This window comes from Roseateles sp. DAIF2 (assembly GCF_015624425.1).
GTDB lineage: Bacteria > Pseudomonadota > Gammaproteobacteria > Burkholderiales > Burkholderiaceae_C > Kinneretia.
Genome location: NZ_CP049919.1, coordinates 4860486 through 4917376, shown reverse-complemented (window position 1 = coordinate 4917376; position 56891 = coordinate 4860486). Strand labels below are relative to the sequence as shown.

Annotated in this window: 44 protein-coding genes, 2 tRNA genes, 1 pseudogene and 1 riboswitch (2 of these 48 cut by a window edge); of the genes and pseudogenes, 10 read left to right on the top strand and 37 right to left on the bottom strand. The window is 70.2% G+C overall.

What is annotated here, in order from left to right:
* Positions 1–1010: the 3' end of a PAS domain S-box protein gene (locus tag G8A07_RS22660; protein WP_195794199.1), read on the top strand. Its footprint begins 1573 nt before the window's first position; only the last 1010 of its 2583 coding nucleotides appear in the window; its start codon lies off the left edge, out of view; its stop codon occupies positions 1008–1010.
* Here the strand turns inward: G8A07_RS22660 and cobT are convergent.
* The 18 genes from cobT to pth all read right to left on the bottom strand — a co-directional run bounded on the left by cobT (position 991) and on the right by pth (position 21741).
* Complete coding sequence (gene cobT / locus G8A07_RS22655) at positions 991–2043, bottom strand: nicotinate-nucleotide--dimethylbenzimidazole phosphoribosyltransferase (protein WP_195794198.1); 1053 nt, start codon at positions 2041–2043, stop codon at positions 991–993. The two genes, G8A07_RS22660 and cobT, sit on opposite strands and share 20 nt — an antisense overlap.
* 16 nt (positions 2044–2059) lie before the next feature.
* Complete coding sequence (locus G8A07_RS22650; RefSeq protein ID WP_249937103.1) at positions 2060–3517, bottom strand: cobyric acid synthase; 1458 nt, start codon at positions 3515–3517, stop codon at positions 2060–2062.
* Positions 3514–4521, bottom strand: a complete 1008-nt coding sequence (locus G8A07_RS22645) for an aminotransferase class I/II-fold pyridoxal phosphate-dependent enzyme (RefSeq protein WP_249937102.1) — start codon at positions 4519–4521, stop codon at positions 3514–3516. Before G8A07_RS22645 ends, G8A07_RS22650 begins: the two co-directional genes overlap by 4 nt.
* Positions 4518–5444, bottom strand: a complete 927-nt coding sequence (gene cbiB, locus G8A07_RS22640) for an adenosylcobinamide-phosphate synthase CbiB (RefSeq protein WP_195797915.1) — start codon at positions 5442–5444, stop codon at positions 4518–4520. Before cbiB ends, G8A07_RS22645 begins: the two co-directional genes overlap by 4 nt.
* A gap of 11 nt (positions 5445–5455) precedes the next feature.
* A complete protein-coding gene (gene cobO / locus G8A07_RS22635) occupies positions 5456–6025 on the bottom strand; it encodes a cob(I)yrinic acid a,c-diamide adenosyltransferase (RefSeq protein ID WP_195794197.1) in 570 nt (189 codons plus the stop codon).
* Positions 6015–6692, bottom strand: coding sequence for a 5,6-dimethylbenzimidazole synthase (gene bluB, locus G8A07_RS22630; RefSeq protein ID WP_195794196.1), 678 nt, complete (start codon positions 6690–6692; stop codon positions 6015–6017). Before bluB ends, cobO begins: the two co-directional genes overlap by 11 nt.
* A 10-nt stretch (positions 6693–6702) precedes the next feature.
* A complete protein-coding gene (locus G8A07_RS22625) occupies positions 6703–8796 on the bottom strand; it encodes a TonB-dependent receptor (protein WP_195794195.1) in 2094 nt (697 codons plus the stop codon).
* On the bottom strand, positions 8793–12809 hold the full coding sequence (cobN, locus tag G8A07_RS22620) for a cobaltochelatase subunit CobN (protein WP_195794194.1): 4017 nt from the start codon (positions 12807–12809) through the stop codon (positions 8793–8795). The genes G8A07_RS22625 and cobN overlap by 4 nt, the downstream gene beginning before the upstream one ends.
* Positions 12806–13147 (bottom strand): DUF2149 domain-containing protein, encoded by a 342-nt coding sequence (locus G8A07_RS22615; RefSeq protein WP_195794193.1) that lies wholly within the window; start codon positions 13145–13147, stop codon positions 12806–12808. Before G8A07_RS22615 ends, cobN begins: the two co-directional genes overlap by 4 nt.
* Positions 13144–13605: a MotA/TolQ/ExbB proton channel family protein gene (locus tag G8A07_RS22610; protein ID WP_195794192.1), complete on the bottom strand. Its 462-nt coding sequence runs from the start codon at positions 13603–13605 to the stop codon at positions 13144–13146. Before G8A07_RS22610 ends, G8A07_RS22615 begins: the two co-directional genes overlap by 4 nt.
* On the bottom strand, positions 13602–14918 hold the full coding sequence (locus G8A07_RS22605) for a cobyrinate a,c-diamide synthase (RefSeq protein WP_195794191.1): 1317 nt from the start codon (positions 14916–14918) through the stop codon (positions 13602–13604). Before G8A07_RS22605 ends, G8A07_RS22610 begins: the two co-directional genes overlap by 4 nt.
* Positions 14919–14922: 4 nt before the next feature.
* Positions 14923–15696 (bottom strand): ABC transporter ATP-binding protein, encoded by a 774-nt coding sequence (locus tag G8A07_RS22600; RefSeq protein ID WP_195797914.1) that lies wholly within the window; start codon positions 15694–15696, stop codon positions 14923–14925.
* Positions 15696–16694, bottom strand: a complete 999-nt coding sequence (locus G8A07_RS22595) for an iron ABC transporter permease (protein WP_195794190.1) — start codon at positions 16692–16694, stop codon at positions 15696–15698. The genes G8A07_RS22600 and G8A07_RS22595 overlap by 1 nt, the downstream gene beginning before the upstream one ends.
* 153 nt (positions 16695–16847) lie before the next feature.
* Complete coding sequence (locus G8A07_RS22590; RefSeq protein ID WP_195794189.1) at positions 16848–17768, bottom strand: ABC transporter substrate-binding protein; 921 nt, start codon at positions 17766–17768, stop codon at positions 16848–16850.
* Entirely contained in the window at positions 17765–18325 is a 561-nt protein-coding gene (gene cobU / locus G8A07_RS22585; protein WP_195794188.1) for a bifunctional adenosylcobinamide kinase/adenosylcobinamide-phosphate guanylyltransferase, read from the bottom strand. Before cobU ends, G8A07_RS22590 begins: the two co-directional genes overlap by 4 nt.
* 3 nt (positions 18326–18328) lie before the next feature.
* Positions 18329–20227 carry a TonB-dependent receptor domain-containing protein gene (locus G8A07_RS22580; RefSeq protein WP_195794187.1) on the bottom strand — a complete coding sequence of 633 codons (1899 nt, stop codon included), beginning with the start codon at positions 20225–20227 and terminating at the stop codon, positions 18329–18331.
* A 111-nt stretch (positions 20228–20338) separates the two neighbouring features.
* Positions 20339–20603: riboswitch (cobalamin riboswitch) on the bottom strand.
* A complete protein-coding gene (locus tag G8A07_RS22575; protein ID WP_195794186.1) occupies positions 20600–21070 on the bottom strand; it encodes a hypothetical protein in 471 nt (156 codons plus the stop codon). Its footprint overlaps the riboswitch before it by 4 nt.
* A complete protein-coding gene (gene pth, locus G8A07_RS22570; protein WP_195794185.1) occupies positions 21067–21741 on the bottom strand; it encodes an aminoacyl-tRNA hydrolase in 675 nt (224 codons plus the stop codon). The genes G8A07_RS22575 and pth overlap by 4 nt, the downstream gene beginning before the upstream one ends.
* A gap of 292 nt (positions 21742–22033) precedes the next feature.
* Between pth and G8A07_RS22565 the strand changes: the two genes are divergently transcribed.
* Complete coding sequence (locus G8A07_RS22565; RefSeq protein ID WP_195794184.1) at positions 22034–23431, top strand: M20 family metallopeptidase; 1398 nt, start codon at positions 22034–22036, stop codon at positions 23429–23431.
* Between the two features lie 6 nt (positions 23432–23437).
* Here the strand turns inward: G8A07_RS22565 and G8A07_RS22560 are convergent, their stop codons facing one another.
* The 9 genes from G8A07_RS22560 to G8A07_RS22520 form a co-directional block, all read right to left on the bottom strand.
* A complete protein-coding gene (locus G8A07_RS22560; RefSeq protein WP_249937101.1) occupies positions 23438–24835 on the bottom strand; it encodes an efflux transporter outer membrane subunit in 1398 nt (465 codons plus the stop codon).
* Positions 24835–28131, bottom strand: a complete 3297-nt coding sequence (locus tag G8A07_RS22555) for an efflux RND transporter permease subunit (protein WP_195794182.1) — start codon at positions 28129–28131, stop codon at positions 24835–24837. The genes G8A07_RS22560 and G8A07_RS22555 overlap by 1 nt, the downstream gene beginning before the upstream one ends.
* A gap of 21 nt (positions 28132–28152) precedes the next feature.
* A complete protein-coding gene (locus tag G8A07_RS22550) occupies positions 28153–29373 on the bottom strand; it encodes an efflux RND transporter periplasmic adaptor subunit (protein WP_249937100.1) in 1221 nt (406 codons plus the stop codon).
* A 452-nt stretch (positions 29374–29825) separates the two neighbouring features.
* On the bottom strand, positions 29826–30446 hold the full coding sequence (locus G8A07_RS22545; RefSeq protein ID WP_195794181.1) for a 50S ribosomal protein L25/general stress protein Ctc: 621 nt from the start codon (positions 30444–30446) through the stop codon (positions 29826–29828).
* A 109-nt stretch (positions 30447–30555) separates the two neighbouring features.
* Positions 30556–31527 (bottom strand): ribose-phosphate pyrophosphokinase, encoded by a 972-nt coding sequence (locus tag G8A07_RS22540; RefSeq protein ID WP_305798624.1) that lies wholly within the window; start codon positions 31525–31527, stop codon positions 30556–30558.
* 85 nt (positions 31528–31612) lie between these two features.
* Positions 31613–31689 (bottom strand) — tRNA-Gln (locus G8A07_RS22535).
* 47 nt (positions 31690–31736) lie between these two features.
* On the bottom strand, positions 31737–32699 hold the full coding sequence (gene ispE / locus G8A07_RS22530; RefSeq protein ID WP_195794180.1) for a 4-(cytidine 5'-diphospho)-2-C-methyl-D-erythritol kinase: 963 nt from the start codon (positions 32697–32699) through the stop codon (positions 31737–31739).
* Between the two features lie 15 nt (positions 32700–32714).
* Positions 32715–33242: an outer membrane lipoprotein LolB gene (locus G8A07_RS22525; protein ID WP_195794179.1), complete on the bottom strand. Its 528-nt coding sequence runs from the start codon at positions 33240–33242 to the stop codon at positions 32715–32717.
* Entirely contained in the window at positions 33239–34978 is a 1740-nt protein-coding gene (locus tag G8A07_RS22520) for a tetratricopeptide repeat protein (protein WP_195794178.1), read from the bottom strand. The genes G8A07_RS22525 and G8A07_RS22520 overlap by 4 nt, the downstream gene beginning before the upstream one ends.
* A gap of 122 nt (positions 34979–35100) precedes the next feature.
* Here G8A07_RS22520 and mutM point away from each other — a divergent pair, with 122 nt between their 5' ends.
* From mutM to G8A07_RS22500, 4 genes are all read left to right on the top strand, one after another.
* The gene (gene mutM / locus G8A07_RS22515) at positions 35101–35928 is read left to right on the top strand and encodes a bifunctional DNA-formamidopyrimidine glycosylase/DNA-(apurinic or apyrimidinic site) lyase (RefSeq protein ID WP_195794177.1); all 828 of its coding nucleotides are present in this window, start codon (positions 35101–35103) and stop codon (positions 35926–35928) included.
* Positions 35913–36944 (top strand): A/G-specific adenine glycosylase, encoded by a 1032-nt coding sequence (mutY, locus tag G8A07_RS22510; protein ID WP_195794176.1) that lies wholly within the window; start codon positions 35913–35915, stop codon positions 36942–36944. Before mutM ends, mutY begins: the two co-directional genes overlap by 16 nt.
* Positions 36945–37277: 333 nt before the next feature.
* A complete protein-coding gene (locus tag G8A07_RS22505; protein ID WP_195794175.1) occupies positions 37278–39872 on the top strand; it encodes a TonB-dependent receptor in 2595 nt (864 codons plus the stop codon).
* A gap of 78 nt (positions 39873–39950) precedes the next feature.
* Positions 39951–40280, top strand: a complete 330-nt coding sequence (locus G8A07_RS22500; protein WP_195794174.1) for a hypothetical protein — start codon at positions 39951–39953, stop codon at positions 40278–40280.
* Between the two features lie 25 nt (positions 40281–40305).
* Here G8A07_RS22500 and rapZ read toward each other — a convergent pair whose 3' ends face one another.
* From rapZ to G8A07_RS22485, 3 genes are all read right to left on the bottom strand, one after another.
* Complete coding sequence (gene rapZ, locus G8A07_RS22495; RefSeq protein ID WP_256441067.1) at positions 40306–41196, bottom strand: RNase adapter RapZ; 891 nt, start codon at positions 41194–41196, stop codon at positions 40306–40308.
* On the bottom strand, positions 41193–42911 hold the full coding sequence (gene recN / locus G8A07_RS22490; RefSeq protein WP_195794173.1) for a DNA repair protein RecN: 1719 nt from the start codon (positions 42909–42911) through the stop codon (positions 41193–41195). Before recN ends, rapZ begins: the two co-directional genes overlap by 4 nt.
* Positions 42912–43050: 139 nt before the next feature.
* On the bottom strand, positions 43051–43941 hold the full coding sequence (locus G8A07_RS22485; protein ID WP_195794172.1) for an NAD kinase: 891 nt from the start codon (positions 43939–43941) through the stop codon (positions 43051–43053).
* Positions 43942–44010: 69 nt separating this feature from the next.
* Here G8A07_RS22485 and hrcA point away from each other — a divergent pair, with 69 nt between their 5' ends.
* From hrcA to G8A07_RS27965, 4 genes are all read left to right on the top strand, one after another.
* Complete coding sequence (gene hrcA, locus G8A07_RS22480; protein WP_195797910.1) at positions 44011–45027, top strand: heat-inducible transcriptional repressor HrcA; 1017 nt, start codon at positions 44011–44013, stop codon at positions 45025–45027.
* Between the two features lie 43 nt (positions 45028–45070).
* Positions 45071–45147 (top strand) — tRNA-Ile (locus G8A07_RS22475).
* 462 nt (positions 45148–45609) lie between these two features.
* A protein-coding gene (locus tag G8A07_RS22470) for an IS3 family transposase (protein WP_195794171.1) occupies positions 45610–46763 on the top strand; the annotation gives its coding sequence in 2 pieces (ribosomal slippage) (positions 45610–45850 and positions 45850–46763; 1155 coding nt in all).
* Complete coding sequence (locus tag G8A07_RS27965) at positions 46720–49323, top strand: hypothetical protein (protein WP_249937099.1); 2604 nt, start codon at positions 46720–46722, stop codon at positions 49321–49323. The genes G8A07_RS22470 and G8A07_RS27965 overlap by 44 nt, the downstream gene beginning before the upstream one ends.
* A gap of 18 nt (positions 49324–49341) precedes the next feature.
* Here G8A07_RS27965 and G8A07_RS28125 read toward each other — a convergent pair.
* From G8A07_RS28125 to G8A07_RS22430, 7 genes and pseudogenes are all read right to left on the bottom strand, one after another.
* A pseudogene (locus tag G8A07_RS28125) lies at positions 49342–49563 on the bottom strand (replication endonuclease); the annotation flags it as partial.
* Positions 49564–49858: 295 nt separating this feature from the next.
* Positions 49859–50044: a hypothetical protein gene (locus G8A07_RS22455; protein ID WP_195794169.1), complete on the bottom strand. Its 186-nt coding sequence runs from the start codon at positions 50042–50044 to the stop codon at positions 49859–49861.
* A gap of 150 nt (positions 50045–50194) precedes the next feature.
* The gene (locus G8A07_RS22450; protein ID WP_213086193.1) at positions 50195–51160 is read right to left on the bottom strand and encodes an alpha/beta fold hydrolase; all 966 of its coding nucleotides are present in this window, start codon (positions 51158–51160) and stop codon (positions 50195–50197) included.
* A gap of 198 nt (positions 51161–51358) precedes the next feature.
* Complete coding sequence (locus G8A07_RS22445) at positions 51359–51652, bottom strand: hypothetical protein (protein WP_195794168.1); 294 nt, start codon at positions 51650–51652, stop codon at positions 51359–51361.
* A 168-nt stretch (positions 51653–51820) separates the two neighbouring features.
* On the bottom strand, positions 51821–53284 hold the full coding sequence (locus G8A07_RS22440) for a TolC family protein (RefSeq protein WP_195794167.1): 1464 nt from the start codon (positions 53282–53284) through the stop codon (positions 51821–51823).
* A gap of 14 nt (positions 53285–53298) precedes the next feature.
* Complete coding sequence (locus G8A07_RS22435) at positions 53299–56373, bottom strand: efflux RND transporter permease subunit (protein WP_195794166.1); 3075 nt, start codon at positions 56371–56373, stop codon at positions 53299–53301.
* Positions 56374–56391: 18 nt separating this feature from the next.
* Positions 56392–56891, bottom strand: the end of a protein-coding gene (locus tag G8A07_RS22430; protein ID WP_195794165.1) for an efflux RND transporter periplasmic adaptor subunit. The gene runs 604 nt beyond the window's last position; the window shows 500 of its 1104 coding nt (coding positions 605–1104); its start codon lies off the right edge, out of view — the gene reads right to left on this strand; its stop codon occupies positions 56392–56394.

Sequence of the window (56891 nt, the reverse complement as noted above, 5' to 3'; positions counted from 1 at the left end):
AGGCGATCGCCCAGGCCGGCTGGCATCTGCTGGAGCTGATCAACGACATGCTGGACATCTCGCGCATCGAGGCCGGCCAGCTGCAGCTGCAGCCGCAGCCGGTCGCGCTGGCGCCGCTGCTGGACGAGGCGCTGGAGCTGCTCGGCGGCCCGCTGCGGGAGATGGAGATCCGGCCCGCGCTGCGGCTGGCACCGGCGCTGCCGCTGCTGGCGGCGGATCCGGTGCGGCTGCGCCAGGCCCTGGTCAACCTGCTCAGCAATGCGGTCAAGTACAACCGGCGCGGCGGCGCGCTGGTGATCGAGGCGGCGCCGGCCGAGCCGGGCTGGCTGGCGCTGGAGATCCGCGACGGCGGCCTGGGCATGGACGAGCAGCAGCTGGCCCATCTGTTCGAGCCCTTCAACCGCCTGGGCCGCGAGCGCGGGCCGATCGAGGGCACCGGCATCGGCCTGGTGCTGACCCGCTACCTGCTGGAGCTGATGGGGGCCGGCCTGGCGCTGCGCAGCGTGGCCGGCGCGGGCACCACCGTCACCCTGCGGCTGCCGCTGCACGCGGGTGATGGCGACGCACCGCAGGTCGAGGACCCGGCGCGCGCGGCGGCGGCCGCGCCGGCCGCGCCGGCCGCGATGGCCGGACTGCGCCTGCTCTATGTGGAGGACAATGCGGTGAACCGCCTGCTGGTGCAGGAGATGCTGGCCGGCTGGGGCGGGCTCTCGCTGAGCCTGGCCGAGGATGGTGCGGAGGGCCTGCGCCAGGCCGCCGCGCTGCGGCCCGATCTGATCCTGCTGGACATGCGCTTGCCCGACATGGACGGGCTGGAGCTGCTGAGCCGGCTGCGCGCCGAGCCGGGCTGCGCGGCGCTGCGGGTGATCGCGCTGTCGGCCAGCGCGATGCCCGACGAGGTGGAGCGCACCCTGGCCGCCGGCGCCGAGGAATACTGGACCAAGCCGCTGCAGCTGCAGCGCTTTCGCGCCGATCTGGAGCGGGTGTTCCTCAGTCCGCCCGCTGGCTGACCCCGGCCGCATCGAAGCTGGCCATCTCGGCCAGGATCGCGCAGGCCGATTCCAGCAGCGGCCAGGCCAGCGCGGCGCCGGAGCCCTCGCCCAGGCGCAGACCCAGGTCCAGCAGCGGCTCGGCCTGCAAGGCCTCCAGCATGCGACGATGCCCGGCCTCCTCGGAGGCATGGGCGAAGATGCAGCGCTCCAGCACCGTCGGCTGCAGGGTCGCGGCGACCAGCACCGCGCTGCCGGTGATGAAGCCGTCAACCAGGATCACGCGCCGCTCCAGCGCCGCCTGCAGCACCGCGCCGACCATCATCGCGATCTCGAAACCGCCGAAGGCCGCCAGCGCGGACAGCGGGGTCGCGGCCTCGCCATGGCGCTGCAGCACCTGGCGCAGGATCTCGGTCTTGCGCGCCAGCTGCGCGTCACTGAGGCCGGTGCCGCGACCCACGCATTGGGCGATCGGCGTGTCGGTCAGGCGCGCCAGCAGCAGGGCCGCGGCCGAGGTGTTGCCGATGCCCATCTCGCCCAGCAGCAGCACATTGCCGGGGCGCTGGCGCAAGAGGTTCTTGCCGGCCGCGACCGCGGTGGCGCATTGGTCCATGCTCATCGCCGGGCCCTGGCTGGCGTCGGCGGTGCCGGGCGCGATCTTGGCGATCACCAGGCCCTCGCGCGGCGCGAACTCATGCGCGACGCCGGCATCCACCACGGTCAGCGCCAGCGCATGCTGGCGCGCCAGCACCGAGACCGCGGCGCCGCCGGCCAGGAAGTTCTCGACCATCTGCCAGGTCACGTCGCTCGGATAGGCCGAGACGCCGCGCGCCGCCAGGCCATGGTCGCCGGCGAACACCATCAGCTGCGGGTCGCGCAGCAGCGGGGTCTCGCTGCCCAGGATCTGGCCCAGGCGCAGCATCAGCCGCTCCAGCCGGCCCAGGGCGCCGAGCGGCTTGGTCTTGTTGTCGATGCGGCGCTGCAGGGCCTGGGTCAGGGCATCGTCGCGCAGGGAGTCGATGGCGGGGATCATGGTGGCGAGGGACGTGGTCATGAAGGGGGCGTAGGGTTCAGCGGATCAGCGACAGCAGCGTGCCGGGCCGGAAATGGGTGTCGACATAGTCGGCCAGGCCGTCGAAGACCTGGTCCAGGCTCTGGCCGCTCTGGCCGAACAGGGCCTGCAGCACGGCCGGCTGCTCGAACAGGCCATGCACGTAATGGCCCAGCACCGGGCCCTGCTGCCAGCCGATGGCCTCGCCGCGCTCGTCGCGCAGCGCGACGGATGCGAGGGGCAGGGCGGGATGCTGGGCGGTGCGGCCATGGTGGATCTCGTAGCCCTCGGCGGCCACATCGGCCAGGCCGGCCCAGGGCGCATCGAGCCGCTGCGCGAAGCGCATGCGGGTCGGGCGCAGCAGCTTCTCGCGCTCGAACTGGGTCACCAGCGGCAACAGGCCCAGGCCCGGCGCATTGCCGTCCAGCTGATGCGGGTCCAGGAGGGCCTCGCCCAGCATCTGCAGGCCGCCGCAGATGCCCAGCACCGGCCGGCCCGCGGCCGCATGGGCGGCGATCGCGAGGTCGAGTTTTTGTTCGCGCAGCCAGGCCAGGTCGGCGGCCACGGCCTTGGAGCCGGGCAGGATGATCCAGTCGGCGCCCGCCAGTTCGGCCGGGCTGCGCGCCCAGCTCAGGCGCAGGCCCGGCAGCGCGCGCAGCGGCTGGAACTCGTCGAGATTGGACAGGCGCGGATAGGCGACGATGGCGATGCGCAGGCCGCTGCCGCTGGCGCCGTCGTCGAACACGCCGTCTTCTTCCGGCAGGCCATGGCCGCGCCACATCGGCAGGGTGGCGAGGGTGGGCACGCCGGTCAGCGCCTGCAGCTGCTCGGGGCCGGGCGCGAGCAGGCGCGCATCGCCGCGGAAGCGGTTCAGCACAAAGCCCCGGATCAACGCGCGCTCCTCGGGCGGCAGCAGCTGGTGCGTGCCGTAGAGATGGGCAAAAGCGCCGCCGCGGTCGATGTCGGTGGCCAGCAGGCAGGCGGCGTTCGCCTCGCGCGCGGTGCGCATGTTCACATAGTCGCTGCTGTGCAGATTGATCTCGGCCGGCGAGCCGGCGCCCTCGATCACCACCAGCTCGTTCTCGGCCAGCAGCTCGTGCAGCGCGGCGCGGGCATGGGGCCAGAGCTTTTCGCTGCGTTCGCGCCAGGGCGTGGCGTTCAGCTCGGGATGCACCTCGCCCAGTACCACCACCTGACTCTTCGTGTCGGCCTCGGGCTTCAAGAGCACCGGGTTCATCCGCACCTCGGGCACGCGGCGCGCGGCCAGGGCCTGGAAATACTGGGCCGAGCCGATCTCGCCCATCTGGCCGGCAAGACCTGGCACCACGCGGGCGTTGTTGCTCATGTTCTGCGCCTTGAAGGGCGCGACTTTGAGGCCCTGGTCTGCGTACCAGCGGCACAGCGCGGTGGCCAGGAAGCTCTTGCCGGCGCCGCTGGTGGTGCCCAGCACCATTACGGCCTTGGCGATGCGTTTCATGGTTCGGACAGTTCCTTCAACAGGGCTTGCTGGGCCGGCGCCGGCAGCGCCGCCAGGCGCCACCAGCCCGGGGCCCCCAATGATGCGGCATCGCGCAGCTTGATGCCGGCGGCGCGCAGGCGCTGCACCGGCAGCGGCCGCGGCGGGCGGACCAGCCAGAAATTGGTCTGGCTCTCGCGCTGTTCCCAGCCGCGCCGCGCCAGCGCGCCGCGCAGCTGGGCGCGCCACAGCTGCAGCTGTTCACGCGAATGGTCCAGCCACAGCGTGGTGGCCGGCGCATGCCAATGGCCCAGCAGCGCCACGCCCTCGGCCGACAGCACCCAGCTGGGCGCCAGCGACAGGGCGCGCGCCCACAGCGCATCCTCGGTCGGCGCCAGCAGATAGGCGGCGCGCACGCCGGTCAGGCCCAGGGCCTTGTTGGGGCAGATCAGCTGCCAGCAGCCGGGCGGCATCGCGGGCGGCTCGCCGTCCAGGCGCAGCGCCTCGTAGGCCCGGTCCACCACCAGCAGCGCGTCGCCGCTGGCCGCGGCGATCGCCTGCAGGCGCGCGCTCGTCAGGCCGGCGCCGCTGGGGTTGTTCGGCTCGCAGACCCAGACCAGGGCCGGGCCCTGCGGCCGCGGCAGCTCGTCGGCGGCGTAGCCGAACACCGCCAGGCCCAGCGCGCGCGCCGCCAGCGCATAGTCGCCGAAGCCGGGGCTGGGCACCCAGACCTCGCGGCAGCCCTGCTCCAGCAGCGCGGCCAGGCTCAGGCGGCGGATCGCCTCGGCGCCACCGGAGGCGACCAGCACCCGCGCCGCCGGCAGGCCATGGGCGGCGCCGAGCCGCTCGCGCAGCGCGCCGTACTGCGGGTCCGGGTAGCGGCCGCGGTCGGCGTCCTGCACCGCGCGCAGCAGGGCCAGCGGCGGCCCCAGCGGATTCGCATTGGTCGAGAAGTCATGCTGGATGGCCGGGCCGCCATCGGGTCCGCCATGCTCGGGCAGCAGAGGCATCGGGTGGCCGTTCATGCTCGCAGGCTCCAGGCCAGCAGCATCAGCAGCGCCACGCTGCCCTGCAGCGCGCGGCCGGCCAGGGCCAGGGCCGGCGCCAGATGCGCGGCCGCCGGCGCGACGCCCTTGGTTTCGTTGAGGCGGTAGACGCCCGGCTTGCCCAGGCTCAGGCCCAGGCCCAGCGCCATCGCGGCCATCGGCCAGCCGCTGTTGGGCGAGGGCGTGCGCGGCGCTTCGCGGGCCAGTGCCGGCAGCTGCCGCAGCGGGATCATCATCAGCGCGGTCAGGCGCGCCGGGATCCAGGACAGCAGATCATCGGCGCGGGCCGCGAACTTGCCCGACCATTCGCGGTGGTCGCGGTAGCCCCACATCGCGTCCGCGGTGTTGGCGAAGCGGTAGAGCGCCGCGCCCGGCAGGCCGGCGATCGCGAACCAGAACAGCGGCGCGACCACCGAGTCGTTCAGGTTCTCGGCCAGGGTCTCGATCGCCGCCTCGCGCACTTCCGTCGCACTCAGGCGCCGCGTGTCGCGGCTGACCAGGCGGGACAGGCGTGCGCGGCCCTCGTCGAGCGAGCGTTGCAGCGCGGCCTCCACCTCGCGCACCTCGTCGGCCAGCAGCGCCCAAGCCAACAGCGGCTTCAGCAGCAGGCCCAGCGCCAGCGCGCAGGCCAGCAGACCCGGCCACGAGGCCCAGGGCTGCAGGCCCTGCATCAGCAGGATCTCCAGGCCCAGCGCGATGGCCGCGCAGAGCAGGGCGCCCAGCAGCCAGGCCAGCGCCCCGCCGACGAAGGCCGGCCCCGGCGGCAGGCGGCTCAGGCGCGCGCCGAACAGGTTCAGGTAATGCCCGATGCCGACCACCGGATGCAGCCGCGCCGGCGGTTCGCCGAACAGGCGGTCCACCAGCAGCGCGACCAGCATGACCAGGGGCAGCAGCAGGGGCATCATCGCGTGCGTCAATCCTCGATGCCTCGTTGGGCGGGAACACCAGCTTTGAAATGGTGCTTGACCATGCCCATCTCGGTCACGGTGTCGGCCAGATCGATCAGCTCCTGCGGCGCGCCGCGGCCGGTCAGCACCACATGCACATGGGCCGGCCGCTCGCGCAGGGCTTGCAGCACCGGCTCCAGCGCGACCCAGCCATAGCGCAGCGGGTACATGATCTCGTCCAGCACGACCAGGAAATGCTCGCCGGCGCGTATCGTCGCCTCGGCCTGTTCCCAGCCATGGCGGGCCAGCTCGGCGCTGTGGTCCAGATCCTTGCTCTTCCAGGAGAAGCCGTCGCCCAGGCCGACGATGGGCACGCCCAGCTGCTCGAACACGCGGTGCTCGCCGAAGCGCGCGCTGGGCACCTTCATGAACTGGTAGATCTTGACCGCCTTGCCGCGGCCATGGGCGCGCAGCGCCAGGCCGAAGGCGGCCGTGCTCTTGCCCTTGCCGTTGCCGGTATGCACCAGCACCAGGCCGCGGCGCTCGGCGGTGGGGATGATGCGCTCGCGATCGACCGGGGGTTTCTCAATTTCCATCTTGGACTTCTTCCTCACTCCAGACATCCTGCATCAGCAGGTCCGACAGGCGCCGGCCCTGGCGCCAGCCCTGCTGCTCCAGCATCGGCGCCTCGTAAAAGCGCTCGACCGGCCCCAGGCACAGCAGGCCCAGCGGCTGCGCGTCGGCGGGCAGGCGCAGCAGCGCGGCCAGCGCCGCCGGCTCGAACATCGAGACCCAGCCCAGGCCCAGATTCTCGGCGCGCGCGGCCAGCCAGAGGTTCTGCACGGCCGCGCCGGCGGAGCACAGGGCCATCTCGCGCGGCAGGGTGCGGCGGCCGAAGACCGTGCCGTCGTCCGGCGGCAGCACCAGGACCAGCAGCTCGGCGCAGTCGCGCAGGCCCTCGACCTTGAGGCGCAGGAACTCGGCGCTGCGCTCGCCCAGCGCCAGCGCGGTGGCCTGGCGCTCGGCCTCGACCAGGGCGGCGATGCGCTCGCGCAGGGCGGCATCGGCGACGCGGATCACGCGCCAGGGCTGCATCAGCCCGACCGACGGCGCCTGGTGCAGGGCCTGCAGCAGGCGCTGCAGCTGCGCCTTGGGCACGACCTGACCCCGCTGGAAATGCCGGGTGTCGCGGCGCAGCGCGATCGCGCGGTAGACCGCGTCGCGCTCGGCGGTGTCGAAGCGGTGCTGGGCGTCGTCGGCCATGGTCAGGGGCTCAGAAGCTGCCGCGCAGGCTGAGGCGCAGCGCGCGCGGTTCCATCGGGTGCACCAGGCGGCCCTGTATCCCATCAGTGCCTTCGCCGCCATCGCCACAGCCCGGGCCCTCGGCGCGGGTGCAGGCGGCGCCCCAGTACTCGATGTCGTTGGCTTTGGTGTCGAACAGGTTCAGCACGTCCAGCCCCAGCTGCCAGCGCTCGCTGAACTGATAGCCGAGGCGCCAGTTGGCGGTGAACACCGCCTTGGACTTGCGCGAGCCGGTCTCCTCCAGCGCATAGGCGCCCAGGTAGCGCAGCTTGAGGCCGCTGGACCAGGGGCCACCGGGCTGCCAGTTCAGCGACATCGAGGCCGAGACCGGCACCGCGTTGGGCACCTGCTTGCCCATGCCGAACTCGTTCTCGACCGGCTGCACGAAGCGCGCGCGCGACCAGGCGATGTCGGCGTCGATCAGCCAGTCGCGGCCGATCTGCACATCGTTGGACCACTCGACGCCGATGCGGCGCGAGGCGCCGCGCGCCTCGGTCACGCCGGCGTCGCCGACGAAGACCAGCTCGGAGGCCAGGTTCGCGCGCCACAGCGCCAGGCTGCTGGTCCAGTGCGGAGTCAGCTTGGTGCGCAGGCCCAGCTCGGTGCTGGTGGTGCGCGCCAAGAGCGGCAGGCGCTCGCTGGCGCTGCCGTCGGCCGGGTTGACCGTGGTGGTGGCGCCGCGCGCGTCGTTGGAGCGGAAGGCGCGCGCCCAATGGGCATAGGCCTCGGTGTCGGCGCCGGCGCGCGCGATCAGGCCCAGCTTGGGGCTGAGCTGCGACTGGCTGGCGCGGCCGCCGTTGTCCAGATTGAACTCGCCGCCGGTCGGTGTGGCCCGCGCGCGCAGGCTGTCCCAGCGCAGGCCGGCGACGCTGCGCAGCCCATCGGTCCAGCGGCTCTCCAGCTGCGCGAAGGCACCCAGGCTGCTCTGGCGCACGCGGTCCTCGCGCACGGTGTTGACGCGCTGGCGCTCCACCGTCTGGTAGAGGCCGACGCCGGCGATGCGGTCATGGCGCCATTGCAGGCCCCATTCGAGCTGCTGGCCGGCCGGCAGCAGGGCGGCCGGCAACTGCTGGCGGAGGTCGCCGCCGTAGACGCGGCGGTGATCCTGCTGCTCGATCTGGTCGCCCTCGGGGCCGCTGACGAAGCCGGAGAAATTCGAGAACAGGTTCAGCCGGTAGTCGATGGCCCAGAGATGCCCGCTCCATTGCCCGCTGCTGCCTTGGTTGTAGGCCCAGCCGGCGCTGAGGCTGCGGCGGTGCGTGCGGCCGCCGTCGCCGGGCTGCAGGGCTCCGAAGCGGCCGATCTCACCGCTCAGGATTGCGCGCTCGGGCACATGGTCGGTGGCCAGCCAGTCGGCGCTGTAGCTCAGCGCGTTGAGGTCCAGGCCGTTGCGCTCGTCGCCGCGCGACAGACGCAGCACGAGGTTGCGGCGGCGGATGTCCTCGGCCTGCTCCCAGGGGCCGTCGTACCGCGAGCCCTCGGCCGCGCCCAGCAGGGTCCAGCCGGCCAGCGTGGTGGAGCCGGCCGCCAGCGCGCGGCGGTAACCATGCGGGCCGGCGGTGAGCAGCGCATAGGGGCGCTCGACGGCGTTCATATAGCCGATGCGCGCGGCGCCGGTGGTGGCGAAGTCGCCGTCCTCGGCGTCGAAGGCGCCCTTGCGGTAGCGCAGGCTGTCGACCAGTTCCGGGATCAGGAAGTTCAGGTCCATATAGCCCTGGCCATGGCCATGACTGGGCATATTGACCGGCATGCCCAGCACGAAGCCGGCGAAGTCGCTGCCATGGTCCAGGTTGAAGCCGCGCAGGAAATACTGGTTGGCCTTGCCGTCGCCGCTGTGCTGGGTGACGGTCATGCCGGGCATGGCCTCCAGCAGCTCGGCCGGCCGCAGCAGCGGGCGCAGGGCCAGGCGCTCGACGCCCAGCTCACCCTCGGAGGCGCTGTCGGCCGCGCCCAGGGCGGCGCGGCCATGCACCTTGACGGTGTCGAGCTGCTGCTGGGCCTGGGCGGCACCGGCCAGCAGCAAGGCAGCCAGCGCGATCGGGGTCGGGTGGCGGAGCTTCTTCATGCGGGTGAGGCGGTGAGCAGGGGACGATGGCGGCGGTGCTGCCAGACCGCGCCCAGGCTCATCAGCAAGGCCATCGCGACCCAGGCCAGGGCCTGCGACAGGCGGTCCGCCAGCGGCGCGGCGGCGGGCTTCTGAGGTTCTTGGCGCTCCAGCAGCAGGCCGCGCGTCGGCGGCGGCTCGGCCGGGGCGGGCGCGGCCGCGGGCGGTGCGGCTTGCGGCGGCGGGGCGAGCTCGCGCACCGGCTGCGGCGTCTGGTCGGCGGCCCATTGGCGCACGCCGGCCAGTTCCTGGTGCAGCGGCGCCTCGTTCGTCAACACCCGGTAGCTGGCGGCCAGCTGCTCGCGGGTGGCGGCATCGGGCTTCCAGTAGCCCAGGCGCTCGGCCTGGATCATGCGCTCCAGCGCCTGCGCATAGGCCTGCTTGTTCTGCTGCAGCCACTCGGGCAGGCCGAGCTGCTGCTTATCGCGCACCAGGGTGTCGAACAGGCTCTGCCAATGGTCGGGGCGCACGGTCTCGGGCGCGATCGCCTGCCAGCCGAAGGTGTACTGCACGGCCTTCAGCACCTGCAGGGTGCCGGCCCAGCCCTCGGCCTGCTGGGCCTTCAGCCAGCCGGGATGCAGGTAGCGCGACTGCATCTCCAGCGCGACGCCGCGCGCCGCGCTCTCGGTATGGGTCTCGTTGGCGTCCTGCAGCTGGCTGACATGCAGGGTCAGGCCTTGCTTGCGGCCGGCCGCCTTGGCCGCCGCGGAGAGGCCGCCCAGGTACTGGAAGGGATCGTCCGAGCTGAGCATCGAATACAGATGCGAGCTGCGCGACATCAGCGCGGCGTCGCTGCGCTTCAGGTGTGCGCCCAGGGCTTGCGCCGCGACCGCGGGGCGCGAGAGCTTCAGCGGCTCGCCGTTGACATAGGGCTGGCTCATGCGCTGCAGGAACAGCTGGCCCAGGCGCCGGTCGTCGGCCTTCAGGCCATCGGCCTGCGCGGCCTCGGCGATGCCGGTGCCATAGTCGCCGGCGGCGTTGCCGAACACGCGCGCGCGGCCCAGGGCCTGGGCCTCGGCGGCGGACAGGCCCTGGCGGCGCAGCTCGGCCGCGACCGCGGCGCTGTTGCGCGCGACCACGCCGGCGGGCTCGGCCGCCGCGACCGCCGCGACCGCCTGGTCCAGCAGGTTCATCAGCGCCGGGAACTGGTCGCGGTAGGAACCGGTGATGCTCAGGAGCACGTCGACGCGCGGCCGTCCGTCCTTCAGCTCGGCAGCGGGCAGCACCTTGATGCCGCTCGGCCGGCCGCTGTCGTCCCAGACCGGGGTCACGCCCAGCGCCGCGAAGGCCTGGGCCTCCATCAGGCCCTGGTGGCGCAGGGTCTCGCCGGCCCACAGGCTCAGCGCCAGGCGCTTCGGTGCCTGGCCGGCCTTGGCCTGCTCGGCGTACCAGGTCTCGAACAGGCTTCGGGCCACCTCGTAGGCCTGCCTGGTCGGCAGTCGGTTCGGATCCAGGCCGGCCAGGTTGCGGCCGGTCGGCAGGCTGTCCGGATTGCGCAGCGGGTCGCCGCCATAGACGGCGGGCAGGAAGCGCCCGTCCAGCGCGGCCAGCAGGCCCGGCAGCTCGCCCTCGGTGGCCAGGCGCCGCTCCAGTTCCTGCGCGCGCTCGGCCAGCTTCAGGAGGGCCGGCGTGTCGATGGGCTTGCGCGCGGCGCGGTTCGGCACATGGTCTTCCGGCTCCGGCGGGCGGAGATCGAGCACGCTGGCGGCCTGCGCATCCTTCAGCGCGACATCCAGCCAGCGCGCGGGGCGCGAGCCGGCGACGCGCTCATGGTCGATCAGGAAGGCCTCGTCGATGTCCTCGCCCAGCGCGTCGATCAGCGGCTGGCGCAGCATCTGCAGGATGGTGGTGCGGCGGGCCATCGCGTCGGGCACCTGGCCGAACACCGCCAGGCCCTTGGGCTGCGAGCTCTGTGCCAGCCGGTCCAGCCAGGGGTGCAGCAGCTCCAGGAAGCCGGTGAAGTCCGCTGCGATCTGCTGGGCCGTCCAGCCCAGGTCGCGGTGCAGCTGGTGCTCGACGAACTGGGCCACCATCTGGCGCTCCAGCGCCTGGCGCGTCGGCCCCGCGTCCACCGTCTCCCATTCATGCATCAGCTCATGCATATGGGCCATGCGGGCGTTGAAGCCGGCCGGCGCGAAGCTGGGCGTGCGGTGGCTGACCATCAGCGCGCGGCCGCGGCGCTTGGCGGTCAGGCCCTCGCCGAGGTTGTCGACGATATAGGGGTAGATCACCGGCAGGTCGCCCAGCGGCAGCAGGGCCTCGTCCAGCACATCCAGCGCGCGCAGCTTGCCGTTGGCCCATTCCTGCGTGCCATGGGTGCCGAAATGGATCAGCGCGTCGGCCTGGCGCTGGGCCCAGAGGTAGGTGGCCAGGTAATGGTGCGACAAGGGCGTCTTGCTCTTGTGCATGAAGGGGTCCTGGCCGCGCTTGAGCGTCTCCTCGCGCGGCGGCTGCGGCAGCACGCTCAAATTTCCGCGCTGCAGGCGCGGGATCACGAAGACCCGGCGACCATCGGCCTGCTCGACGATGTAGCGGCTCTGCGCCGGCTCGCCCCATTGGGCGCGGATGCGGGCCTTCAGCACGGCCGGCAGGGTGGTCTCGAACCAGGCCTGGTAGTCGGCCAGCGGCAGCGCGGCGGCCTGGTCGCTGTCCAGCAGACGGCGCAGGTCGGTGTTCGGGTAGTAGGCGGCGATCAGCGGCTTCAGCCCGCTGATCCACTCGGCCTCGGCCAGCGGCCGGACCTGGTAGCCGGCGCGCTGCAGGCCCGTCGAGACCTGCTCCAGGCTGCGCGGCACGTTGAGGAAACTGGCGCCGAAATGGTCGCCGCCGGGCGGGTAGTTGTAGACGAAGGCCACCAGGCGCTTCTCGGCGGTGGGCTTGCTTTGCAGCGCGATCAGGCGCTTGGCCTTGGCGATCACCGCCTCGGCCTGGCGCGCGATCAGCTGCGGTTCGCGGCCCTTGTTCGCATGGGCGACGACCAGCAGTGGGTCGATCGCGCCGGCGCCCTCGGGCTGGGCGAAGTAGAAGGGCAGGTCGCTCATCGAGAGGCCGGTCTCGCTGCCCTCCCAGTCGGGCTGGCCGCCGGCGCCGTCCTTGGAGCGATATGGCAGGGTCTGCAGCAGCGGCGCGCCCCAGCGCTCGAACAGCGGTTGCAGCGCGCCGCCCTGCGGCAGCAACGCATGGTTGACGATGGCCGCGGCATGCAGCTTGCCGCCCGGCTCTTTCTCCATCAGCGGCGCCAGCGAATCGCCGGCCAGGTGCGAACTGAAGACAGCGTAGGCCAGCAGGCCCTGCTGGTCGAAGCGGCGCAGCCAGTCGTCGATCCAGGCGGTGGCGCCCTGCACGAAGTGATAGCGGTGCAGCAGCAGGGCGACGGCGGGGCGCCGGTCGCCGCGCGCCTCGGCCCAGCGGGCCAGGTCTTGCGCATTGGCGAACAGCTTCGGGGCGCCGTGCAGATAGACGCCGCGCTGCGGCAGCAGCACTGGGGCGGCCAGTTCGGGCACCGGCTGGCCGGCCAGCTGCGCCTTCAGCAGCGCGAAGGCGGCGCGGGTGTTGGCCACGCCGCCGGCCTGCAGATAGGCTCGCGCGCTGCGGTCGGCGGCCGCGGGCTCGCCAGCGGGAATCCAGGTGATGGGCTTGTTGCTGCCGGCGCTCTTCTTGAGCGTCTCGTCCAGCAGGCTGTGCAGCTTGGCCTCGACGCTGGCATGCGGCGCATCGACCCAGATCGCCTGGGCCTGGCCGGCGGCGCGCGCCAGCTCGCGCTCCTGCGCCTCGCTGAGGGTCGCGGTGCGCAGCGGATAGTCCAGCGACTTGACCGCGATGCCGGCGGCCGCGGCCTCGCGCTCGATCAGCGCATGGCGGGCCGGCGGCGTCACGTCCAGCGTGATCCAGAGCAGGTTCGTCGCGGCCTGGGCGGCGGCGGCCGCCACGCCGAGGGCCAGGCCCAACGCGATGCCAAGAAGAGGGCGCTTCATTGCGGCTTGGCCGTGCCGGTTGGCTCCCCTGCCTCCGGCACGTAGATGATGTTGCCGTCCTTCAGCTTGTAGGCGATGCCGGCGCGCACGCCCTGGCCCTCGCTGCTGCCGCCATTGCCCTTGTAGCGGATCTCCTGGCCGTTCTCGCGCACGACGATCTCCATATCGGGTTCGCCGGGCTTCTTGATGATGGTGACGTTCTCGTCGGCCGCGGACTGCTGCTGCAGCGCCACCGCGGTCAGCAGCGCGACGACCAGCACCAGGAACACGTCGACCAGGTTGACGGCCGACAGCATCGGGTCGTCGTCTTCCTCACCGAGGATGGATACATGCTTCATGCCAGGCCTCGCGTGGCGCGGATCGAGACCAGCTCGGCCATCAGCCAGCGGCGCTTGATCGAATAGGCGACCAGGCCGATGGCCGCGGCGGCCAGCGCCAGCACCACGCCGGCAAAGGCGCCGCTGAACACCGCCAGCGCCTGCTGGCCCTGGCCGGCGGCCACGCTCTGCAGGGCCGGGCCCAGCGGCACCATGGTGGCGATCAGGCCCAGCAGCGGGCTGACGCGGCCCAAGAGGCGCAGCGGCTCCAGCTGGTGCAGCACCTGCAGCTCGATCTCCTCGACCGGCTTGTCCTGATGGCGGGCCAGCGCGCGGTAGCCGGCGCGGCGGCGCTGCAGGCCCTCCATCGCGGTGGCGCCGGCCACCCACAGGGCGTAGATGAAACCGAGTCCGACGAGCACCAGCACCGGCCACAGCAGGGCCTGGGCGATCTGGGCGAAACCTTGTTCGAGCATCATGGTGTTGTGGTGTTCAGAAAGAACGCAGCGACGGCCTGCGGGTTGGAGGGAAAGTAATGGTGGAGATAGCTGGCGCGCAGCGGGCCCTGCTGATACAGGGCCTCGGCGGCCTTGCCACCATTGGGATTGCTGGCGCGCGCGATCGGCGCCAGCGGGGTCTCGAAGCTGGAGTAGTGGAAGGTGTGGCCGCGCAGCTCGCCCTCCGGCCAGGTGATCGCCTGCAGGCCCAGGCCGGCCAGGCGCTTGTTCAGCCGCGCATGACCGGGCAGCAGGCCGGCCATCGCATGCTCGCGCCCCTCGGCGTCCTCCAGGCTGACGGCCAGCGCCAGCATGCCGCCGCATTCGGCCAGCAGCGGCCGGCCCATCGCCAGATGCTCGCGCAGGCCGGCGAAGAAGCGGGGATTGGCGCGCAGCGCCGGTCCATGCAGCTCCGGGTAGCCGCCGGGCAGCCAGAGGGCGTCGCAGTCCGGCGGCAAGCCCTGACCCTCGATCGGCGCGAAGAAATGCAGCTCGGCGCCCAGCGCGCGCAGGCAGTCGAGGTTGGCCGGGTAGATGAAGGAAAAGGCCGCGTCCCGCGCGATGCCGATGCGCCGGCCCGCCAGCAGCGGCGGCAGGGCCGGCGCATCGGCATGCTCGGAGAAGTCGACCGGCTGGAACTCGAAGCCGCGCGTCGCCGCGCCCCAGGCCTGGGCCCAGTCGTCCAGCTGGGCGTCCAGCCGCGGCAGCTCCAGCGCCTGCACCAGGCCCAGGTGCCGCTCGGGCAGGGCCAGGTCTTGCCGGCGCTGCAGCGCGGCGACCAGGGGCAGGTCCTCCGGCAGGCCCTCGGCCACCATGCGGCCATGGGCCTCGCTGCCGACGCGGTTGGCGACCACGCCGCACAGGCGGATGCGGCCGCGCCCGTACTGCTGCAGGCCCAGGGCCAGCGCGGCGAAGGTCTGGGCCATGCCGCCGGCGTCGATCACCGCCAGCACCGGCAGGCCGAAGGCCTCGGCCAGGTCGGCGCTGCTGGGCGCGCCGTCGTAGAGGCCCATCACGCCCTCGACCAGGATCAGGTCGGCCCCTTCCGGTCCTTGCGCGGCCTCGGCCAGCAGGGCGCGGCAATGCTCTAACCCGCCCATGAAGAGGTCGAGCTGGTAGACCGGTGCGCCGCTGGCGCGCTCCAGCACCATCGGGTCCAGGTAGTCGGGGCCGGTCTTGAAGACGCGGACCTTCTTGCCGGCGTTGCGCGCATGGCGCGCGATCGCGGCGGTGACGCTGGTCTTGCCCTGGCCGGAGGCCGGGGCGCTGATCATCAGGGCGGGACAGACCGTCATCGTCTCAAGCGTTCAATGCGATCCAGCGGTCGGCGACCTGCAGGATCTGGAGTCGGTTGTGGAACACCTGCTGCAGCGCGGCATGGGTGGCGGGTTCATGCGGGGCGCCCTGGTGCACGATGCGGCCGGCATCCATCACGACCAGGTGGTCGGCCTGCAGCGCGATGTTCAGCTCGTGCAGCACCGAGACCACCGCGGCGCCATCCTCGGCGACGCGCGTGCGCACGATCTGCACCCAGTCGCTCTGGTGCGGCGGGTCCAGATGCGCCAGCGGCTCGTCCATCAGCAAGAGCGGCGCCCGCACCGCCAGCGCGCGCGCCAGCAGCACGCGCTGACGCTCACCGCCGGAGAGCCGGCCCAGCGGGCGCTCGCGCCAGTCCCAGCTCTGGGTCTGGCGCATCGCGTCCTGGACCGCGGCCTCGTCCGCGGCGCTGGCCGGGGCCAGCCAGGCCTGGTGCGGCAGGCGGCCCAGCATCACGACGTCGAAGGCGCTCAGCTCGTCGGCGCTGACCTCGTTCTGGCCCAGCCAGGACAGCTGGCGCGCGCGCTCGCGCGCCGGCCAGCCGGACCAGGGGCGCTGGCGCAGCTGCAGCGTGCCGTCGAAGGGCAGCAGGCCGGCCAGCGCGCGCAGCATCGTCGACTTGCCGGCGCCGTTGGGGCCGACCACCGCGGTCCAGGCGCGCGGCGCCGGCGCGAAGCGCAGCGGGTGCAGGATGGTGGTGCCGGACAGGCGCAGCGCGCGCAGGTCCAGCTCCAGCGATGGGGCGCTGCCGGCCATCATCGCGCGCCTCCGCGCGCCTGACGCCGGTGCATCAGGTACAGCAGATAGCTGCCGCCCAGCAGCGCGGTGATGATGCCCACCGGCAGCTCCTGCGGCGCGATCACCCAGCGCGCGCCGATATCGGCCGCCAGCAGCAGCATGCCGCCGGCCAGCGGGGACAGCAGCAGCAGGCCGCGATGCGTGATCGCGCCCCAACTGCGCACCAGGTGCGGCGCCACCAGGCCGACGAAGGCGACCAGGCCGCATTGCGCGACCGCGGCGCCGGTGGCTAGCGCCAGGGTGCCGATCAGCAGCAGGCGCACCAGCGGCAGGCGCACGCCCAGCGAGCGCGCGGTGGCCTCGCCCAGGCTCAGCGCATCCAGCGTGCGGCTGCAACCCAGCGCGACCAGCAGGCACAGCGCGAAGGCCGCGGCCATGATCTGCACCGCGCTCCAGCCCACATAGCCGGTGCTGCCCAGCATGAAGGCCTGCATCGCGCGCATGATGTCGGGGTTCATCAGGGTCAAGAGGGCCGAGCCCGAGCCCAGCACCACGCCGACCACGACGCCGGCCAGCAGCAGGCGCAGGGTCTGCTCGACGCCGCGCGCCAGCACCAGGGTCAGCAGCACCGCCAGCACCGCGCCGGCGAAGGCCGCACCGGTCATGCCGACGCGCAGGGCCAGCGCGGTGGCGGCCGGCGACAGGCCCAGCAGGAACAGCAGCGAGGCCACGCCCAGCGAGGCGCCGGCCGAGCAGCCCAGCAGATAGGGATCGGCCAGCGGGTTGCGGAACAGGCCCTGGGCCACCGCGCCGGCCAGCGCCAGCAGCGCGCCGGCAAGCCAGGCGCCGGCCGAACGCGGTGCGCGGATGTCCCACAGGATCATGGACATGGCCGGGTCGGTCGCCGCGCCCAGCCAGGGGCTCCAGCCGGTGCTGCCGATCGCCAGCCCCAGCGCCAGCAAGGCGGCGCTGCCGGCCAGCAGCAGGGTCAGCCAGATTCGGTGACGGGCGCTCATGACCAGATCCTTCGGATGGGATTTGCGGGCCGAGCGCCGGGCCGCTCCCAAGCCGGCCCGCCATGGCTTGCGCTGGTCGGTCGACCCGACCAGCACGGGCCGTCCCCGCGGGGGACCGGCCAAGGTACTCCTTGGACGAGGGGCTGGCTCATTTCAGCGCATCCCGCCCGGTGGCGCGTTGAAGGGTGTTGTCGGCCAGGGCACGGGGCCCGTGGAGGCCTGGCGCAGGCAGCGCGCCATCAGCGCGGCGGCCTCGGCCATGCGCGGGCCGGGGCGCACCAGCACATCGGATTCACCGGGCACCCAGACGCAGATCTTCTTGTCCTTGACCGCGCGGATGCCGTTCCAGCCCGGGCGCTGCGGCAGGCCATGGGCGCTGCGCTGGCCGACCATGATCAGCTGCGGATCGGCGCGCACGACGAACTCGGGGTTCAGCTTGGGGAAGGGGCCCAGCTCGGCCGGCACGATGTTCTTCGCGCCCAGGCGGTCCAGGATCTCGCCGATGAAGCTGGCGCGGCCGGCCGCATAGGGCGCGGCATCGACCTCGTAATAGACGCTCTGCGCGCGCGCCGCCGCCGGCAGCTGCTGCGCGCTCTGCGAGATCGCGCCGTCGATGCGGTTCCAGATGCGGCGCGCGTCGTCGGGCTTGCCCAGCACCAGGGCCACCTTGCCCAGCACGCGCTGCACATCGGCCATGCTCTTGGGCTCCAGCGCGATGACCTTGATGCCCAGCGCCTCCAGCCGGTCGATCACCCGGGCCGAGACGCCCAGCAGCACCACGTCGGGCTTCAGGGCAATCAGCGCCTCGATGCCGGTGTCGTCCAGCCCGCCCAGCTTGGGCAGGGCACGCACGCTGGCCGGGAAATCGGAAAAACGATCGACGCCGACCAGCTTGGCGCAGTCGCCCAGCTCGCAGACGGTCTCGGTCAGCGAGGGCAGCAGGCTGACGATGCGCTTGGGCACGGCGGGCAGGGTGATGCTGGCGCCGCGGTCGTCCTTCAGCGCGATGGGAGCGGCCGCCTGGGCCAGGCCGGCCAGCGCCAGCAGCACACTCGCAATCAGGGTTCTTCTCATCGTTTCTCCACCGCGCGGGTCCAGGCCTGTCCGGCCACCATCAGGGTCAGGTCTTGACAGCGCTGGGCCACGGCCTGGTTCAACCGGCCCAGCTCGTCCACATAAAAGCGCGCCTCGCGCGTCATCGGGCTGACGCCCCAGCCGACCTCGTTCGAGACGAAGACGACCGGCGCGGGCAGGGCGGGCAGCGCCTCCAGCAGGGCCTGGCGCTCGGTCTCCCAGGCGGCCAGGTCGGGCGCACCTTCTTCCATCGGCATCAGCCAGTTGGTCAGCCACAGCGTGAGGCAGTCGACCAGCAGCAACTGGCCCGGCACGGCGGCCTCGCGCAGCAGCGCCGCCGTCAGCGCCAGCGGCGCCTCGACGGTGGCGAAGCCCGCGGGCCGGTCGGCCCGGTGCCGCGCGATGCGCTCGCGCATCTCCGCATCGAAGGCCAGCGCCGTCGCCACCACCGTGACCGCGCCGCCCGCGCGCTGCCAGGCCAGCGCCAGGCGCTCGGCCTCACGCGACTTGCCGCTGCGCTGGCCGCCGACGATCAGGTGGTGCGAGGCGTCGGCCATGGCTCAGAGCTTCGGGGTGTAGCGCAGGCCGACGAAGAACTGGAACGGGGCGTTGGCGTAGCCAAGTGCTGTCTCGTACTTGCGGTCGAAAGCGTTCTCTAGCTTGAGCTGCAGGCGCAGTTCAGGATTGATGCTGTACTGCGCGTCCAGATCCATCGTGGCGTAGCCGCCCAGTCTGGCGCCGGTTCTGAAGCTGTCTGTTCGCTGACCGCTTGCCCACAGCTGAGCGCCCAAAGCCCAGCCGGCCAGGTCGGTCTCGGCGCGCAGCGTGCCATGGGTCTTGCTGCGGCGGGCCAGGATTCTTCCGTAGTTCTTGTAGCCTACGCGCTCGGTCACGTCCTTGGGGGATTGCAGATCCAGCGAGCCTGACAGTCGCACCGAAGCCAGCACGGTGTTGCCCCTCAGGCTCAGGCCTTGCAAGCGCGCCTGGCCGACGTTCTCGTAGCAGCCGGAGCTGCCCTTGCAGGGGCCGGGGGCGCCGAACACGATCAGATCGTCGATCAGATTGCGATAGGCCGTGAGGCTGGCGCCATGGACGCCCTGCGTGAAATGCAGACCGACTTCCGCGTTCCTGCCTTGCTCGGGTTTCAGGTCGGGCTTGCCGTACTCGCTGAAGCGCTGATAGAGCGACGGGGCCTTGAAGGCCGTGCCATAGGAGGACAGCAAGCGCCATTGCGGGGTCAGCTGGTAGCCGGCCGCGATGGTGCCGTTGTTGCTGCTGCCGAATTCACTGTCGCGATCATGGCGACCGTGGACTTGCAGCGAGAGCGGGCCGGACGCCCAGAGATAGCCCAACCCCACCGCGTCCTGATGGCGGTCAGCCTTGCCGTTCAACACGCTGGTGTTTTCCAGCTTGTCCTCGCGGCGCTCCAGGGCGCCGTTGAGCTGCCCTCCGCCGAGCTTGTAGCTGCCGTTGAATGCGGTGCTGCGGGTGCGGGTTTCGGTGAGGTAGGGGTTGGGTTGGGTCTCGTACTTGTCAGTGGACTCGCCGATACTGACATTGGTGCTGAAGTCCGGGCTCCATTGCGCTGACCAGCTGCCGCGCAGGGCGCGTGCGGCATTCAGGTTGCGGTCATCCACCGTGGGACGAGCGCTGGCGTCGTACTGGCCTTCGACATGGCTGTTGAGGCCGGACAGCTCCACCCGATGCTGGCGATTGAGCTGGGCGCCGACGCGAATGCTGACGCTGCGGCTGCTGTAGCCATCGATGTCGGGCTGATAGCGCAGGTCGGGAGTACCGGTGACCGGGCGCGAGTTGAAGCCGGTGCTGCGCTCCCTGGCCGCCGAGACGGCGTAGTCGAAGATGCCGCTCATCCCGCTGAGGCTGGCATCGAACTTGGCCAGGCCGAGGTTTCCACCACCGATACCCAGTTCCAGCTGGGGTGCACCTTCGCCCTTGCGCGTGAAGATCTGCACCACGCCGCCGATGGCGTCGGAGCCGTGCACGGCGCTGGCTGCACCGCGCACGATCTCGATGCGTTCGATCTGGGCCAGAGGGAGGGATTGCCAGGACGCGCCATCGGTGCGCTGCGAGTCATAGGGCACGCCGTCGATCAGGACCATCGTGTGACGGGTTTCGGCGCCGCGCACGAACAGGCTGGTGCTGGCGCCGATATTGCCGTTGCGCACCATTTCAAAGCAGGCCTGGCTGCGCAGCAGATCGGCGATGCCGCCGAAGGCCTGGCGCTCGATGTCTTCGCGGGTGATCACCGTGGTGTCGGCCAGCACCTGGCTGAGCAGCTGCGGACTGCGGCTGGCGGTGACGACGACGGGATCAAGACGATTCTGCTTGTTCTGCGCCTGGGCAATGGAGGAGGCCAGCAGGGCGAGGCCGATCGGGGCGAGGCGCAGCGCAGCGCGAGACGGGCGTGCAGCAGGGCAGCGCCGGGCGGGGGACTTCATCGAGAAATGGACCTAGGTATTGTGTCTGTCCAGGACGCCAGCTTCCCCGCAGGCTCCTGTGAAACGACATACCGGACCTAGGGCGCGCTTTTTTGAGGGGCCTCGCCTGCGTCCGGTGCATCACCTGTTGGCCGGTATCCGGGCTGGTGGAGGCGACAACCCCTGCTTCCTTCCCAGCGCTGCTGTTTGACGAGCGCCAGTGGATTTCTTGTGCAGGCGTTGAGACGGCTTGCCGCGAGGGCCATGCCGCCTGTCCACTTACCGTTGCGGGGACAGCTCAGGTTAGGTCCGCTCCGTGGGAGCATTCCCTCCTGATTCCCGTTTAACTGCGCGGATCCGAGAGACCCGCACGAGCACCAACAGCGCGGGATTCTAGCCGGACGTGTTGGCGTTGGTCTGCGGCGGCTTGGGCTTGTGGGTCTTGGGCTTCTTGGTCTTGAGCGGCTTGGGTGGCGCGCTGGCCGCGCCCTGGGCGGCATCGGGTGGAGGCGACTGCTTGCCGCGGCCATGGATGCCGATCGCCTGCTGCTGCCTGGCCTGCTGCGCCTCCAGGCGCTGGCGGTCCCGCTCCAGCTCGCGGGCCAGTTTCGCCTCGCGCGCGGCGATGCGCCTGGCCTCGGCGCTCTGGGCGCTGCTCGGCTGGTCGTAGTCGATGCGCTGCTGGCCCGGGGTTCCGGCGCCGGACTCGGGGCAGGGCGCATCGCGCAGCTCGCGGCCCTCGGGACCGCAGCGCCAGACCTGGGTGCTGCGCCGCTCGGTCTGCGCCATCGCCACTGCCATCGCGCCGCCGGCCATCAGCGCGATGGCGATCAGGCGGCAGGCGAGCGGCGACAGCGGGTTCATGATGACGATGGCGATGTAGGCGGCGGCGTGGATTCCGGTGCGGCTTCGGCGTTTGCAGCAGGCTTGGGCGGCTTTGGCGGCTTGGGCCGCGGCGGCTTGGCGTGGATCTTCATCATCGCGCGATCCATCTCGCCTTTCAGCATCAGATCGACGGCCTCCAGCGACTTGGCGACGCAGTCCTCGATCTTCTCGCGCTCGGCCTGCGGCGGCTTGCGCAGCACATAGGCCGCCACCTCGGCCTTGACGCCGGGATGGCCGATGCCCAGCCGCAGGCGCCAGAAGTTCGGCGAGCCGAGCTGGGCCTGCATGTCCTTCAGCCCGTTGTGGCCGCCGTTGCCGCCGCCCTGCTTGAACTTCATCTCGCCGGGGTCGATGTCCAGCTCGTCGTGGATGGCCAGGATCTCCTCCGGCGCGATCTTGAAGAAGCGCGCCAGCGCCGCGACCGACTTGCCGCTGAGGTTCATATAGGTCATCGGCTGCAGCAGCCAGATCGGGCCGGCGGCGCCGGGCGCGTTGTTGATGCGCGCGACCAGGCCGTGATAGCTGCGGTCCACCTGCAGGGAGCCGCCGAGGCGGCGGGCCAGCGCGTCCACCCACCAGAAGCCGGCGTTGTGGCGCGTGTCCTCGTATTCGGGGCCCGGGTTGCCCAGGCCGACAAAGAGTCGAATCATGGGCGCGATTATCGCCAGGGCCTGTTGGCGCTACGGCAATGGGTCGCGTTGTGCGCAGAGAGGCCGCAGGCTAGGCGCAAACCGCAGCCGGGTTCGGGACCCGGCGAGGCTTTGCAACAACGCATGCGGCCTCTCTGCGCACAACCCTTCGGGAAAGCCCGACACAGGGGCCACTCGTTGTTGCCGCGCTGGCCCGCACGTCAGTGCGGGCGGCGCGCCGCGCCTAGATTCGCCCCTGTGTCGGGCTTTCGCGACCTATTGCCGTAGCGCCAACAGGCCCTAGCATGGAGTGATGGACCGCCGCCAACTCCTCGCCCAGACCGACCTGGCCGCGCTGCAGCGCACGCTCGCGCGCCGCGTCGCCATCCCGACCGAGAGCCAACAGCGCGAGCGCGCGCCCGAGCTGCTGCGCTATCTGGAGGCCGAGCTGATCCCGGAGCTGCGCGCGATGGGCTTCGCCTGCGAGCTCTGGGACAACCCGGTCGCCGGCGCGCCGCCGATGCTGTTCGCCGAGCGCATCGAGGACCCGGCCCTGCCGACTCTGCTGAGCTACGGCCATGGCGATGTGGTGCCGGGCGACGAGGGCAAGTGGAAAAAGGCCGCCTCGCCCTGGGTGCTGGAGGCCAAGGACGAGCGCTGGTACGGCCGCGGCGTGGCCGACAACAAGGGCCAGCACAGCCTGAACCTGCAGGCCCTGGCCCAGGTGCTGGCGGCGCGCGGCGGGCAGCGCCTGGGCTTCAACGCCAAGTTCCTGTTCGAGATGGGCGAGGAGGTCGGCTCGCCGGGCCTGAAGGCGCAATGCGAGCGCCAGCGGGAGCGGCTGGCGGCCGATGTGTTCATCGCCTCGGACGGCCCGCGGCTGGCCCAGCAACACCCGACCCTGTTCCTCGGCTCGCGCGGCGTGCTGAATTTCGACCTGGAGCTGGACTTGCGCGAGGGCGCGCATCACTCGGGCAACTGGGGCGGCCTGCTGGCCAATCCCGGCGTCATGCTGGCCGCGGCGATCCACAGCATCGTCGACGCGCGCGGCGTGATCCGGGTCGAGGCGCTGCGGCCGCCGCCGATGCCTGCGGCCGTGCGCGCGGCATTGGCCGAGGTTCAGCCCGGCGAGCCGGGTGGTCCGCGGATCGACCTCGACTGGGGCGAACCGGGACTGACACCGGCCGAGCGGGTATTCGGCTGGAACAGCATCGAGGTGCTGGCCTTCAAATGCGGCAACCCGGACAAGCCGGTCAATGCGATCCCGCCGCGCGCGCTGGCGAACATGCAGATCCGCTTCGTCGTCGGCCGCGATCCGGCGAGCTTCCTGCCGGCGCTGCGCGCGCATCTGGATGCCCAGGGCTTCGAGCGGGTGCAGCAGCGCCAGGCCGGGGCCGAGATCATGAACGCGACCCGGCTGGACCCGGACAGCCCCTGGGTGCGCTGGGCGCAGGCCTCGCTGCGCGAGAGCACCGGCGTGGCGCCGGTGCTGCTGCCGAACCTGGGCGGTTCGCTGCCCAACGACTGCTTTGCCGAGGTGCTGGGCCTGCCCACGGTGTGGGTGCCGCATTCGGTGCCGACCTGCAGCCAGCATGCGCCGGACGAACATCTGCCGGTCCACACGCTGGCCGAGGGCCTGCGCATCATGGCCGGCCTGTTCTGGGATCTGGGGCAAGGGTGGCCCGCCGGCACCAGGGCGCGGCGGGCCTGAGCCGGATCAGCCTCCCCAGCCGCCGGCCAGCGCCTTGTAGACGCCGACCAGCGAGGTGGCGGCCGCGGTCTGCGACTGCGCCAGGCGGTCGCGCGCCGAGAGCAGCTCGCGCTCGGCATCCAGCACCGCGAGGAAGTCGCTGACGCCGACACCGAAGCGTTCGCGCGCGATCGCCGCGGCCTTCTCGGCCGAGACGGCGGCCTCGAACAGGGCCTGTGCCTGCCGCTGGCTGTGGGTGTAGCCGACCAGCGCGCCCTCGGTCTCCTCCAGCGCGTTCAGCACCGTGCGCTCGTAGCCGAGCAGGGCGGCCTCGCTGCGCGCATCGGCGGCGGCGATGCGGGCCTTGATGCGGCCGAAGTCCAGCAGGTTCCAGACCAGCTGCGCGCCCAGGTTGTAGGCATAGGCCGCGCCATCGTCCAGCCGGCCCAGGCTGGAGGCGTTCTGGCCCAGGGTGCCGCCCAGGGTGATGCGCGGGAACAGGTCCGCGCGCGCCACGCCGGCGCGTGCGGCCGCCGCGGCGGCGGCCTGCTCGGCCGCCTGCACGTCGGGGCGGCGGCGCAGCAGGTCCTGCGGCGTGCCGATCTGCTCCAGCGCCACCGCCTTCAGGCCCGGCAGCGGCCGCACCTCGGCCAGCTCGCGGTCCAGCGCGGTGGGTGCCTGGCCGCTCAGCACCGCCAGGCGGTAGCGGTTGCGCAGCAGCGCCGCCTCCAGCGCCGGCACGCTGGCCGCGGTGGACTGCACCAGCGAGCGGGCGCGCTCGCTGTCGAAGGCGGTGCCGCGGCCGGCCTCCTGGCGGCCCAGCACCAGCTTCAGCGCGGCCTGCTGGGTTTCCAGCGAGGCACGCGCGACGCGCAACTGTTCCTGCAGGCCGCGCAGCTCGAAGTAGGAGCGCGCCACCTCGGCCGCGACGCTCAGGCGCGCCGCGCGCAGCCCGGCCTCGCCGGCCAGCACGCCGGCCGCGCTTGCGCGCTGCTCGCCGGAAAGGCGGCCGAACAGGTCGGCCTCCCAGGCCACGTCGAAGCCGGCCGAATAGGCGCGCCGCGTCTGCGCCTGGCCCTGGTCGTTCTGCGCGCGGATGCGCGCCGCGCCGGCGCTGACGCCGACGGTGGGCAGCTGCTGCGCGTCGGCGAAGCGCGCCAGCGCGCGGGCCTCCTGCAGATTGGCCGCGGCGATACGCAGATCGGTGTTGGCCGCCAGGGCCTTGTCGATCAGCGCGTCCAGCTGCGCGTCATTGAAGCCGCGCCAGAACTGCGCCACCGGTTCGCCGCTGGAGGCGGCATCAAGCGGCTTGTTGGCGAACTCGGCCGCCAGCGCGGGCTCGTAGCGCTTGAGCTCGGGGCCGCTGGAGCAGGCGGCCAGCGCCGCCAGGCTCAGCAGGGAGAGCAGGGTTTTTGTAGTTTTCATCATGCGCCCTCCTTGCCGGGCAGCGGACCTGCATCGTCGATGCCGGGATGGAAGGGATGGGCGGAGGCGTCGATCTCGCGCTTGAGTTCGGCGGCGCGGGCGCGCTTGCCCTCGGTGCTCTTGCGCATCAGCGCGTAGAACACCGGGGTCAGGAAGATGCCGAACAGCGTGACGCCGACCATGCCGGAGAACACCGCGATGCCCATCGCGCGGCGCATCTCGCTGCCGGCACCGGTGCCGAGGATCAGCGGGATCACGCCGGCGCAGAAGGCGATCGAGGTCATCAGGATCGGGCGCAGGCGCAGGCGGCAGGCGTGGATGATCGCGTCATGCAGCGCCTCGCCGCGCTCCTCCAGCTCCTTGGCGAACTCGACGATCAGGATCGCGTTCTTGCAGGCCAGGCCCACCAGCACGACCAGGGCGACCTGGGTGAACAGGTTCAGGTCGCCGGCCTGGCCGAAGGGCGGGAAATGCGAGATCCAGACGCCGAACAGGGCGGCGAAGACGCTGGTCGGCACGATCATCACGATCGCCAGCGGCAGGCTCCAGCTCTCGTACTGCGCGGCCAGCACCAGCACCACGAAGATCACCGACAGCATCAGCACCGCGGCCAGGGTGGGCACCTTGATGTCCAGGCCGGGCAACGGGACCTCGCGGGTCAGGCGGTCCTGGTAGGTCAGCTCGGTCCACTCGTAGGCCATGCCGCGCGGCAGCGAGCTCTTCAGCAGCTTTTCCATCTCGGCCTCGGCCTGGCCGCTGGAGAAGCCCGGGTTGGGCGCACCGTTGATGTCGGCGCTGGGGTAGCCGTTGTAGCGGGTCACGCGGGTCGGGCCGAAGGTGGGCTTGACCTCCATCAGCGCGCCCAGCGGCACCATCTCGCCGCGGCCGTTGCGGGTCTTCAGGTCGGTGATGTCGTCGGCATGGGCGCGGAAGGGCGCGTCGGCCTGCACGATCACCTGGTAGGTCTTGCCGAAGCGGCTGAAGTCGTTGACATACAGCGAGCCAAGGTTGATCTGCAGGGTGTCGTAGATGTCGTTCAGCGCCACGCCCATCTGCTTGGCCTTGCCGCGGTTCACGTCGGCGAAGAGCTGGGGCACGTTGATGTCGTACATCGAGAACGGCGTCGCGATGCTGCTCTTGGGGTTGCCGTAGACCTGGCCCAGGGTTCCCCAGACCGCGCCGTACAGGGCCTGTTCGCCCTGGCCGCTGCGGTCCTGCACCTGCACCTTGAAGCCGCCGGCATTGCCCAGGCCGTCCACCGCGGGCGGCGGCACGACGAACATGCGTGCGCCCTGGATCTCCTGGATCGCGCCGTTGACCTGGGCCAGGATCGCGTCCTTGGACATCTCGCGGCCCTTGCGCTTCTCGAAGTCGGCCAGGCCGAAGAAGACGATGCCCTCGTTGGGCGCGGCCGAGAAGCCGGCAAAGGATAGGCCGGGGAAGGCCACCGAGTCGACGATGCCGGGCACCTTCAGCGCGATGTCGCTCATGCGGCGGATCACCTCCTCGGTGCGGTCCAGGCTGGCGCCGGCGGGCAACTGGGCCACGCCGATCAGGTACTGCTTGTCCGGCGCTGGCACGAAGCCGCTGGGCAGGCGCCACAGCAGCAGGGCCGAGAAGCCCAGCAGCAGCGCGTAGACCACCAGGGCCAGCGATTTGCGGCGCAGGATGCCGGTGACGCCACGGCCATAGGCCTCGCTGCGGCGCTGGAAGAAGCAGTTGAACCAGTGGAAGAAGCGGCCGAACAGCTTGTCCATCAGCTTCATCACCCGGTCCTTCGGCGCGTCATGCGGGCGCAGCAGCAGGGCCGAGAGGGCGGGCGACAGGGTCAGCGAGTTGAAGGCCGAGATCACGGTGGAGATCGCGATCGTGGCGGCGAACTGCTTGTAGAACAGGCCGGTCAGGCCGGGCACGAAGGTCAAGGGCACGAACACCGCGCACAGCACCAGGGCGATCGCGATGATGGGTCCGCTGACCTCGCGCATCGCCTTCACCGTGGCCTCGCGCGGCGTCAGCCCGTCCTCCAGATTGCGCTCGACGTTCTCGACCACGACGATCGCATCGTCGACCACGATGCCGATCGCCAGCACCAGGCCGAACAGGGTCAGCGTGTTGATCGAGAAGCCCAGCGCCAGCATCACCGCGAAGGTGCCGACGATCGAGACCGGCACCGCCAGCAGCGGGATGATGGACGCGCGCCAGGTCTGCAGGAACACGATCACCACGATCACCACCAGCAGCACCGCCTCGATCAGGGTCTGCACGACCTTCTTGATCGAGGTCTGCACGAAGCGGGTCGGGTCGTAGACGATGTCGTAGCTGACGCCCTGCGGGAAGTCGGCCTTCAGGCGCTCCATCGTCTCGCGCACGGTCTGGGAGATCTCCAGCGCGTTCGAGTTGGGGGCCTGGAAGACGCCGATGGCGGCCGCCTCCTTGTTGTTCAGCAGGCTGCGCAGCGCATAGGTGCTGGCGCTCATCTCGACGCGGCCGACATCGCGCACCCGCACCAGCGCGCCGGTGGCGGGTTCGGTGCGCACGATGATGTCGGCGAACTCCTCCTCGCTGACCAGGCGGCCCTGGGTGTTGACCGAGAGCTGGAACTCGGTGCCCTTGGGCGCGGGCGAGGCGCCGACGACGCCGGCCGCCACCTGGGCGTTCTGCTCGCGGATCGCGCCGACCACGTCATTGGCGGTCATGCTGCGTGCGGCCAGCTTCTGCGGGTCCAGCCAGATGCGCATCGCATAGTCGCCGGCGCCGAACATCTGCACCGAGCCCATGCCGGGCACGCGCAGCAGCTGGTCGCGCACGTTCAGCGCGCCGTAGTTGCGCAGGTAGAGCGCGTCGCGGCTGTTGTCCGGGCTGACCAGGTGCACCACCATGGTCAGGTTGGGCGACTGCTTCTCGGTCGTCACGCCGATCTGGCGCACGATCTCGGGCAGGCGCGGCAGCGCGCGGTTGATGCGGTTCTGCACCGCGGTCTCGGCGGCCTCCGGGCTGGTGCCGACCTTGAAGGTGACCGTCAGCGCCATCGCGCCGTCGGCCGTGGCCTGGCTGTCGAAGTACAGCAGGTTCTCCAGGCCGTTGATCTGTTCCTCCAGCGGCGTGGCCACGGTCTCGGAGATCACGCGCGGATTGGCGCCGGGGAACTGGGCGCGCACGACGATCTGCGGCGGCGCAACCTCGGGGTATTCCGAGATCGGCAGCTGGAAGATCGACAGCAGGCCGACCAGGAAGATGAAGATCGACAGCACGGTCGCGAAGCGCGGCCGGTCGATGAAGAAACGGGAAATGTCCATGGGGTGGGTTCCTCGCTGGACTTACTTGGAGGCGGCCGGGGCGGGCGGGGCCGCCGGGATCGGCATGCCTTTCGCGTCCACCTTCAGCAGCTGCGGCGTCACCGGCGCGCCGGGGAAGGCGCGCAGCAGGCCGTCGACGATCACCAGCTCGCCGGGCTTGACGCCCTCGACCACGCGCATGCCGTCCAGCAGCAGACCGGGCTTTACCTCGCGCGGCTGCACGATGTTGTCCTTGCCGACCACCAGCACGATCTTGCGGGTCTGGTCGGTGGAGATCGCGCGCTCGGCCACCAGCACGGCCGCATTGCTGCCGTTGCCGACCAGCTTGATGCGGGCGAACAGGCCCGGCGTGAACAGGCCCGACTTGTTGTCGAACACCGCGCGGCCGCGGATCGAGGCGGTGGCCGGGTTCAGGCGGTTGTCGACGAAGTCCATCTGGCCCTCGTGCGGATAGCCCTCCTCATTGCCCAGGCCCAGCAGCACCTTGTTGCCGCCGCTGCGCGACTGAGCCCCGCCGTTGCGCGCGGCGCGGGCATGCTTCAGGTAGGTGGCCTCGCTGGCATCGAAATAGGCATAGACCTTGTCGCTGGAGACCACGGTGGTCAGCACCGGATCGCCGACGCCGACCAGATTGCCCGGCGTGACATTGGCGCGCGAGCTGCGGCCGGAGACCGGGGCGGTGATGCGGGTGAACTCGAGGTTCAGCTTGGCCTGGGTCAGCGCGGCCTCGGCGGCGCGGATGTTGGCCTCGGCATTGCGGGCGCCGGCGCGCAGCTGGTCGATCTCCTGCTGGCTGACGCCCTGGATCGGGACCAGCTTCTGGGCGCGGGCCAGCTCGCTGGCGCTCAGCTCGGCCTGGGTGCGGGCGGCCACGGCCTGGGCCTCGGCGCGCGCCACCTCGGCGGCGAAGGGGCGCGGGTCGATCGTGAAGAGCGGATCGCCCTTCTTGACCAGCTGGCCCTCCTTGAAATGGACCTTGTCCAGGGTGCCGGCCACGCGGGCGCGGATCTCGACGGTGTCCGGCGCTTCCAGGCGCGCGGTGAACTCGTCGAACTCCTGCACATCGCGCTGCACCACCGGTGCCACCGAAACCGGCGGCGGCCCGCCGGCATGCATATGCTGCTGGTCCGCTTGCTGGCCGCAGGCCGCCAGCAGGGCGGCGGTGCTCAGCAGGGACAGCGACAGCAGGCCGGCCTGCGGCATGTTGTTCTTCTTGTCTTGGAATCGCTTCTTGTCGGTCATGAGGAACCCTCCAGCGACCCGCCCGGCCGCGCGAGGGACGGCCGACCAACGGGCCAGTGGGCGCGACTGTAGGGGCTGCAGCCTAATACCCGTGCCCCCTAGGGTCTTGGACTGCTGACAAGTTTTGGCAGCAGTCTTGCCGCGGCGCACCATCGAAGGGAGTTCCGGCGCGGTTACGGCCGACGCGAGCAAGTCCGCGTTCGCCGGGCCGCGGGTGCACGCGCTTGCTCCGTGTCCCCCGGGCCGCGTTGCGGCCCTCCTCCTTGACCTGCGCAAGCGCGCGGACCCGCAACCCGGCTCTGCCTGCGCGGTGCCACGGCGACGATGCCTGGATCGCCACTCCTGCGTCCTACGCAGCGCTCTCATCAGAAGGCAAAGTGGCCGGATCTGAAAAAAAAAGGGCCCCGAAGGGCCCTTTGCATGAAGCGGGATAAAGAAGATAGCCGCAGGGCTTACTTCTTGCCCTTCTTCTTCTTGCCATCGTCCACGGGGGCGGCGGCAACGACGATTTCCTCGGCCTTCGGGGCCACGGCGGTGGCGACGGCCGGGTTCGGCTTGCCGTGCACGACGGGCTTGACGCCAGCGGGCAGCTTCAGGTCATTGATGTGCAGCGAGTTGCCCAGGGTCAGGCCGCTCAGGTCCACCTCGATGAACTCGGGCAGCTGCTTGGCCAGGCAGGTGATCGTCAGCACGGTGATCACATGGTCGACGGTGCACTTGTCGGTCTTGACGGCCGGCGAGTTCTCTTCGCCCACGAAGTGCAGCGGGATCTTCTTGGTGATCTTGGTGGTGTCGTCGACGCGCTGGAAGTCCACGTGCAGCACTTGCGGCTTGTACGGGTGGAATTGGACGTCGCGCAGCAGGACCTGGTCGACCTTGCCGTTCAGTTCCATCTCGAGGATGGTGCTGTGGAAGGCTTCCTTCTTCAGGGCATGGAACAGCGCGTTGTGGTCCAGCTCGATGGTGGCGGGTTCGCCAGCGCCGAAGACGATGCCGGGCACCTTGCCCGAAACACGCAGGCGGCGGCTCGCTCCGGTCCCCTGCAGCTTGCGCTCAAAAGCGGTGAATTTCATATCTGACTCCAAAAATTCCGAGGCGCCACCATGGCGCTCCGGGGTGGAAGGCCCGCGACCAGGCTCTTCCGTACAAAAGGCCGACCCTTGCGGATCGACCTCCTGAATCTTAGAAATTGTTGTTCTGTTCCGAGAACAGCGAGGTGACCGACTCGCCGTCCGAGATGCGACGGATGGTCTCGGCGAACAGGAAGGCGACCGACAGCTGGCGGATCTTGCCGCAGGCCTTGGCGGCGTCCGACAGCGGGATGGTGTTGCTGATCACGACCTCGTCCAGGTGCGAACCGGAGATGCGCTCGATCGCCGGGCCGGACAGGATGGGGTGGGTGCAATAGGCGAACACGCTCTTGGCGCCGCGGTCCTTCAGCACCTCGGCGGCCTTCACCAGCGTGCCGGCGGTGTCGATCATGTCGTCCATGATCACGCAGTTGCGGCCGTCGATCTCGCCGATCACATGCATGACCTCGGAGACATTGGCGGCCGGACGGCGCTTGTCGATGATGGCCAGGTCGCAGCCCAGCTGCTTGGCCAGCGCGCGGGCGCGCACCACGCCGCCAACGTCGGGGCTGACCACCACCAGGTTCGAGTAGTTGCGGCTCTTCAGGTCCGACAGCAGCACCGGGCTGGCGTAGATGTTGTCGACCGGGATGTCGAAGAAGCCCTGGATCTGGTCGGCGTGCAGGTCCATCGTCAGCACGCGCTCGACGCCGACGGTCTCCAGCAGGTTGGCGACGACCTTGGCCGAGATCGGCACGCGGGTGGAACGCGGGCGGCGGTCCTGGCGGGCGTAGCCGAAGTAGGGGATCACGGCGGTGATGCGGCGCGCGCTGGCGCGCTTCAAGGCATCGACCATGATCAGGAGTTCCATCAGGTTCTCGTTGGTCGGCGCGCAGGTCGGCTGGACCACGAACACGTCGCGGGCGCGCACGTTCTGCTGGATCTCGACCGTCACCTCGCCATCGGAGAAGCGACCGACCACGGCCTTGCCGAGTTCGAGCCCCAGATGGGTCGCGATTTCTTGGGAGAGCACCGGGTTTGCATTGCCGGTGAAGAGGACGGTGTTGAGCAGCACGGCGGCCATCCTTGGTGAAGGACCCGTGGCCAGCCAGCGTGTCCAGGGTCTTTCAAAGACGAAAAACCCGCAGGGCGGGTTTCTCTAGAACATTTGGCAGGGGAGGAAGGACTCGAACCCTCGCATGTCGGAATCAAAATCCGATGCCTTGACCAACTTGGCGACTCCCCTACACAGGACACTGCAGAGCTGCAGCACCCCAAAACCTTGCCGATCCTTCAAGCCCATCCGCTAAGCGGGTGGCGGTCCAGACCGCGGCATATTTTGCCAGTCCACGCTCCCGGAAGATCCTGGAGCATTGTCGCCATGGACTGGTTCGACATGCCATCTTTTTCTTCACTGCTCACCCTGGCGAAGACCGCGCTGCCCGAACCCGTCATGCGGCTGTTGCCGTAACGAGCTTCCAGCAGTTGCAGAGCCTGGCGCACTTCGGGGCAGATCGCTTCGGCCGGTTTCTGTAGATCGTTGCTACCGAATCCGCCGCAAAGCTTCGCTACACCTTGCGCATCCAGCTTCACCACTTCAGCACCTGTCGACTGCAAACTTTCGTTTTTGTCGTCGCTGCTGTTGTGTGCAGGAAAGCCCGCTACTATAGCCACGCTTTTCGACCTTGCCAAGAGGGGGCTCGAAAAAATTTCCTGGGTGGCGATCGATGTGGGCGGTTTGAGAACAAAGTAGGTCTGCGCCGGCAGGTCCACCGGGTGCAGGATCTCGCCGATGCCCTCGACAAAGGCATTGCGCCCGCCCAGGAAGAAGGGCACGTCGGCGCCCAGCTTCAGCCCCAGCGGCAGCAGGCGCGCCAGCGGCCAGTTCAGACCCCAGAGCCGGTTCAGCGCCAGCAGGGTGGAGGCGGCATCCGAGGAGCCGCCGCCCATGCCGGCGCCGGCCGGCAGGCGCTTCTCCAGATGGATGTTGGCGCCCAGGGCGGCGTCGCCGCTCTCGGTGCGCAGCAGCCGCGCGGCGCGCAGGCACAGATCGTCCTCGGGCAGCTCGGCCATCGCGTCGGCGCCGTCATGGCGCGCCAGCCGGCCATCGCCGCGGCGCTCGAAATGCAGGGTGTCGGCCCAGTCGATCAGGGTGAAGATCGACTGCAGCAGGTGATAGCCGTCGGGGCGCTTGCCCACCACATGCAGGAACAGGTTGAGCTTGGCCGGGGCCGGGACGTCGTAGAGCGCTTGCATCGGGAACGGGAAAGGTCAGGGGTCGAGCCGCGCGCGCAGGGTCACGGCGGGCTCGGCGGGGCGGTTGGCCACGATCAGGCCATCGCCGAAGCGGGACAGGTCGATCTGCCAGCCCAGCTGGGCAAAGCCCTGGGCGGCGCCTTCCAGCGGCTGGCTGCCGGCCCGCGGCCAGGGGCGGCCGCGCAGCCAGTCGAACAGGGCCGCCACCGGCACCGGCTCGCCCAGCATCTCGCGGGTCAGAGAGTCCAGGTCCTCGAAGCGGCGCTCCTCGCGCGGGGTCTGCAGCAGCACCTCGGCGCGGCTCCAGCGTGCCCGCGCCACCAGGCTGCCCAGCGGCGTGCTCAGCTCCAGGCGGCCGGCCTCGGGCGAGCCCAGCAGCTCGAAGGCGGCGCTGTCGCCGCCGCGGCCGCTGACCTGCACCGACAAGCGCCCGGACAGGCGCAGATCGCCGTCCTGCGCCGCGGGCGGCGCCTCGCGCTGCAGATTGGCGCAGCCGGCGAGCAGCGGAGCGACGAAGGCCAGGGCGAGCAGGCCGCGCCTCATGGCGCCTTCAGGCGCTGGCGCGTCTCGCGCAGGGCCTCGTTCTTCGGGTCGCGCTTGGCGCCCTCGTTCCAGACCTTGCGGGCCTCGTCCTGCTGGCCGACCACCCACAGCACCTCGCCCAGATGCGCGGCGATCTCGGCGTCGGGGCGCGACTGGTAGGCCTGGCGCAGCAGGCGCAGCGCCTCCGGGTGGTTGCCCAGGCGGAACTCCACCCAGCCCAGGCTGTCGACGATGAAGGGCTCGCTGGGCGCGTATTGCAGTGCCTTGGCGATCAGGGTGCGGGCCTCTTCGAGCCGGGTATTGCGCTCGGCCAGCGAGTAGCCCAGCGCGTTGTAGGCGTGGTAATGCTCGGGCTTGATCTCCATCACCTTGCGCAGCAGCTGTTCCATCTGCTCCAGGCGGCCCAGCTTCTCGGCCATCATGGCCTGCTCGTAGACGATGTCGGCATCGCTGGTGAAGCGCTTGCCGGCCTGCTCCAGCACGGCGAGCGCGCCCTCCCATTGGCGCACCTCGCGCAGCAGCTGGGCCTCGGCCATCAGCTTGGCGCGGGCGTCCTCGTCGCGCTCGCCGGGCAGGGCCTGCAGCAGCGCGCGGCCCTTGGCCAGCTGGCCCTGGCGCGCCATCAGCGAGGCGCGGCGGTAGCTGACCTCCAGCTGGCGCTGCGGCGCATCCACCTTGGACAGCCAGCCCTCGGCCGCGCGCAGCTCGCCGCGCATCTCGGCCGACTGGGCCAGCAGCAGCCAGGCCTGCTGGCGCGAATCCTTCAGCGCCTCGGGGCTGTCGGCCGGTGCGGCCTCCAGCTTGACCAGGAAGGTCTGCAGCGCCTTCTCGGCGGCCTCGGGATGGCGCAGGTCCAGCTCCAGCGCGCCCAGCGCATACCAGGCGGCGGCGTTGTCCGGCGTGGCCTGGGTGACGATGCGGAACTCGCGCGCGGCATCGGCGGCGCGCTGGCTGCGCGCCAGGGTGCGGCCATAGGCCAGGCGCAGCGCATGGTGGTCGGGCTGCTGCTTCAGCCGCTCGGTGATCAGCGCCTCGGCCTCGGGCCGTTCGGCCATCAGGTCCAGCGCCAACAGCATCGGCTCATCGGCGGCCGGGAAGTCCTTGGCGGCCAGGCGGGTCAGGGCCAGGGCCTTGTCGTCCTCGTCGGCGCTGAGCGCCAGGCGGCCCTGCACCAGCAGAGCCATCAGCCGGGTCGCGGGCTGCTGAGCCGCGCCCTCCAGCACCGAGAGCGTGGCCTCGTAGACCCGCTTCGGTTCCGGCGTGCGCTGGAACAGGCGCGGCAGCGAGGCCAGCACGCCGCTGCGCTGCGCCTCGGGCGTCAGCGCCAGCAGGCTGCGCAGCGGCGGGCCGACCTCGGAGGGGCGGTTCAGCGCGGCCAGCAGCTGGATGATCATCTGGTGCGCCTCGACCGAATCGGGCACCGCGTCGCGCCAGGCGCGGGCGGCGATCAGGGCCTGGTCGCCGGCGCGGGCCTGCAGCGCGATATTGACGACGCGGCGGTACAGCTCGCTGTCGCCGGTGCGTCGCGCCGCGTCCAGCAGCACCTGGAAGGCCACGCCGGGCTGGCCGGCGCGCAGCTCCATCTCGCCGACCAGCAGCTGGTAGAACATCGGCGCGTCCAGCTCGGAGTTCTGCACGGCCGGGGCGCTGGCCGCGGTGCTGGCCTGGGCCTGGACCGGGCCGAGCAGGGCCAGCAGGCCGGAAAGCGCGACGCTGGCAACGGTGGTTTTGGGCATGGGAACTCCTGGAACGGTCAGCCCCGATGATGCGGGCGCCACATTGCTGGATTGTGGTCGATTTTCCTTAAGCAGCCCTTGGGCAGCAGCGCCGGCCGCGGACCTTTATCATGCGCCCCGCCATGCCGGAATTGCCCGAAGTCGAAGTCACCCGCCGCAGCTTTGCCGACGCCATCGAGGGCGCCCGCGTGCTGGAGGTGCGCCTGGGCAAGCCGCTGCGCTGGCCGCTGGGCCTGGACCAGGACGAACTGCTGGGCTCGACCGTCGGCGCGGCGACGCGGCGCGGCAAATACCTGTGGCTGCCGCTGCGCGGCGAGCGCCTGGCCGGCGGGCTGCTGCTGCATCTGGGCATGTCGGGCAGCCTGGCCTTCACCGCGCGCGACTCGAACCCCGGGCCGCATGACCATTTCGACCTGCGCACCAACCGCGGCCTGCTGCGACTGCATGACCCGCGGCGCTTCGGCGCGGTGGTCTGGTCGCCCTCGCTGGCCGACGGCCCGGCGGCCAAGCTGCTGGCCGGGCTGGGGCTGGAACCCTTCGATCCGCGTTTTACCGGCGCTTACCTGAAGGCCGGCCTGGCGGCGCGGCGCGTCGCGATCAAGCAGGCGCTGTTGGCCGGCGACCTGGTGGTCGGGGCCGGCAATATCTACGCCTGCGAGGCCCTGTTCCTGGCCGGCATCGACCCGCGCCTTCCCGCCAACAAGCTCAGCGGCCCGCGCTGCGAGCGCCTGGCCGAGGCGGTGCGCGGCGTGCTGGGCCGCGCGCTGGAAGCCGGCGGCACTACCCTACGCGATTTTCGCGACGCCCATGGCGTGGCCGGCAGCTTCCAGATGCAGGCCCAGGTCTATGGCCGCGAGGCCGAGCCCTGCCGCGTCTGCGCCACGTCGATCCGCCGCATCGTGCAGGGTCAGCGCTCGACATTTTTCTGCCCCGCATGTCAAAAGAAGTGAGCCTGCCCGCCGATTTCGCCGCCTTGCTGGTGGCCTGGCAGCGCAGCCATGGCCGGCATGAGCTGCCCTGGCAGAACACGCGCGACCCCTATCGCGTCTGGCTCTCGGAAATCATGCTGCAGCAGACCCAGGTGACGACGGTGCTGGGCTATTACCAGCGCTTCCTGGCGCGCTTCCCGAGCGTGATCGAGCTGGCCGCGGCGCCGCTGGACGAGGTGCTGACCCTGTGGGCCGGCCTGGGCTACTACAGCCGCGCGCGCAATCTGCACCGCTGCGCGCAGGCCGTCGCGGCCGAGCATGGCGGCGAATTCCCGCGCAGCGCGGCCGCGCTGCAGGAGCTGCCCGGCATCGGCCGCTCGACCGCGGCGGCGGTCGCCTCCTTCTGCTTCGGCGAGCGCATCGCGATCCTGGACGGCAACGTCAAGCGGGTGCTGTCGCGCCTCCTGGCCTTCGACGGCGACCTGGCCAGCGGCGCGCAGGAAAAGAAGCTCTGGGCCTATGCCCAGGCCCTGCTGCCGGCTGCTGAGGCCGACATGCCGGCCTATACGCAGGGCCTGATGGACCTGGGCGCCAGCCTGTGCGGCGCGCGCGCGCCGCAATGCCTGCTGTGCCCGGTGTCGGAGCTGTGCCGCGGCCGCGCCGAGGGCGAGCCGGCCAGGTATCCGATCAAGACCAAGAAGCTCAAGCGCGGCCGGCGCGAGAACTGGTGGCTCTGGCTTGAGCATGAGGGCAGCGTCTGGCTGCAGCAGCGGCCCGACAGCGGCGTTTGGGCCGGCCTCTGGAGCCTGCCGCTGTTCGACGACGAGGCCGCGCTCGATGCGCAGGCGCGCTCGCTCGGCGCCGCGCTGGAGGTGATGCCGCGGGTCGAGCATGCGCTGACGCATTTCGACTGGGTGCTGCATCCGCGCCGCGCCGAACTGGCGCAGGCCGCGAGCCCGGGCGAGGGCCGCTGGGTGGCGCGCGAGGAACTGGCCGCCTATGCCCTGCCTGCACCATTGAAGCGACTGATCGGCTGAGCGCTCGGTTGCGCATCTGCGCCGGCCGCATAAACAAGGCGGTTTTCCTTGTTTGGCCGCGCCGTAGCCGCTGGCTACATTGGCTGGGCGCCGACAAGAGCGTGCAGTCCAGAACCAGAACATCATGAAGTCCTGTTGTCCCCTCTCCAGCATGGCGCCGGTGCGCATGCTGCGTCCCTGAGCCACGGCGCCACGCGCCGCCAGCGCTCCCGCACCCCGATCCCTTCTTCGCCATTAACCCGCCGCGGTCATCCGCCGCGGCCGGGCCGGCTCGCCCCTACCGGGGCGTTCTTTCCATCTCTCTCTTATCCATCCTCACGAAGGATTGCCGACATGCTGCTGACGAAACCCTCAGTGCTGGCCGCCGCATTGGCCGCCGTCTTCCTGCCCGCGGCGCAAGCCGCTTCCGACGAGGCCGGCGCGCGCCTGGAGCGCGTCACCGTGACCGGGTCCAACATCCTCTCGGTGCGGCGCGAGGGCGCGAACCCGGTGCAGGCCATCACCGATGCCGAGATCCGCGCCAGCGGCAAGACCAGCCTGCCGGAGCTGCTGCGCACGATCACCGCCAACAGCGGCAACAGCTTCAACGAGCAGTACACCGGCAGCTTCTCGGCCGGCACGGCCGGGCTGTCGCTGCGCGGCCTGAACCAGCAGAACACCCTGGTGCTGGTGAACGGCCGGCGCGTCGCGCCCTATGCGACCGCGCAGAACATGCAGGAGGTGTTCACCGACCTGAACAGCCTGCCGCTGGCCGCGGTGCGCCGCATCGAGGTGCTGAAGGACGGCGCCTCCTCGATCTACGGCTCCGACGCGATTGCCGGCGTGGTCAACATCCTGCTGCATGACGATTACCGCGGCACCGAGCTGCGGGCCGGCCTGGGCACTTCCACCGAGGGCACCGGCCAGCGCGAGCGCAGCTTCGAGCTGCGCCACGGTTTCGGCGACCTGCAGCAGCAGGGCTTCAACTTCACCCTGAGCCTGGACGGCCTGAAGCGCGACCGCCTGGACCAGAGCGACGTGGCCTGGCTGCGCGACAGCGATTTCCGCCGCGAGCCCGGCGGCACCCTGGCCTGGGTGCCGACCAACTACCTGGGCAGCGACGCCACCAACAAGCTGGGCGGCGTGCAGGGCCCGCTGCAGCTGCGCAACTACGGCGACATCACGCCCGGCAAGACCGGCAGCGTGCTGGCCTACAACCCGGCGCAGTACAAGACCCTGATCCCCGGCGTCGAGCGCTACCACGGCTCGGCCCGCGCCACCTGGCGCCTGGACGAGAACGCCGAGGCCTATGCCGAGCTGCTGCTGGGCAGCTCGCGCGCGGAGCTGCTGTTCGGCGCGCCGCTGACCGTCTCCAGCAGCCTGCGCGCATGGAACGACCGCAACCAGGCGCTGGACACGATCTCGGTGCAACTGCCCAAGGGCCACCCGAACTATCCTGCCAGCGGTTCTGCCGTGCTGAACGCGACCCTGTTCGATCTGGGCACGCGCACCAAGCAGGACGCGGTGCAGTTCCAGCGCGTGCTGGCCGGCGCGCGCGGCTCGGCCGGGCGCTGGGACTGGGGGCTGTCCTTCCTGCAGTCCAGCAGCCGGCTGACCGAGACGGTGCAGAACTTCGTCAACCGCTACGAGTTCGAGCGCGTGTTGCGCAGCGGCGGCTACGATTTCGCCGATCCCTCGCGCAACAGCGAGGCGCAGCGCCAGGCCCTGCGCCTGTCGACCCTGCGGCCGGCCAGCTCGGAGCTCTACAGCGTCGATGCCAGCGCCTCGACCGAGCTGACCCGGCTGCCGGCCGGGCCGGTGGGCTTCGCGGCCGGGCTGCAGCTGCGCCATGAGGCGATGGATTCGCGCACCTCGGACGCGGTGCTCAGCGGCACCGAGCTGCGCCCGGCGATCAACATCATCAAGGGCAGCCGCAAGGTCAGCGCCGCCTTCGCCGAGCTGAACCTGCCGCTGCTGAGCAGCCTGAGCCTGAACCTGGCGGCGCGCGCCGACCATTACAGCGACTTCGGCTCCGCCGTCTCGCCCAAGGCCAGCCTGCGCTTCCAGCCGCTGGATTGGCTGTTGCTGCGCGCCAATCTCTCGCGCGGCTTCCGCGCGCCCTCGCTGCCGGAGATCACGCAGAGCACCGGCGTCAGCTACGGCACGGTGCTGGACCCGCGCGACCCGGTGACGCCGAACCAGGCGCGCGGCGTGACCAACCTGACCGCGGCCAATCCGAAGCTGAAGCCGGAGCGCTCGCGCAATCTGAACTTCGGCCTGGTGGTCTCGCCCGATGCGCGCAGCAAGCTGAGCCTGGACTATTTCCAGATCAAGCAGCGCGACCTGATCGACACCGAGACGGCCGAGTTCATCATCGCCAACGAGGCGCGCCTGGCCGGCCGCGTGCTGCGCGACGAGCAGGGGCGCATCGTGTCGCTGACGCGCCAGTTCCGCAACCAGGGCGGGCGCAGCGTCTCCGGCTTCGACCTGGAGGGCAGCCGCAGCTTCGCGCTGGGCCAGGGCCTGGGCGAGCTGGTGCTGCGCGCGCAGGCGAGCCGGCTGCTGCGCTTCAGCCAGCCGCCGGCCGAGGGCGAGGCGGCGGTGAACGGCGCCGGCAGCAACGAGTTCGGCTCCCTGCCGAAGTGGCGCGGCGCCACCGGCGCGGCCTGGACCCGCGGCGACTGGACCGCCACCCTGAACTGGCAGCATGTCGGCGGCTACCGGCAGACCTACCGCCCGACCGAGGCCCATGCCGAGCGGGTGGCGGGCTTCGACACCCTGGACCTGAACCTGGACTGGCGCGTCACGCCGCAGCTGGTGGCCAGCCTGAGCCTGCAGAACCTGAGCAACGCCAAGCTGCCCTGGGATGCCTCGACCGGGCTCTATGACCATACCCAGGGCGATCCGCGCGGGCGCTTCCTGGGGGTGAAGGCCAGCTATCGCTTCTGATCGAGCGCAGATCGGGATGGGCGGGCGGGCCGCCAGGCCTTATGCTTCGGCTCCCGCACCGCCATGTTCCGCACAAGCATGAAACCCCTGGTCAAAAGCGCCGTCGAGTCCGCCCTGATTGCCGCGCTGGCGGCGGTCGCCTGCCTCTGGTTCATGATCTCGGCCGGCATGGCCGACGAGGGCGGCAACGAGGCCAAGGTGGTGCTGCTGGCGCTGGGCCTGACGGCCAGCCTGGTGGCGCACTGGACCTATATGGGCCTGGCGCTCAAGCGCGACGGCCGCCCGCTGCTGGGCTGGATGGTGGGCCTGGTGCTGCTGTTCCCGATCGTGACCATCGTCGCGCTGGTGCTGATGTCCGCGCGCGACGAGGAAGAGGGCAAGGGGCGCGGCGGCTCGCAGGCCGCCTGAGCCATAGCCGCGGCGGCGCTGGCGCCTACTTGGCGTCCAGCTCGCGGTGCCGCTTCAGCACATGACCATGGCTGGCGAACTGCCGGGCCAGGGTCTCGACCAGATAGACGGAGCGGTGCTGGCCGCCGGTGCAGCCGATCGCGACGGTCAGGTAGCTGCGCTGGTCGGCCGCGAAGCTGGGCAGCCATTGGCGCAGGAAGCCGCTGATCTGGCCCAGCATCAGGTTGACCTCGGGCTGGGCCGCCAGGTAGTCGGCCACCGGCGCGTCGCGCCCGTTCAGCGGGCGCAGCTCGCGGTCGTAATAGGGATTCGGCAGCACGCGCACGTCGAACACGAAGTCCGCATCGCTGGGCACGCCATGCTTGAAGGCGAAGGACTCGAACACCAGGGTCAGCGAGTCGCCGCGCACCGAGACGAGGTCGCGCACCCAGGCGCGCAGCTGCGCGGCGCGCAGCAGGCTGGTGTCGATCACGGTGGAATCGGCGCGCAGGCCGGCCAGCAGCTCGCGCTCCAGCGCGATCGCGTCCAGCAGCGCGCGGTGCGCATCGGCCTCGCCCGCGCCGCGCGGCTCGCTGCGCAGCGGATGCGGGCGGCGCGTCTCGGAGAAGCGCCGCACCAGGGCCTCGGTATTGGCGTCCAGGAAGATCGAGCGCACGCCGACGCCATCGGCGCGCAGCTGCTTGATCTGCGGCAGCAGATGCGGCAGCGAACCCTCGCTGCGCACATCGACCGCGATCGCGACGCGGCGTGCGCCGCCACGCTGCTGCTCCAGCCCAAGGAACTGCGGCAGCAGCTCGGGCGGCAGGTTGTCGACGCAGAAGAAGCCGGCGTCCTCCAGCGCATGCATCACCACCGACTTGCCGCCGCCGGACATGCCGGTGACCAGCACGACCTCGCCCTGACCGAATGCGCTCACGAACGCGCCTTTCTGCTACCGCTACCGTTGTTGTGATGGGCGCCGGCCGACTGGCCCAGCATCTCCTGCGCATGGGCCAGGCTGGCCGAGGACAGGCGCTCGCCGCCCAGCATGCGCGCGATCTCCTGCACCCGTGCCTCGCCCAGCACCGGCTGGACATCGCTGGCGGTGGCACCATCGGCGCGCAGCGCCTTCGACACCACATAGTGATGGTCGGCGCAGGCCGCGACCTGGGGCAGGTGGGTGACGGCCAGCACCTGGCGCTGGCGGCCCAGCTGCTTCATCAGCCGGCCGACGGTCTCGGCCACCGCGCCGCCGACGCCGGCGTCGATCTCGTCGAAGATCAGGGTGCCGGCACCGGCGCCCTCGTCATCGAGCTGGCAGGTGGTGACCGCGATCGCCAGCGCGATGCGCGAGAGCTCGCCACCCGAGGCCACCTTGGCCAGCGGGCGCGGCGTGCTGCCGGCATGGCCGGCCACCATGAATTCGGCACTCTCCAGGCCGAAGCTCTGCGGTTCCTCCTGCGGCAGCAGCGCCACCTCGAAGGCGCCGCCGGCCATGCCCAGCTGCTGCATCGCCTGCGTGACCGCCGCGGCCAGCGCCGGAGCGGCCTTGGCGCGGCCCTGGCCGACCAGCCGGGCCTCGCGGTCGTAGGCGGCGCGCGTCTCGGCCAGCGCGCGCTCCAGACCGGCCAGGTCGCCGGCCTCGTCCAGAGTCTGCAGCTCGGCCTTCCACTGCTGGTGCAGCGCGGGCAGTTCGGCGCCGGGGCGGCGGTAGCGGCGCGCCAGCGCCATCCAGGCCGACAGGCGCTCGTCCAGCTCGGCCAGGCGCTCCGGCTCCAGCTCGGTGCCGTGCAGATAGGTGTTCAGGGTATGGACCGCGTCCTGCAGCTGGGCCTGGGCGTTCAGCAGCGCCTCGATCGCCGGGGCCAGGCGGGCGTCGTACTCGACCACGTCCTGTAGCTTGTCCAGCGCCTGCTCGGTCAGGCTCTCGGCGTTCTGCTCGGCCTCGCCCGACTGGCCGCTGAGCGCCTCCTGCGCCAGCCGCGCCGCGTCCATCAGCGAGGCGGCATGGGATAGGCGCTGGTGCTCGGCGTTCAGTTCGTCCCATTCGTCCGCGCCGGGCGCGAGGCGGCCGATCTCCTCCAGCTGCCAGGCCAGGCGCTCGCGCTCGCGCGCCAGCTCCTCGCCCTTGCTGCGCGCGGCCTCCAGCTTCTCGGCCGCCTGCCGCCAGGCCGTATGGGCCTGAGCCAGGGGCTTGACGTCCAGGCGCGCGAAGGCGTCCAGCAGCGCGCGCACCGAGGTGGGCCGGGTCAGTCCTTGCCAGGCATGCTGGCCATGGATGTCGAGCAGGCTGTCGGCGGTCTCGCGCAGCTGGGCCACGGTGGCCGGGCTGCCGTTGATCCAGGCGCGGCTCTTGCCTTGCGCATCGATCACGCGGCGCAGCAGCAGGGTCTCGCCGGCCTCGAAGCCGGCCTCGTCCAGCCAGGCGGCCAGCACCGCGGGGCTGTCGAACTCGGCCGTGATCTCGGCGCGCGCCGCGCCCTCGCGCACCACGCCGGCATCGCCGCGGCTGCCCAGGGCGAGCTGCAGCGCATCGATCAGGATGGACTTGCCGGCACCGGTCTCGCCGGTCAGCACCGCGAAGCCGCTATCGAAATCGAGCTCCAGCGCCGGCACGATCACGAAATCGCGCAGGCTCAAACGCCTAAGCATCAAAGTTCTCCATGCCGCTTGAGCGGCGTGTTCATTGCACGCGCGCATCCGCACCGAGCGACGCCCGAGGATCCGGCTCCGCCGGGCCTGCGGGCGTGCCCCCTTGCGGGGGCGGCCGTAGGCCGTAGGGGGTGGGCCATCAACTCACTCCCTCGTACCAGCGCAGCTTGCGGCGCAGCGTCGCGTAATAACTCCAGCCCTGCGGATGCAGGAAGCAGACCTTGTGCGCGGACCGCCGCACCGTGATGCGGTCGCCGTGCAGCAGGCTGGCCAGGCTCTGCATGTCGAAATTGACGCTGGCGTCGCGCCCGGCCACGATCTCCAGCCGCACCTCGCCGGAGTCCGGCAGCACGATCGGGCGGTTGGACAGCGCATGCGAAGCGATCGGCACCAGCACCCAGCCAGCGATGCTGGGATGCATGATGGGGCCGCCAGATGACAGGGAGTAGGCGGTCGAGCCGGTCGGGGAGGCGACGATCACGCCGTCGGCGCGCATATTGGCGACGAACTCGTCGCCCACGTCCACCTTCAGCTCCACCATCGAGGCGGTGGCGCCGCGGCTGACCACCACATCGTTGAGCGCCAGGCCCTCGAAGATGCAATCGCCGTCGCGCCAGACGGCGCCCTCCAGCATCGCGCGCTGCTCCTTCTCGTAGTCGCCGGCCAGGATCGGCGCCAGCGCCTCGCGAAAGCGCTCCAGCGAGATATCGGTGATGAAGCCCAGGCGCCCCTGGTTGATGCCGACCAGCGGGGTGCCATGTCTTGCCATGTCGCGCGCGAAGCCGAGCATCGTGCCGTCGCCGCCGACGACGATCGCCAGGTCGCATTGCGCGCCCATCTCGTCGTTGGAGAGGGCGGGGTAGTCGGTGATGCCGGTGTTCTCGGCGGTCTCGCGTTCCAGGGAAACATCCAATCCCTGAGCGGCCACGAATTCGGCAACCTCCTCCAGGACCGGCCGGATGCCGCGGGCTTGATGTTTGCCCACGATGGCCGCATGTCGGAACGGTGTAGGAGGAGGCTTCGTGACCATGCGCAGAATTACACCACAGCGATGTGAATGCCCGCTGACCGTGGCGCTGCAGTCCGTACAATGACCGCCATGCTCGACGAGCGCTCCAGATCCCTGCTGAAAACCCTGGTCGAACGCTATATCGCGGACGGCCAGCCCGTCGGTTCGCGCACGCTTTCCAAGGCCTCCGGCCTGGAGCTGAGCCCGGCGACGATCCGCAATGTGATGGCGGACCTGGAGGAGCTGGGCCTGATCGCCAGCCCGCACACCAGCGCCGGCCGCATCCCGACCGCACGCGGCTACCGCCTCTTCGTCGACACCATGCTGACCGCCCAGCAGGGCCTGGTGACCGACACCCGGCCGCTGGAGAGCCAGCTGCTGCCGGACCAGCCGCAGCGCGTGATCGCCAACGCCGCGCAGCTGCTGTCCAACCTGTCGAGCTTCGTCGGCGTCGTGACCGCGCCGCGCAAGCCCAGCGTGTTCCACCACATCGAGTTCCTGCGCCTGGGCGAACGCCGGGTGCTGGTGATCATGGTCTCGCCGGACGGCGATGTGCAGAACCGGGTCATCTTCACCGCCCAGGACCTGAGCCAGTCCGAGCTGGCCGAGGCCAGCAACCGGCTCAACAGCCATTACGCCGGCCTGAGCCTGGAGGCGGTGCGCGAGCGGCTGAAGAGCGAGGTCGACGCGCTGCGCGGCGAGATCGCGCAGCTGATGAGCGCGGCCGTGCAGGTCGGCACCGAGGCGATGCAGCATGAGGAGGACCGCGTCGTCGTCTCCGGCGAGCGCAACCTGCTGACCGTGCAGGACTTCAGCCACGACATGGGCAGCCTGCGGCGCCTGTTCGACCTGTTCGAGCAGAAGACCCAGCTGATGCGCCTGCTGGACGTCTCCAGCCGCGCCGAGGGCGTGCGCATCTACATCGGCGGCGAGAGCCAGGTCGTGCCCTACGAGGAGCTGTCGATCGTCTCCGCGCCCTACGAGGTCGACGGTCAGGTCGTCGGCACCCTGGGCGTGATCGGCCCGACCCGCATGGCCTACGACCGCATGATCCAGATCGTCGACATCACCTCGCGGATGGTGACGAACGCGCTGTCGCAGAAGTGATGGCGGCGGGCGCCCGCGAGGCACCCTTACAATCGCGCGCTTCGGGCCGTTAGCTCAGATGGTTAGAGCAGAGGACTCATAATCCTTTGGTCACAGGTTCAAGTCCTGTACGGCCTACCAAATAAGTAAAACACTTAGCCGAATATTTTCGTTCGTGCTTTGTTGCCTCTTGGGCTCATGTAGCCGCCATGTAGCCGCGACGTCGGATTTTGCATTGGTGGCCATCAGCATCCGATCAATGTTCCAGTGTTGCATAGCCAAGGTTCTTGGCGCTGGCTTTGGTTGCGGACCAGCCCGCTGTGATGGCCTTGCCGCCATAGTTCGGCAATTCAACGGATTTGCTAGCATCCCGAGCTTAAATTTGCCATCGACGGCAATTCATGAAAGCGATCAAGGGAGTGGTTCCTATGAGCCGACTGTTGGCTATATGCCTCTTGCTATGGGCCACGGCTGTTGCGCAAGCAGCTCCAAGCTCAGTGGTTGCATCGCAAGACGACTTGAACGCTTTCAAGGAATTGCATGAATCGACCCGGATTCAGTAGACACCTTCGAGTCTCAATCTGAGGCCCAATAGGAGGTGCCATGAAGACCAACCAACCCTACCCAGAAGAATTCAAGATCGAGGCGGTCAAGCAGATCACGGAGCGAGGCCACCGGGTGGCCGACGTGTCGGCACGGATCGGAGTGAGCCAGCACAGCCTGTACAAGTGGATCAAGGTGTACTCGGCGCCGGGCGCCGAGCGGCAGGCACAGGTCTCGCAGGCCGAGGAACTGCGGCGGCTGAAGGCCGAGCTGCGGCGCGTGACCGAGGAGCGCGACATCCTAAAAAAGGCCGCCGCGTACTTTGCCAAACAGTCCGGGTGAGGTACGCGTTCATCAAGGCGCACGAGGCCCAGTACAGCGTGCGGCGCATGTGCAAGGTGATGCAGGTGCACCCGAGCGGCTATTACGCATGGAGGGCTGAGCCGCAGAGCGCCAGGGCCAAGGATGACCTGCGGCTGACCGGGCTGCTCAAGCAGGCCTGGTTGGAGAGCGGCGGCGTGTACGGCTATCGCAAGCTGACGCTGGACATGCGCGACCTCGGCGAGCGCTGCGGCAAGCACCGCGTGGCGCGGCTGCTCAAGCTCGAAGGTCTGCGCTCGCAGACCGGCTACCGGCGCCGCCCAGGCGTGCGCGGGGGCAGGCCTGCAGTCGTTGCACCCAACCACCTGCAGCGCCAGTTCACGGCGGCCGAGCCCAACCAGTCCTGGGTGACCGACATCACCTACATCCGCACGCACGAGGGATGGCTGTACCTGGCGGTCGTGGTCGACCTGTTCTCGCGCCAGGTGGTGGGCTGGTCGATGGGCAGTCGCATCGACACCAGCCTGGTGCTGGATGCACTGCTGATGGCGTTATGGCGCCGCCAGCCCAGACAGGCCGTTACGGTCCACTCCGACCAGGGCTGCCAGTTCACCGGCCATGAGTGGCAGACGTTCCTGCGCGACCACAACCTGGTCAGCAGCATGAGCCGGCGCGGCAACTGCCATGACAACGCCGTGGCCGAGAGCTTCTTCCAGTTGCTCAAGCGCGAGCGCATCCGCCGCCAGGTCTATGCCACGCGCAACGACGCCCGCGCCGACGTCTTCAACTACATCGAGATGTTTTACAACCCCAAGCGGCGTCACGGAACCGCCGGCGACACTTCGCCCGTTGAGTTCGAACGACGCCATTCCCAACGGCTCATGGGTGTCTAGGAAACCCGGGTCGATTCAGCAACAAAGTAAGTGGGAGTCACAAAAGGAGCTTCAAGTCAAAGATGTTGAGGCTTTGCGCCAACAAATAGCCGCCGTTGACAAGCGTGTAGATGACCAGTTGGCGCAGCTAAGCCAAAGCGTTGACCGCTTTGGCGTTGTGATCGCCATACTGAGCGCCGGCATCACGGTGTTGCTGGTTTTGGGTGGATTCCTGGGGTATCGCAATGCCAAGTCGGAAGCCAAGGAAGCGGCCGCAGATATTGCGAAGACTGGCGCACAAGAGTGGTTTGACAAGCAGGCAAAGGAGCTGAAAGAGCAAATAGAAGCATTGGCGAAAAAAGCTGCACAGGTGCATGTGGAAATGGATGGCCACGCCCAACAGGTACAAGCGCACGCGGCTGATGTTGCAAAAGCGATTAGTACAGCGCAAGAGTCAATTGGCAAAGCCGGGACCCAGCCCCCATCTGATCTGGAAGAGTCAACGAGAGTGCTTGCTCAACGCGACCGTGAATTGAAGGCATCCAACGAAGACCGCTACTCTTTCGATGATTGGAATACTCGCGCCCATGCCGCCTACACTGCCGATGCGCTGGAAGACGCTGCCTATTTTTGGCTCAAAGCTGCAGGGGTTGCCAATGCCGGTGCTGCCAACGTTGCACGGGTGCTAGTCAATCGTGGTATCACTCAAGCCCAACTGAAGCAGAGCGAAGCCGCGATTGCCACCTACGACGAGGTGCTACGTCGCTTTGGCGAGGCAACCGAGCCCGCGCTGCGCAAGCAGGTCGCAATGGCCCTGGTCAATAAGGGTGTCACCCAAAGCCAACTGAAGCAGAGCGGAGCCGAGATTGCTACCTATGACGAGGTGCTACGCCGGTTTGGCGAGGCAGCCGAGCCCGCGCTGCGCGAGCAGGTCGCAATGGCCCTGGTCAACAAGGGCATCGCCCAAGGCCAACTGAAGCAGAGCGAAGCCGCGATTGCTACCTATGACGAGGTGCTACGTCGCTTTGGTGAGGCAGCCGAGCCCGCGCTACGCGAGCGGGTCGCAAGGGCCCTGGTCAACAAGGGCATCACCCAGGGCCAACTGGAGCAGAGCGAAGCCGAGATTGCCACCTACGACGAGGTGCTACGTCGCTTTGGCGAGGCAGCCGAGCCCGCGCTGCGCGAGCAGGTCGCAAGGGCCCTGGTCAACAAGGGCATCACCCAAGGCCAACTGAAGCAGAGCGAAGCCGCGATTGCTACCTATGACGAGGTGCTACGTCGCTTTGGCGAGGCAGCCGAGCCCGCGCTACGCGAGCGGGTCGCAATGGCCTTGGTCAGCAAGGGCGTCACCCAAGGCCAACTGGAGCAGAGCGAAGCCGAGATTGCTACCTACGACGAGGTGCTACGCCGCTTTGGCGAGGCAGCCGAGCCCGCGCTGCGCGAGCAGGTCGCAATGGCCTTGGTCAGCAAGGGCGCCACCCAAGACCAACTGAAGCAGAGCGAAGCCGCGATTGCCACCTACGACGAGGTGCTACGTCGCTTTGGCGAGGCAGCCGAGCCCGCGCTGCGCGAGCAGGTCGCAATGGCCTTGGTCAGCAAGGGCGTCGCCCAAGACCAACTGAAGCAGAGCGAAGCCGCGATTGCCACCTATGACGAGGTGCTACGCCGGTTTGGCGAGGCAGCCGAGCCCGCGCTGCGCGAGCAGGTCGCAAGGGCCCTGGTCAACAAGGGCATCACCCAGGGCCAACTGAAGCAGAGCGAAGCCGCGATTGCTACCTACGACGAGGTGCTACGCCGCTTTGGCGAGGCAGCCGAGCCCGCGCTGCGCGAGCAGGTCGCAAGGGCCCTGGTCAACAAGGGCATCACCCAAAGCCAACTGAAGCAGAGCGAAGCCGCGATTGCTACCTACGACGAGGTGCTACGCCGCTTTGGCGAGGCAGCCGAGCCCGCGCTGCGCGAGCGGGTCGCAAGGGCCTTGGTCAGCAAGGGCGGCACCCAAGGCCAACTGAAGCAGAGCGAAGCCGCGATTGCCACCTATGACGAGGTGCTACGCCGGTTTGGCGAGGTAGCCGAGCCCGCGCTGCGCGAGCAGGTCGCAAGGGCCCTGGTCAGCAAGGGCGTCACCCAGGGCCAACTGAAGCAGAGCGAAGCCGCGATTGCCACCTATGACGAGGTGCTACGCCGGTTTGGCGAGGCAGCCGAGCCCGCGCTGCGCGAGCAGGTCGCACGAGCGATGAATGGCGCCGGTTTTGGGCGCTTGCTGAAGGCCAAGACGATGCAGGATATTGGCAATCCTGCGGCGCAAGTGTTATTGCAAACAGCTTTGAGCAACCTGAACGATGCCGTGACACGCTGCATGCAGTCCGACGGCATGTTGCTCGGTAATCGGGCTTATGTGCAGTGTTTGCTTGGCAACACCAATGCGGCCGAAGTCGACTTCGCTGCAGCACTGCGAGCTCCCGTGAATGGGGCCCAAGAAATTTATCAAGCCACACTCAAGGATTTGGACATTCATCCTTTGGCAGAAGACGCGAGCATGCGTGCACTGGTGGAGCGGGCATGGAGCACTTTTGAAGCGTGACCCTAGGTTGGGGCAGGTCAGCGTGATGAACACGCCTTGATGGCTCTCGGCATCGGCGTAGCGTTCGAAGCCGGCAATCCGTGTCATCAAATCGGCCCGCCGAATCGCCTTGTTGGCCGTGGACTTGGCCGCCAGCTCGGCGGGGGTGAAAACCTGACCCTCATCGTTGCGAGCCGTGGTGGCCTCGAGCATCGAGGCATTGAGCCTGTGCTGCTGCGTGCGCTCGGCAATGCGTACCATCATGGTCCGCCTCGACGCTCAGGCGGTGGCGACGTGCAGCAGTTTTCGGATGTCGGCGACGGGCCCGGCCAGTCGCCCATGCACGCGGATCGGCCGGATGGGGGCGTTCTCGCGCATGGCCCACAGGCGTAGAGTTTGTTGGGCGTGATTCAGGTGGAGTGTGGTCTCTGGCGTGGGAAGGGCAGCGCGGGTCTCGCGTTCAAGGGGTGTAAGGCGGAGCGTATTCATTTCCATCGTTCGGCCGTTGTGGCGCGCTGACATGGACTGAAATCTCGCGGCGATAGCCCCCCAGCGGTCAAATGCTTAAACCCGTCTTGTTCAACACATAGCTCATGCGGATGGGGCAAGCGTTGCGAAAGCCGCCTTCCGGCATCTCGATGTTCTTCTGGACATTCCCACCGATCTTCTTGCCTACCTCGAGCACGGGCACCCGGACCGCCATGAAGGCGGCCCATGCGCTGTTGAATGATGGTCTTGCCATGGTGTGTGTGACTCCCCGAAGTTGTGTGGATGCCCGGATGCGCAAATGCCACGACCAGCGCTCAGGCCGCGGCATTCTGGGGATCAAGTCCCCGTCGGGAATCAGTCAAAGGTCACCTGGCTTTAGGGCGCGACCCGCGCCCTTCCTCCCTCACCGATTCCCCGCCTGCTCCGCCCACGCCTTCGCATCGCTGCTGCCATTGAGAAAGGGCAGCGCCGTCGCGGCTAGGCGGGGCGAGGTGAAGATGTCGTAATGGGTCAGGTCGGGCAGGATGGCGAGGCGGTTCTTGGACAGGCCCTCGCGTGCCCAGCCGGCGTCGCGCTGGCCGCCGCCCAGCAGCTGGTAGAACTTCACCATGTGCTCGGGCGTGAACATGTCGCCGTCGCCATAGACCAGCATCACGGGCATCTGCAGCTTGGGCACATCGGCCGACCAGTCGTACTTCTGGCGCATGAAGTCGCCCAGGGTGTCCAGCAGCCTCGGGAACTCGGTGACGTCCGGCGCCACCGCGGCATAGGACTTGAACATCGGTGTGTCCTTCATCATCGGCGCCGCGGCCGCGCTCAGCCCCTGCTGCAGCGCGCGCAGGTCGGGGTAGACGCCGTTGTCGGCGAAGCTGGTCGACACCAGCACCAGGCGCTCCACGCGCTGGGGATGCTGCAGGGCCATGCGCTGGCCCACGCCGCCGCCCAGCGAGTAGCCCATCACGTCCACCTTGTCGTGGCCCAACTGCTTGACCAGGGCGGCCATGTCGTCGCCCATGGCCTGCAGGGTGAAGGGGCGCGAACCCAGGGGCGTGCGGCCATGCCCCTGCAGGTCCACCGCGATCACCTGGCGCGTTGCGGCCAGCTGGGGCAGCACCGCGCCGGCGAACATCTCGATCGAGCCCAGGCCGCCATGCAGCAGCAGCAGTGGTTTGCCGCGGCCATGGACCTCGTAGTAGTAGCTGATCCCGTTGATCGCCAGCCGGCCGGATGCCGGCTTGGCTGCAGCAGTGGCAGCAGCAACAGCAGCCGTCGGCTGCGTGATCGAGGCGGTGGCCGGCAGGGCGGCCAGGCCGGTGATGGCGGCGGCCAGCAGGGCCATGACCAGGGTTTGTTGTTTCGTCTTGCTCATCTCGATCTCCGTGGGTTGAGGAAGGAATGCAGCCGGCTGTTGTTGTGGTGCTTGTTCACCTCACATCCGGCCTTCATCAACACGACGAACCGAGAACGCGCAAATCGACAGGGAGACCGAAATTTTTTCGTTTTCTTTTCTTCCACGGCCTCCGGTGCCAGGTCTTGCCCGCTAGTCAATCAGTGGGCCGGCCGCCCATCAATCGTTGTCATAGTCGTAGCGCTGGGACTTGCGGCACTCGACCACCAGCCGCTTGATGTGCTCCTTGCGCTCGAGGACGCGGTAGCGGCCGTCACAGGCTTCGGCCGCGGCGTCGTGGCAGGAGGCCCAGCCCTCCGGGTTGTTGCAGTTGACGACAAAGCCGTCCCGGCCACGCTTGGTGGTGATCGGGTCGACCGTCGTGGCGCAGGCGCCGAGCAGGCCGGCGAGCAGGGCCATCGTCGTCAGCCGCAGCGTCAGGCTGCCTGGCATCGGTTCTTGGCGTCCGGGCATGGGCGGCTTGGAAACAGGAAACACTTGGATACTCGCTTCGCAAAAGACTGCGCCCACCGAGGGGGTGGGCGCGACGGCAGTCAGTGTCGAAGTCCGCCATGAAGCGGAGCTGTGTCGCGCGTGAAGGGCGGGTGAAGCCGGTGCCGCACCGGCCTGCATCGCGCTTGGCTACGGCCGCCAGGCTCCCAACGCCAGCTGCACCTGCACATAGGCCTGCAGCGCCTGCCCCTGGCGCTCGATGGCGGCCTGGGCCGCCTCCAGGCGCTGGGCCTCGCTGCCGAGCGCTGCGAGCGGCGGTTCCAGGCCCAGGGCTTGGCGCTCGGCGGCATAGCGCGCGGCCTCGGCGGCGGCGCGCAGCGCCTGCTGCGCCTCCTGCCAGCCGAGGTATTGCGCCTGCCAGCCGCGCAGCGCGGATTCGCCGTCGGCCAGGGCCTGCAGCACGCTCTGCTCGAATTGGGCCCAGGCGCGTTCGCTGCCGGCCTTGGCGGCGGCCTCGCGGGCCTGGCGGCGGCCGGCGTCGAGCCAGTCCCATTGCAGGGCCGGGCCGGCCGCATAGCGCAGCGCGCCGCTCTTGCCCAGGCGCGAGGCGCCCTCGTTCAAACCGATGGTGGCGGCCAGGCTCAGGCGCGGTAGATGGGCGCGCTCGGCCAGCACCTGCTGGCCCAGGCTGGCGCGCAGCGCCGCGTCGGCGCGCGCCACCTGGGGCAGGCGCTGCAGCAGGTCCTCGGGCACCTGCAGGCTCTGCTGCTCGGGCAGGGCCGGCAGGGCCTGGGGTTCGCGCAGGCCGGCCAGGCTGCCGCCCGCCTCCAGCGCCGCGGGTGCCTCGCCGCACAGCAGGGCGATGGCGGCCAGCTGCTGGCGGATCTGCGCGGCGATGGTGCCCTGCGCGGCGCGGCGCTGCGCCAGCTCGGCCTCGGCGGCGCGCTGCTCGCGCGCATCGGCCAGGCCGGCCGCGGTCCGCGCCTCCAGCTGCGCGAGCTTCGTCTGCGCCAGCGCCAGCTGCTGGTCGGCCAGCAGCTGGCCCTGCTGGGCCGCGCGCAGCTGGGTGTAGCGCTGCACCAGCTCGGCCTGCAGCAGGGCCTGGGCGCCGTGCAGATCGGCCTGCGCCAGGTCCAGCTCGCGCTCGGCCACGGCCTGGGCGGTGCCGACCCGGCCGAACAGGTCCAGCTCCCAGCTCAGGCTCTGGCTCAGGCCGATCAGGCGCTGCTCCGGCACGCGCGGCTGGCCCTGGCGGTAGGGATCGACCTCGGGCATGGATGGGCGTGAAACCTGGGCGGCGAGATCCAGTCCGCCCTGCGGCAGGCCCTCTCGGCGCGCCAGGCCGGCCAGCGAACGGGCCTCCTGCACGCTGGCCAGCGCGGCCTTCAGATCGAGATTGCGGGCCTGGGCCTGCACCAGCAGCCGGTCCAGCACCGGGTCCTGCAGCTCCTGCCACCAGGCGCGCGCGGCCTGGGTGGAAGCCGCCGCGGGGGCCGCGGGCAGCCGCGTGTCGTGGCGCGCCTGCAGCGCGGGCAGCTGGCTGACGGGGGCCACGCTGGCGCAGCCGCCCAGCAGCGCGGCCAGGGCCAGCAGCAGCGGGGCGCCGGCCCGGCGCATCAGGGTCATGGGGGTCTTCGGGTTCGTGATCGACATGGGAGGCTCGATGTTCAGGAAGCGGTGGCCGCAGTGGTCTTCGCAACAGGGGCGGGCACGCGGTAGAAGGCGGCGTAGAGGGCCGGGATCAGGCCCAGGGTGATCAGGGTGCCCAGGGCCAGGCCGCCCATCATCACGACGGCCAGGCTGGTCCAGACCACGCCGCCGAACAGGTACAGCGGCAGCAGGCCCAGGATGCAGACCATCTTGGTCATCACGATCGGGCGCAGGCGCTTGGCGGCGGCGTCCTCGATCGCGTCGACCGCGGCCAGGCCGGCGGCGCGCGCCTCGTCGATCGCGTCCAGCAGCAGCACCGCGTTGTTGACGATGATGCCGGCCAGCGCCAGCAGGCCCAGGGTGCCGACGAAGGTCAAGGTCGTGCCGCTGAGCTTCAGCGCCAGCGCCGCGCCGATCGTCACGAAGGGGATGCTGGCCAGCACGATCAGGCTCTTGCGCAGGCTCTCGAACTGCCAGACGAAGAGCAGGAACATCGCCACCACGCAGGCCGGCAGCAGGGCCAGGATCGCGTTGTTGGCGCTGGCGCCTTCCTCGATCTCGCCGGCCAGCGCGATCTTCACCTGGCCGTCCTGCTGCAGCTCGCCCAGCGGCGCCTGCACCGCGTCGACGATGCCCTGCGCGGTCCAGCGCGCATGCTTGGCGCTGATCGTCACGACGCGTTCCTGGTCCACGCGCTGCAGCACCGAGGGCTGGCTGGCCAGCTCGACGCGGGCGATCTGGCCCAGGGTCAGGCGACCCTGGCCGCCGGCGCGCTCCAGCGGCGCGGCCTGCAGCTGCTCGATGCGCTCGCGCAGCTCCAGCGGGCCGCGCACCAGCACCGGCAGCAGGGTGTCACCGTCGCGGAACTGGCTGACCGCCTCGCCCGAGAGCAGGCGCTCCAGGTTGTGCGCCACCTCGGCGCTGCTGATGCCGGCGGCCGCGGCCTTGACCTGGTCCACCTGCACCGCCAGATGCATCACCTGGCGCTCGGCGTCGCTGCGCACCTCGATGATGCCGGGCAGGGCCTGCAGCGCGGTCATCAGGCGCTCGGCGGCGGCGGCATGCGAGCGGCCGTCGGCGCTGGAGAGGCGGAACTCGGCGGTGCCGGCCTCGGTCGAGCCCATCGAGAAGCGCTTGGGCTCGAAGCGCACGCCCGGGAACTGCGCCGGCAGCTCGCTGCGCAGGCGCTGCAGGGCCTGCTCATGGGTGGCGCCGGGGGCCAGGGTCAGCACCGCATAGGCGCGGTGCGCGGCCGGCGTCGGCGGGTTCAGCGCCAGGATGAAGCGCGGGCCGCCGTCGCCGACATAGACCGTCTGGCTCTGCAGCTCGGGGAAGCGCTGGCGCTCGTTCAGCGCCTGGCTGATGCGCTGCGCGGTGGCCAGGGTGGTGTTGCCGCTGGTGTCGGGCGCCAGCTCGATCGCCATCTGCAGCTGCTTGCGCTCCGAGGCGGGCATCAGCTCCGAGGGGATGTGGGAGAACAGCCAGCCGGCGCCCAGCAGCAGCGCCACCATGGTGCCGATGTAGATCGTCTTGTGGCCCAACACCCAGCGCACCTTGCCGCGGTACCAGCCGGTCAGCGCCTCGACGCCGCGCGCCATGCGGCTCAGCTCGGCATGGTGCACCGCGAAGCGCTGGCACAGCAGCGGCGTCACGGTGACCGCCAGCAGCAGCGACAGCAGCAGCGCGATCGCCATCACGATGCCCATGCTGCGCAGGTACTCGCCGGTCTCGGTGCGGCTCAGCACCAGGGGCATGAAGGTCAGGATGATGGCCAGCGAGGACACTAGCAGCGGCACGAACATGGTCTTGCCCGCGGCGGCAGCGGCCGCGGCGCGGTCCTCGCCCAGCGCGAGGCGGCGCTCCATGTCCTCGGCCACGACGATCGCGTTGTCGACGAACAGGCCCAGCGCGATGATGATCGCGCCGATCGAGATGATGTGCAGCTCGATGCCCAGCAGCTTCATCACCACCAGACTGCCCAGCACCGTGGTCGGCACGATCGCGCCGACGATCAGGCCGGTGCGCAGGCCCAGGAACAGCACCACCACGCCCATCACGATCGCGGTGGTCTCCAGGAAGACCTGGCTGACCTGCTTGAGTTGCTTGGTGACGATCTGGGCCTGGTCGGTGATCGGCACCAGCTCCATGCCCGCGGGCAGGGCCCGGATCAGGCTCTGCACCTCGCTGCGCAGGCGCTCGGCGAAGCTGATCACATTGAGGCCCGGGTCCATCGAGACCGCGATCACCGCGGCCGCCTGGCCGTCGACGAAGGCGCCGACCGAGGCCGGATCCTGCGGCACGCGCTCGACCCGCGCCAGCTGGCCCAGCGGCAGCCAGCCGCCGCCGGGCAGCGCGACCGGGGTCTGCGCCAGCTCGGCGAGTCGGCTCGCGTCGCCGCTGACGGTCAGCGCCATCTCGGCGCCGCCGACCTGGGCGCGGCCGGCCGGGGCCAGCACATTGCGCTTGGCCAGGGCCTCGGAGAGCGCGGCGATCGACAGGCCCTTGGCGTTCAGCGCGGCGACATCGGCCACCACCTGCACCTGTTCGTCGCGCACGCCATGCAGGCTGACCCGCTCCACACCGTCCAGCTGGTAGAGCCGGTCGCGCAGCTGGCGCGCCTGCTCGCGCAGCTCGCCCGCGCTGTAGCCTTGGCCGGTCAGGCCCATCGTCAGCACCGCGACACGGCCGAACTCGTCATCCACCAGCGGGCCGGTGGCTCCCTGTGGCAGGCCGGGCTGGACCTCGGCCATGCGGTTGCGCAGGCGCTGCCAGACGGCCGGCAGGGCCTGGGCCGAGACCTCGGACTTCAGCTCCACATAGCTGAAGGCGAAGCCGGGCCGCACCGTGGTCTTGACGCGCTTGACCTCGGCCAGCGAGCGGATCGCTTCCTCGGTGGGGCGCGCGACCAGCTGCTCCATGCGTTCGGTGCTGGCGCCGGGCACCAGGGTCAGCACGGTGGCGGTGCGGACCGTGACCTGCGGTTCCTCGGTCGAGGGAAAGTCCAGCGCCAGCCACAGGCCGGCGAGGACCAGCAGCAGGGCGGCCAGGAAGGCGAAGCGCGGGCGCTTCAGGGCGTAGGAGGCAATGCTCATGTCGTCGGCTCCCAGGCTTCAGCGCAGCGCCGTGACCGGCTTGACCAGGGCGCCCGCGGCCAGGCTGTGGCCGCCGGCCACGACCACGCGGTCGCCGGCCTGCAGGCCCGCCAGCACCTCGACCTGCTCGCCGCGGGTGGCACCCAGGCCCACCGCGACCTGCTCGACCGTGCGGCCGTCGGCCTTCAGGCGGAACACGCTGGCGGCCTGGTCGGCCGCCCCTTGCACCGCACGCAGCGGGATCTGCACGCTGGCCGGCCGGGCCTGGCCGGGCAGCAGGCGCACGGCCAGGGTGTCGCCGACCCGCCATTGCTCGGGCAGGGCCAGCACCGCGCGCTGTGCGCCGCCGGCCTCCAGGCGCGAGCCCAGGCGCAGCAGGCGGCTGTCCAGCTCGCCCTGGGGCGTGGCCAGGCGGGCGCGCTGGCCCACGGCCAGGGCCGGCAGGCCAGCGGGCAGGGTGACCCAGAGCTCGCGGCCGGCGCCGTCGATCGCGATCACCGGCAGGCCGGAGCCGACCG

Bases quoted from the DNA above. Each gene is read 5' to 3' on its own strand.
- G8A07_RS22555 (WP_195794182.1), bottom strand. From the start codon at position 28,131: ATGGACATTTCCCGTTTCTTCATCGACCGGCCGCGCTTCGCGACCGTG.
- G8A07_RS22615 (WP_195794193.1), bottom strand. From the start codon at position 13,147: ATGAAGCATGTATCCATCCTCGGTGAGGAAGACGACGACCCGATGCTG.
- cobO (WP_195794197.1), bottom strand. From the start codon at position 6,025: ATGGAAATTGAGAAACCCCCGGTCGATCGCGAGCGCATCATCCCCACC.
- hrcA (WP_195797910.1), top strand. From the start codon at position 44,011: ATGCTCGACGAGCGCTCCAGATCCCTGCTGAAAACCCTGGTCGAACGC.
- recN (WP_195794173.1), bottom strand. From the start codon at position 42,911: ATGCTTAGGCGTTTGAGCCTGCGCGATTTCGTGATCGTGCCGGCGCTG.
- G8A07_RS22575 (WP_195794186.1), bottom strand. From the start codon at position 21,070: ATGAACCCGCTGTCGCCGCTCGCCTGCCGCCTGATCGCCATCGCGCTG.
- G8A07_RS22520 (WP_195794178.1), bottom strand. From the start codon at position 34,978: ATGCCCAAAACCACCGTTGCCAGCGTCGCGCTTTCCGGCCTGCTGGCC.
- G8A07_RS22500 (WP_195794174.1), top strand. From the start codon at position 39,951: ATGAAACCCCTGGTCAAAAGCGCCGTCGAGTCCGCCCTGATTGCCGCG.
- bluB (WP_195794196.1), bottom strand. From the start codon at position 6,692: ATGGCCGACGACGCCCAGCACCGCTTCGACACCGCCGAGCGCGACGCG.
- G8A07_RS22565 (WP_195794184.1), top strand. From the start codon at position 22,034: ATGGACCGCCGCCAACTCCTCGCCCAGACCGACCTGGCCGCGCTGCAG.
- G8A07_RS22560 (WP_249937101.1), bottom strand. From the start codon at position 24,835: ATGAAAACTACAAAAACCCTGCTCTCCCTGCTGAGCCTGGCGGCGCTG.
- ispE (WP_195794180.1), bottom strand. From the start codon at position 32,699: ATGCAAGCGCTCTACGACGTCCCGGCCCCGGCCAAGCTCAACCTGTTC.
- G8A07_RS22590 (WP_195794189.1), bottom strand. From the start codon at position 17,768: ATGAGAAGAACCCTGATTGCGAGTGTGCTGCTGGCGCTGGCCGGCCTG.
- cobU (WP_195794188.1), bottom strand. From the start codon at position 18,325: ATGGCCGACGCCTCGCACCACCTGATCGTCGGCGGCCAGCGCAGCGGC.
- G8A07_RS22440 (WP_195794167.1), bottom strand. From the start codon at position 53,284: ATGTCGATCACGAACCCGAAGACCCCCATGACCCTGATGCGCCGGGCC.
- G8A07_RS22525 (WP_195794179.1), bottom strand. From the start codon at position 33,242: ATGAGGCGCGGCCTGCTCGCCCTGGCCTTCGTCGCTCCGCTGCTCGCC.
- cbiB (WP_195797915.1), bottom strand. From the start codon at position 5,444: ATGCCCCTGCTGCTGCCCCTGGTCATGCTGGTCGCGCTGCTGGTGGAC.
- G8A07_RS22505 (WP_195794175.1), top strand. From the start codon at position 37,278: ATGCTGCTGACGAAACCCTCAGTGCTGGCCGCCGCATTGGCCGCCGTC.
- G8A07_RS22540 (WP_305798624.1), bottom strand. From the start codon at position 31,527: ATGGCCGCCGTGCTGCTCAACACCGTCCTCTTCACCGGCAATGCAAAC.
- G8A07_RS22625 (WP_195794195.1), bottom strand. From the start codon at position 8,796: ATGAAGAAGCTCCGCCACCCGACCCCGATCGCGCTGGCTGCCTTGCTG.
- G8A07_RS22445 (WP_195794168.1), bottom strand. From the start codon at position 51,652: ATGCCCGGACGCCAAGAACCGATGCCAGGCAGCCTGACGCTGCGGCTG.
- mutY (WP_195794176.1), top strand. From the start codon at position 35,913: ATGTCAAAAGAAGTGAGCCTGCCCGCCGATTTCGCCGCCTTGCTGGTG.
- G8A07_RS22485 (WP_195794172.1), bottom strand. From the start codon at position 43,941: ATGGTCACGAAGCCTCCTCCTACACCGTTCCGACATGCGGCCATCGTG.
- G8A07_RS22645 (WP_249937102.1), bottom strand. From the start codon at position 4,521: ATGAACGGCCACCCGATGCCTCTGCTGCCCGAGCATGGCGGACCCGAT.
- G8A07_RS22605 (WP_195794191.1), bottom strand. From the start codon at position 14,918: ATGACGGTCTGTCCCGCCCTGATGATCAGCGCCCCGGCCTCCGGCCAG.
- G8A07_RS22600 (WP_195797914.1), bottom strand. From the start codon at position 15,696: ATGGCCGGCAGCGCCCCATCGCTGGAGCTGGACCTGCGCGCGCTGCGC.
- G8A07_RS22435 (WP_195794166.1), bottom strand. From the start codon at position 56,373: ATGAGCATTGCCTCCTACGCCCTGAAGCGCCCGCGCTTCGCCTTCCTG.
- G8A07_RS22595 (WP_195794190.1), bottom strand. From the start codon at position 16,694: ATGAGCGCCCGTCACCGAATCTGGCTGACCCTGCTGCTGGCCGGCAGC.
- G8A07_RS22550 (WP_249937100.1), bottom strand. From the start codon at position 29,373: ATGACCGACAAGAAGCGATTCCAAGACAAGAAGAACAACATGCCGCAG.
- G8A07_RS22450 (WP_213086193.1), bottom strand. From the start codon at position 51,160: ATGAGCAAGACGAAACAACAAACCCTGGTCATGGCCCTGCTGGCCGCC.
- mutM (WP_195794177.1), top strand. From the start codon at position 35,101: ATGCCGGAATTGCCCGAAGTCGAAGTCACCCGCCGCAGCTTTGCCGAC.
- G8A07_RS22610 (WP_195794192.1), bottom strand. From the start codon at position 13,605: ATGATGCTCGAACAAGGTTTCGCCCAGATCGCCCAGGCCCTGCTGTGG.
- cobT (WP_195794198.1), bottom strand. From the start codon at position 2,043: ATGACCACGTCCCTCGCCACCATGATCCCCGCCATCGACTCCCTGCGC.
- G8A07_RS22455 (WP_195794169.1), bottom strand. From the start codon at position 50,044: ATGGCAAGACCATCATTCAACAGCGCATGGGCCGCCTTCATGGCGGTC.
- pth (WP_195794185.1), bottom strand. From the start codon at position 21,741: ATGATTCGACTCTTTGTCGGCCTGGGCAACCCGGGCCCCGAATACGAG.
- G8A07_RS22545 (WP_195794181.1), bottom strand. From the start codon at position 30,446: ATGAAATTCACCGCTTTTGAGCGCAAGCTGCAGGGGACCGGAGCGAGC.
- cobN (WP_195794194.1), bottom strand. From the start codon at position 12,809: ATGAAGCGCCCTCTTCTTGGCATCGCGTTGGGCCTGGCCCTCGGCGTG.
- G8A07_RS22580 (WP_195794187.1), bottom strand. From the start codon at position 20,227: ATGAAGTCCCCCGCCCGGCGCTGCCCTGCTGCACGCCCGTCTCGCGCT.
- G8A07_RS22650 (WP_249937103.1), bottom strand. From the start codon at position 3,517: ATGAAACGCATCGCCAAGGCCGTAATGGTGCTGGGCACCACCAGCGGC.